The following is a 56,467-nucleotide window of genomic DNA, read 5'->3' on the forward strand; positions in this document are numbered from 1 at the left end:
CCAGAGCCGAATTCTGGAATGGGAGGACTCCAAGAAGATCCCGTGGGGAATTCTGGTTCTCTTCGGCGGCGGTCTGGCCATCGCCGCAGGGTTCGTGGAGTCAGGACTGTCGGAATGGGTCGGCGACCGCCTGCTGGTCCTCGATGGAGTTCACATCGTGCTGACTGTGCTCGTGGCTGCCGCGCTCGTCCTGTTCCTCACCGAGATCACGTCGAATGCCGCGACGGCGACCATGATCCTTCCGGTGATGGCAGCTTTCGGTGTGGCACTGGGAGTCCACCCCTACGCTCTGATGATTCCCACCGCGATGGCAGCGAACTGTGCTTTCATGTTGCCCGTGGGAACACCGCCGAACGCGGTGATGTTCGGAACCGGCAAGATCGCGATCATGGACATGGTGCGACTCGGTTTCTGGCTCAACATCGCCGCACTCGTCCTCCTCGTCGCTGCGACGTTCCTCTACCTCCCGCACATCTGGGGACTCGACCTGTCCGTCGTGCCCGCGGACTTCGACCAGTAGCCGCGAGTGCACGACACCACGACCGTTCCCGAGGAAGGCAACACCGTGTCCACTGTCCTCATCACCACCGACTACCTCCACCCCGGCGACGACGTCGACACCTTGCTCCGTGCGCACGGTCACGAGACCCTCCACTCCCCCGCCGTCGGGCCTCGCCCCGACGGTGAGATGGCCGCGCTCCTCGCCGCGAGTGACGCTGCCATCATCGCCAGCGAACCCGTCACCGCCGCCATGCTGCGCGCGGCCCCGTCCCTCAGCGTGATCGCGCGCAGCGGAGTCGGATACGACTCGATCGACATCGAGGCCGCCACCGCTCACGGCGTCCTCGTCTGCAACACCCCCGGAGCCAACCGCCATGCGGTGGCCGAGATGACCCTCGCTCTGCTCCTGATGTGCGCGAGGCGGATCGGCGAGACCACCGACGGCGTGCGGCGCGGAGAGTGGCCACGCCACGACACTCGACAGCTACGGGGCGCGACTCTCGGCATCATCGGCCTCGGGCCGAGCGGACGGGCCGTCGTGGACCTCGCTCACGCGTTCGGCATGACCGTCCTGATCTCCACCGGCCATCCCGACCCCACACTCGAGGTCACCTACCTCGACAGAACCACTCTGCTCCGCGAGTCCGATTTCGTCAGCCTCCACGCCCGTGCCGGCGGCGCACCCGTCATCGACGCCGCGGCACTGGCCCAGATGAAACCCTCTGCCTACCTGGTCAACACGGCCCGCGGATCGATGGTCGACGAGGATGCCCTCGTCGACGCGCTCCGCGACCACACCATCGCGGGAGCGGCGCTCGACGTCTTCGCCACCGAACCACCGAACCCGGACAACCCGCTCCTGGCCATGCCCACGGTCGTGGCCACCTCACACCTGGCCGGTCAGACCCGCGAGGCGCGCACCGATGCGGGTACCGCGGCCGCCGAGTCCGTCGTCGCAGCACTGGCCGGTCGGCCGGCCGCGGGTGCGATCAACGAGTCGGCGGTGGCGACGAGACGACCCTGAGCCGCCGCCGGACGGGGCCCCTGGACCATGCAGGAGTACCCCCCGGTCGGCGTCAGGTCGACGAGCTCGTGCGGTCGACGGCGTCCGCAAGGCGGTCGAGCCAGTCCGCGTACTCGGCATAGGTGGTGGGACGCTTGTCGTCCCAGTCCAGAACATGGCCCGAGGTGACCGCAGGAATGGAACCGTAGACGGGTGAGGCGTCCAGCACCTCACGGCTCGCGGGGTACTCGAGAACGATGTCGGCAGGGTACTGAGCAACGTTCTCCCAGCTCACCGTCGCCCACGGTCCGTCGAATCCCGGACCCGCGAGACTCACACCGAGGTCCGAGAGCAGTCCCAGCACCGACAACTGTTCCGTTCCGATGTACACGGCGTCGGCGGCCGCGTCGACGGGCAGCACCGTCACGCCGGGATTCGCGGCCACAGCATCGCGCACCCGCTGTTTCGCCGCGTCGTAGTCCGCACGGTCGGATGCGATCTCCGGGGAGTCCACGTCGGCGCCCAGTGATGCTGCGAGCGAACGGTATTGATCCAGCGTTCCGTCGAGCGACGAGGACGGGTCGATGCCCAGGAAGGGAGCGACGACGTTGATCTGCTCGGCCTGCGCTGCCTCCCACCAGATCCAGGACGTGGGATCGGTCTCGGCGGAAAAGCCGACGACGAGGTCGACGCCCATATTCGCCGCCACCTCCGTCTCGAACACCGCATCCGTACCCACGACGGTCATGGAATCGAGGTCCGCGTCACCGAGACCCAGCCCGTTGGTGATGCCGTAGCCGTAGACCCCGGCAGGGCGAACACCGTAGTCCCACAGTGCGGCAGCCGAGTACGCGTCGACGACCACCGTGTCCGGCGGTGCGTCCAGCGACACGGTGTTGCCGAAGGCAGTGGTGTGAGACCACTCTTCCCCACCGGAACTGCTCCCGGACTCGGTGGAACACCCGGCGACAGCCAGAGCGAGGGTAGCGAGGAGAGCGCCGGCGCGCCCGGCGGACATGGTCGACATGTCCGAATGTTAGCGCAGGCTTACCTCACTTCGGTGAGTCACCGTCTGCGTGAACGGCGGGCCCCTCCGAGATTGACGACCAGCGCAACGAGCGCCAGCACTACCGCCACGACCCACCCATCCGGGTCCACCGCGTGGACGAGGATAACGGCACCGAGAACGACGAGCGCAGCAAGCGCGACCACCCCGAGCCCGGGGCCGCCGAGCGCTGTGCGGGTGCGACGGTCCAGAGCACCGAGTCGTGTCCTCACACGTCGACCCTACGACGTCGAGTCCACCGCACCGGATCGCGTCGATCCCGTTCGCGGAGGTTCCAGAGTTCGGATCTCAGGCCAGCGCGAACCGGGTGCGCAAATTTTGCGTCTGCCGGTGCAGCTCTCGCAGAGTCCGCTTGTGTGTCGCGGCCTGCTGCTCGTGCCACGTACCGGTGGGCGCGTCCCCCCTGGCCCGAGCTTCTGCGGCGAGCCGACGCGCGTCCTCGAGTTGAACCGATACGGTCGCGATCTCGTCGTCCAGCGCCGCGAGAAACACCCGCGCCTGCGCCACGTCCGAATCGTCCGCCACCCCGGTTCGCCTCCATCGTCATCGACCGTGCCGGTCCAGTCACTCACGATAGCGAGCCGAGCCTGCTGCCACACCCCTCACAACTCCCGTGTGGCGGACGATCCGGTGCAGTGAACCGTGTCCAGCACGGTCAGCTGCACCGGATCACGCACAGCGGTCGCGTGGTCGATGAGTTCCCGACCTCGCGCCGGTCCACATCAGTGACATCCGACGAGAGGACGAGCCCATGATCGACCACGTACTGACCGTCGTACCCGTGCGCGACATCGATGTCGCACGCGAGTGGTACACGCGCCTGCTGGGACGCGAACCCGACAACAACCCCATGCCGGGTCTGATCGAGTGGCAGATCGTGCCGGGGGCGTGGATGCAGGTGTTCCTCGATGCCGACCGGGCCGGCCGGACGCGGTCGAACCTCGCCGTCGACGACCTCGACGCTCACACCACCGAGCTCGCGGGCCGCGGACTCGCCGTCGGCGACACCACGGACGCCACCAACGGAGTTCGACTCGCGCCGATCACCGATCCCGACGGCAACGTCATCACCCTGATAGGCGGTTTCCGGACGGTGTACTGACCGACCCGACGATCGGGACGAATGTGTGCAGCCGAGTCACACGATGCGATAGAAAGTCAGAGTCATCCACGGTGCCCATGTCCTGTAGACGTTCGGATCAGCTCGAGCAGAACGGGTGACCGCGGGACAGCTCGTACGCCAGTGTCGGAGTACATGACTGCCCTCACCGACTCGGCCTCGTTCGAACCCGATGCCGACCGGCGCAAGCGCCTTCGCACGGTCGTGGCGTCGAGCCTCCTCGGCACCACCGTCGAGTGGTACGACTTCTTCCTCTACGCCACGGCGGCGAGTGTGGTGTTCAATCGCCTGTTCTTCCCGGATCAGTCGTCCTTCGTCGGCACCATGCTGTCTTTCGCCACCTTCGCCGTCGGATTCGTGGTGCGCCCCATCGGTGGAGTCGTCTTCGGATACTTCGGAGACCGTATCGGCCGCAAGAAGACACTGGCGTTGTCGATGCTGATCATGGGTGTGGCGACCACCCTGATGGGCGTCCTGCCGACGACCGAGGACGTCGGTCTGCTGGCTCCGATTCTGTTGTTGCTGTTGCGCATCGCACAGGGTTTCGCTCTCGGCGGCGAGTGGGCCGGTGCCGTGCTTCTGGCCGTCGAGCACAGCCCGGCGCGTCGGCGTGGATTGTTCGGAAGCATCCCGCAGGTGGGTCTCGCGCTCGGCCTCGCGTTGGGCACCGGAATGTTCGCCCTGCTGCAGGTGATCTTCGACGAAGAGCAATTCCTCTCCTACGGCTGGCGCATCGCGTTCCTCGTCAGTCTCGTTCTGGTGATCGTCGGTCTGGTCGTGCGCCTGAAGGTGGAGGAGACGCCGGCGTTCCGCGAGGTGTCGGAACTCCAGCAGCGATCGAGCGCACCGATCAAGGAGGTGTTCGCACGGCGCCATGCGCGACGCACCGTCCTCGGACTGCTGTCGCGATGGGGCGAGGGTGCCGCCTTCAACACGTGGGGTGTCTTCGCCATCACCTACGCGACGACACAACTGAAGTTCGACAAGGTCTCGGTCCTGCTCTTGGTCACCGTGGCGGCAGTGGTGATGGCGGTGCTCATCCCGGTGTCCGGGGTGCTCGTGGACAGGGTGGGCGCCAAGCGTGTGTACATCACCGGCATCGCGGCCTACGGGCTGGCCGTGTTTCCCGTGTTCGCCCTCTTCGACACGGGCAGCCTGTGGCTCTTCGGACTCGGACTGGTCCTGGTGTTCGGCATCGTCCACGCCACCTTCTACGGAGCACAGGGCACGCTGTACGCGAGCCTGTATCCGACCGAGATCCGCTACACCGGCCTGTCCGTGGTCTACCAGTTCTCCGGGATCTACGCCTCGGGCGTGACGCCTCTCGTTCTCACCGCACTGGTCGCCGCGGCGAGCGGGTCACCCTGGCTCGCGTGCGGCTTCCTCGTCGGCACGTCGGTGATCAGCGTCATCGCCACGGCGCTCGTTCGCGAGGACGATCTGCATCTGTCGCGCCCTCGCTCCGACGCGGAGACAGAGCACGACTGAGGTGAACGGTTCACACCTCGTGAACCGTCTCCGCCCGTGGCGCACGGAGCTCCAGCACGGCGGTGGTGCGCTCGGCGTCGACGGGTCTGCCGAGCAGGAACCCCTGCGCCAGATCGCATCCCGTCTCGGCGAGTGCATCGAGTTGCGCGCGGGTCTCGACGCCTTCTCCCACGACGATCATCTCGTACGCCTTGGCCAACGCGACGATGGCGGTGACGACCGCACGGCCCCGCCGGGTGTCGAGTGCGTCGATGTATCCCTTGTCGATCTTGAAGCACTCGAACACCGGAAACCGTTCGAGGTAGGCCAGGCTGCTGTGACCGGCGCCGACGTCGTCGAGGAGCAGCGCGACGCCCATCTCGGTCACCGCGCTGAGGTTCCGGGCGACGCGTCCGGTGTCGGCGAGCCACACCGTCTCGGTCACCTCGAGCCCCAGGGCCTGTGGCGGTAGGCCGGTCTCCCGGAGCACCGACGCGACCCGGCCGGGGAACGCCGGATCTCGCAACTGGAGCGCGCTGACGTTGACCCGCACGGTGATCGAGAAGTCCCTGCGCCATGTCGCCGCCTGGCGGCACGCAGTGCGTAGCGCCCAATCCCCCAGTACCGCAGCCAGACCGGTGCGCTCGGCCACCGCTACGAACTCGGACGGCTCGATCTGCCCGAGCGTCGGGTGATTCCAGCGTGCGAGTGCTTCGACGGACACCACCTCCCCTGTCGCGATGTGCACCAAGGGTTGGTACGCGAGGGTCAACTCGTCCTCGGCCAGGGCAGCCCGCAGGTCGACCGACAGGGAGCGGACGCGGTCGGCGTCGTAGTGATCGTCCTCGGCGTCGAAGACGGCATGCGCTCCGCCGCCGCCGTCCTTGGCGCGGTGCAGCGCCAGATCGACGCGCCGCAGCAACTCCCGCACCGTGACGCCGGGCTCGGACACCGCGATACCTATCGAGGCACTCATCGGAATGGGGGCATCGGCCGCGGACGGCGGCGCGGCGAGCGCGGCGGTGACACGGAACGCGAGATCCTCGGCGTTCCGGGCGTCGTCGAAGCCCCCGCAGACGACGAGAAACTCGTCACCTCCGAAGCGATACACCGCGTCCCGCGTTCGGACCGCGGCGACGAGACGCTCGGCGAACCGGACCAACGCGCGGTCCCCGGTGTCGTGTCCGAGGCTGTCGTTGATGATCGCGAAATCGTCGACGTCGAGGAGGAGCAACGCCACCTCGTCGCCCTGCGCACGCGCACGAGTCAACGCATCGCCCACCGCCGAGTAGGCCCGCGTGCGGTCCGGAAGTCCCGTGAGTGGATCGTGATCGGTCTGTTCCCGGAGAAGCCGCGAGAGGTCGACGCGTTCGAGCGCTGCGGAGAACACTCCGGCCACCGCCGACAGAAACGCGATGTCCGTGTCGTCGAACAGATTGGGTTCCGCCCCGAACACGATCAGCGCGCCCCACACCCCGGCGCTCGTCGTGATCGGCACAGCGGCGCCGCTGCGAAAGCCGACCGACGACATGGTGGACGTGTCGAACCGTGTCTCTGTCTCGCCGTCCGAGCAGACGGTCAATCGACCGTGCGCCAGAGCGAATCCGGCCAGGGAGCCGGCGCCGGACCGCACCTCGACATCGGTGCGCAGCACGTGGGTGACCGCGTCGATGCGCAGAAACGGATCCTCCGGACTCTCGTGCCGAGCGAGCGCCGCGGACGCCACCCCCACCAGGGTCGCCGCGGTGGAAGTCGCTGCGGCGGACACCTCGTCCAGGTCGGCGGAGACGGCGAGCCCACTGAGCCTGGCGAGCGCGGTCTGCGCCAGCGCGAAGCGTCGGGATGCACGAACGTCCGCGAGGACACGGGCGGGGATCGTCACCATCACTCCGTTCGGCGTCTGTGAGTCGATGGTCGGTTCGACCACGGGCACACGTCACGAGCGACAAACCCCGACATTCACGGCTTATGACCCGTCCAGCATCGCACGTCGATCGTTCCGTGGCCGTGCGAACGCCGACGGAGCCGAATGCACTCGTGTCAGGGGGCGGTCGGATAGTGACCGTCGGGTGCGTTGCTGACCACCAGGCTGCGACCCCGAAGGTCGTCGGGGAGCATGTCACGCCATCGCAGCGCCTCGTCGAGGTCGGTACTGGTCCACAGAGCCGACACCAGTTCGTCACGTCCCGTCGCGCGCGGCGATCGCAGTTCCACCGTGTACACGTACGGCAACGGATGGGGGCCGGTCATCGATGGTTCCCAGTCCGCGCGGTCGACTATCCGGCCGTCCGGACCCTCGATGTACTGCACCCGTGCTCCCCAGGCTGCGCAGTACGCGCGAGCCGTCCGCACCGCCGACGACACGTCGGCCGCTGCCCGCACCACCACGGTGTCGCGGTCGTCGATCAACCACACCAGGAACCGACTCGAGGGTTCGATGTCGGACGTGCCCATCACCTCGAGGAAGTCACACGAGCGCGGCGTCGGTTGAGTGCGATGAACCATGAAACACATTCGCACACGATCGCCGATCGGGATGCGTGCTCTTCCTCACCACGCGTGGTGAGGGTCCGGCGCCCGGTAGTCAGTCCGGGAACCCGACTCCGGCGAGCTCGGTCGACAGTTCCCAGACCCGTCGCGCCTCCGCACGATCGCGCAGCCGCGAGTACAGCTTCTGCGGTCCGGGACGCCCACCGAGGTGCCCGAGTCCCGCCGGCCCGTGGAAACTTCCGGACGTCACGTCGACGGCGGTCGCCGCGTACAGAGCCGGCAGCGCAGCGGTCTCGGTGGTGCCGACCAGTAATCCGCGACGGGACAGGGCCTCGATCACGCGACGGCTCGTCGTCTGCGAGGTCCGGTCGAGCTCGGGTCGCGCGGCGAGCAGACCTGTCGGCGCGATTCCGGGGTGCGACAGATGACTCGAGATACCCCAGCCACGCTGCGCGCTGAGCCGTCCCAGTTCGAGGCCGAACAGTCCGAAGGCGATCTTCGACTGGCTGTAGGCGCGCATTCCGTCGTACGACCGTTCCCAGTTCAGGTCGTCCCAGTTGATCGATCCGCTGTTCGCGGCAATGCTGATCTGTGAGACGACGCGGGCGCGCCCTGCTCGCAGCAGGGGAAGCAGACGGCTCACGAGCGCGACGTGGCCGAGGTGGTTCGTACCGAACTGCAGCTCGAATCCGTCCGACGTCGTCCGTCGCGACGGTGGAGTCATCACGCCGGCATTGTTCACGAGGATGCCGATCGGTCTGCCCTCCGACGACAGCGTGTCCGCGAGTGCGGACACGGAGTCGAGCGACGAGAGATCGAGGCGCCGGAGTGAGACGTCGGCGCTGGGATGAGCCTGCCTGATCGCGTCGATTGCCGCCTCCCCCTTGCTCTGCGAGCGAACGGGCAGGACCACCTCCGCCCCTGCTGCCGCGAGGCGACGGGAGAGGCCGAGGCCGATGCCGTCACTGCCGCCGGTGACGACAGCTCGGATACCGGAGAGATCGGGGACGGCGATGTCGATGGTGTGTCTCATGGGTCGCTCCTGATGGGTGTGAGGTGTCGTGTCGACGACGTGTGACCTCACCGTGCCGGGGTTCTCCCCCGACAACCAGGACTCGTCGATCCCCCGATGGCCGGGGCACCCCTTGCGCGTGAGAGGGGGATCGACAGACCCTGGTCGGCGCACGCGCCACGCGATAGGAAGAAGCAATGGAGATCGACAGAGCAGGGCTGGCCCAGTTTCTCCGGGGTCGCCGCAGCGCACTGCAACCCGAGGACGTGGGTCTTCCACGAGGGCTGCGACGTCGGACCGACGGGTTGAGGCGCGAAGAGGTCGCGGCACTGAGCCACATGTCGACCGACTACTACGCCCGTATCGAGCGGGAGCGAGGACCCCAACCGTCCGAACAGATGGTCGCCTCGATCGCACAGGGACTGCATCTCTCGCTACCCGAACGCGACCACTTGTTCCGGCTCGCCGGCCACACCCCACCGACACGCGGGGCCGTCGGCGATCACATCGGTCCGGGCCTGCTGCGCATATTCGACCGACTGCACGACACTCCCGCCGAGATCGTCACAGAGTTGGGAGAGACGCTGCGGCAGACGGCACTCGGTGTCGCGCTCACCGGTGATCAGTCCGGCTGGACCGGGCCCTCACGCAGCATCGGGTATCGGTGGTTCGCCGACCCGGCGAGCAGGAACCTGTACGCCCCCGAGGATCACGCGCACCTCACCCGAACATGGGTGTCCGGCCTACGCGAGGTCGCCACTCTTCGCGGACCCGACTCGCGCGCTGCGCGTCTCGCGGCGACGCTGCTTCAGGAGAGCGACGAATTCCGCACCGTCTGGGAGCGGCACGAAGTAGGAGTGCGGCCGGCCGAGACGAAGCGATTCGTCCACCCGGATCTCGGCCGCCTCGAACTGTCCTGCCAGACGCTCGTCGATCCGCTGCAGTCCCATTTCCTTCTGGTCTACACCGCAGTTCCCGGCAGCCCGAGTCACGAGAAGCTTCAGCTGCTCCCCGCGCTGGGAACACGAACGTCCACGACACCGGGCCCGTGACGAACACGCAGTCACGTCGAGGAATCTGTGCCATCAGCCGAACGACCGCCTGCTCACAACTCGATCCGCCCGGTGCGGTCGTGGAACTCCCCCGTGGGTCCGTCGCTGCCGAGCAGGGCCAGGCGAACGGTGGCGTCGGTTCCCTCCGCGACGGTCTGATGCCCGGTGTTCCCGTTGAGGTCGGTGGCCGTGTAGCCGGGGTCGGAGGCGTTGATTCGTATCTCGGGGAGGTTCTTGGCGTACTGCACGGTGAGAGTGATGACGGCCGCCTTCGAGGCGGCGTACGGGATGGCGGCGACAGGGAACTCGTCTCGGCCGGGATCCTGGAGGAAGCGGCCCATTCCCACACCCGAGGCTACGTTGACGATCACCGGATTCGACGACTGCCGCAGCAGCGGCAGCGCTGCTTGCGTCACCCGGACGATGCCGACGACGTTGGTGTCGAGGGTGTCCGCCATGGAGTCGGCGTCCAGGTCGTCGACACCGCCGCCGTGTCCGATGACGCCGGCGTTGTTGATCAGGACGTCCAGTCGGGGAAGTGACGACACCGACGCGGTGACCGAGTCGGTGTCCGTCACGTCCAGTCGTAGTACGTGTGCGCCGAGTGCGCGGACGTCGTCTGCCCTGTCGGGGTCGCGGACGCCGGCGTACACGTCGACACCGGAGTCGACGAGTCGTCGCGCCGTCTCGAGTCCGAGGCCCTTGTTCGCTCCCGTGACGAGTGCTGTTGTCATGTCTCGATCCTGTGGCCCGGTGACGTGCAAGTCCAGGTACTGCCGGTACCACCCGCGCTCCGGCGACGCGGTGCACGATGGTGGCATGAGTGAACTGTCGACGGTGCTCCGGGCTTGGCGGGACCGGACTCGACCGGAGGAGGTCGGCCTGCCCGCCGTCCCCGGCAGACGAGCTCCCGGACTGCGCCGTGAGGAACTCGCCACGTTGGCGTCCATCAGCGTCGACTACATCGTCCGCCTCGAGCAGGGGCGGGCGCGGCACCCGTCGGCGCAGACCGTCGCCGCGTTGGCGCGAGCGCTGCGACTGAACGACGAGGAAGTGGATCACCTGTATCGGGTGGCCGGACTGGCATCACCGAACGGGCGCCTCGTACCGCACCACATCGGGCCCGGCGTGCGGCGCATGGTCGACCGCCTGGACGACGTGCCACTGGCGGTCTTCACGGCCGCGTGGGACATCGTCCATCACAACGGCCTCTGGGCAGCCATCAGCGGGGACCCCGCACTGCGACACGGTGTCGACCGCAATGTGGTGTGGCGCCATTTCACCGACGACTTCACCGGCGTCGGCTACGACGACCGCCATCACGAGGAATTCGGCGAGGACCTCGTCGCCGATCTTCGAGCGGCACACGCCCGCTATCCCGACGACCCGTATCTGACCACCCTCGTCACCCGACTCCGGGCGAGGAGTGCGGACTTCGACGCTCGCTGGGGTCGCGCCACCATGTCGGTGCACAAGGCAAGCCGCAAGGTGATGACGACGCCGGTGGGACCGATCGCCGTCGACTGCGATGTGCTCACGGCACCGGGCAGCGATCTGCGCATCGTGGTCTACACCACCGTTCCCGGCTCCGAGGACGAGCAACGTCTGGAGTTGCTGCGCGTCGTCGGCACGCAGACTCTGGTGTGAGCCGGTCGCGGGGAGCGGGTCAGGAGCGGCGTGTACCGATGCCCCGCGACACGAGATCGGCCACGAATCTTTGTGTCAGCGCGTCCGATTCCGCCCCGACCATCACGACGACCGACCTCGTCAGTGGAGGTGTCATCGACTTGACGATCCCGGCGAAGCGAGCGGGAACGGCGGTGGCCGGCACGAGCGCGACCCCCAACCCTGCGTGAGCGAGTTGTGCTGCCGTCGTGGCATGTCGAGTGTGCGTGACAGCGTCGAACTGGACTCCGTGCGTCGCAGCCACGGTGTCGAACCATCCACGAAGGCCGTTCGACGGGTGGTAGTGCACGATCGGCCTGCCGGCGAGGTTCGGCCAGGAGACGGCGTCCTCGTCGGCGAGATCGAGACCTTCCGGAATCACGACCAGGATCTCCTCGGTCCCGATCTCGGTCATCGCTGCGGACCCGCGCGACGGCGCCGGCCCCACTGCGATGTCGAGGTCGCCGTCCGTGATCGCCGTCGCCATCGCGTCGGCGCTGGTGTACTCGGTCAGATCCAGACCGATGTCCGGGTGCTTCCGGGTCCAGGTGCGCAACGTCGGCGCCAGGGTCTGGACGGTCATGCTCTCCGCACACCCCAGGCGTAGCCGGCCCGCATCACCCTGTGCCGCAGCGTGTCCGGTTCGCAGAACGCGCTCGGCCGCTGCCAACGCGATCCGCGCATCGACGAGAACGGCACGGCCGGTGGGCGTGGGACGCACGCCTCGCGGAAGCCGCTCCAGCAGAGGACTCCCGATCTCCGTCTCCAACGACGCGAGGTGATGGGAGAGCGCGGGCTGCGACAGATGCAGCTGGGCTGCTCCCGCGGTGACAGAGCCGGCGTCGACGACGGCCACGAAGCATTCCAGGGCTCGCAGAGTCGGCACCGATGGAGCGTATGTCAGCGGCGCACGCTCACGTCGGGGTGATCGTGCGACTCGTCGTCGGAATGCGGAGGGAGGGGATGCGAGGGGAGAAAGACCAGCGTCAACACACCGGCCACGGCGGTGACCATCCCGGCGACGAGACTGCCGGTGGTGAAGCCGTCGACGAAGCGTTCGCGTGCGAGATCGGACAGTTGCGACCCGAGCAGTGCCCCGGTGGCACCCAACGAGTCCGCCGCCTGGCGTGCGGCTTCGAGCGCGGCGCCCACCGACTCCTGCGCGGGTTCCATCAGGACGGTCGGCAACTGCGTCGTGTTCAGACCGTCCCGGTACACCGACAGAGCGACCGACCCGATCACGGCGACACCGAGTGTTCCGCCGAGCTCGCGGGTGGCATCGTTGACCGCTGATCCCATCCCGGCCTTGTCGGTCGGAACGACTCCCATGATCGCCTCCGTCGCAGGGGCACTCGTCAGACCCAGGCCTGCGCCCAGCAGCACCATCTGACCCGCGATCTGCAGGTAGGACGTGCCCGTGTCGATCTGCGAGATCCACAGGAACGCAGCCGTCAACGATGCCAGGCCGGCGGCCACCACGATCTTGGAACCGACCAGTACCGCCAGGCGGGGACCCACCAGCGAGAACACTGCCAGCGATCCCGCGACGGGCAGCATGCGCACGCCGGTCTCGAGGGCACCGAAGCCGCGCACGGACTGGAAGTACTGGGTGACGAGGAAGATGAACCCGAACAGCGCGAAGAACGCACTGGTGACCGCCCCACTGGCAGCCGTGAAGCGCATGTTCGTGAACAGCCGCACGTCCAGCATCGGGTGGCGAGCGCGCGACTCCCGGAGAACGAAGGTGACCAGCAACGCGGCGGCCACACCGAATCCGAGCGCCGTCGACGCCGAGGACCACCCGCGGCCGGGGCCTTCGATGATGGCGTGCACCAGTGACCCCAGGGCCAGCACGGACAGAAGCAAGCCCGACTTGTCCAGCGGCGGGGTCGACGGATCACGGGAGTTCGGCACGAAACGCACTGCGAGAGCGATGGTTGCGACAGCAGCGAGGCCGTTGAAGACGAAGATCGATCCCCACCAGAAATGTTCGATCAACGCCCCACCCACCACGGGTCCGACCGCGACCGAGACGCCGGTCGCCGCGCCCCACAGTCCGATGGCCATGACGCGTTCGGACCGCTCCTGGAACACGTTGGTCAGAATCGACAGCGTCACCGGGTACACCACGGCAGCCGCGACACCGGCCAGCGCCCGCCACGCGATCAGCTGGGCGGGCTCACCACTCCACGCCCCACCCACCGATGCGACCGCGAAGAGCACGAGCCCGCCCACGAGGAAGGGACGGCGACCGAACCGGTCGCTGAGCGATCCCCCGGCCAGCACCAACGCAGCGAATGCCAGATTGAAGGCATCGACCACCCACAGCAGATCGCGCGTGGACGCCCCCAGGTCCTCGACGAGGGTGGGCAGCGCGATGTTGACGATCGTGGTGGACACGTTGACCACGAACACCGCGCAGCACAGCGTCACCAGGGCGGCCATCTTGCGCGAGCGGAGGGCCGGCACCGCGGCGAGGAACGTCATAACAAAGTTATAGCAGGCGCGGCGGGCTCGTCGCATCCGGACGTCATCGTGGGACCATGACGTCATGGCCGCTCGACGAGACACCGACCGCACGGCGGACGACGGATCCACCCGCGAGCGCCTCGTCGACGCCGCCGTCGCTGTCCTGGCAGAGGAAGGCCCTGCCGAGATGAAGGTCCGTCGCATCAGCGACAGGGCAGGCTCCTCGACGATCACGGTCTACCACCACTTCGGGAACGTGGGCGGGCTGCTCGACGCTGTCGTGGTGCGGGGATACGCGACGCTGACAGGGACTCTCGAGGACGCGGCCGCGTCGAACGACGACCCCGGTGTGCAGCTCTTCGCCATGGCCCTGGGAGCCAGAGGTTTCGCGCAGCGCAATCCGCACCTCTACGACCTGATGTTCGGACTCTCGCCGCGCGGAACCTACCGCGCGTCCGCTCCCCTTGTGCCACAACAGCATTTCCGCAGGGCCTACGCCGTTCTGGTACGCAGCTGCCACCGACTGGTGACGGCCGGTCGCGTCGACATCGACGACCCGGAACAGATCGCCGCCCAGTTGTGGAGCCTGGTACACGGGTTCGTCTCACTCGAAGCGGCCGGCCACTTCGCCGATCACAGCGACCCAGTCGCGAGCGTCCTCGCGCCCATGGCTGTCGCCCAGCTCGTCGGTATCGGCGACGACCGCGCTCGGGCCACCCGCGGAGCGCTCGACGCCTACGCGACCTGGACCGCGACGGCAGTCGAGTAAGAGAACGCCCTGCCCGCTCGAGAGCTCGCCGATCGCGACTGCGACAACCTCGCAACCCGGATCGCGGCGCGCGGAGATGGGCACAGGCCCGTCGTGCCCGTCGTCGCACTGCCCTCACCTGCGTGATTGACATCACAAGGACGTCATACTACTTTCAAACTGACATCAGTTCAGGAAGTCCACTCGCACCGACAGCCGAGCGGCCCTGTGAGTCCGAGAGAGGTCTGACCATGCGGAGGATTCCCCGAGCCATCGCCACCGTTGCCATGGCAGCGTCGGCGTTCGCGCTCACAGCGTGCGGCGGCAGCACCACCCCGTCCGGGCCCGTCGAGGGCAGCTGGGACGACGTCGTCGCCGCGGCGAAGACGGAGGGCAGCGTGATGCTCTACTCCAGCCAGAAGCCTGCGAACCTCGACGCGCTGAAGGCCGCGTTCACGCAGAAGTACCCGGAGATCTCCATGGACTTCGTGCGCGGAACGGATTCCGAGATCAATCCCCGTGTCGAGACCGAGAACCGCACGGGTACAGGCATTGCCGACGTCCACATGGTGACCGACGCCTCGTGGATCGCCAGCGCGTCCGAGTCCGGCACCTTCTCCACCGAGATCGTGGGTCCGGACTTCGACGCACCCGACTACGACCGCGCGGCCAGCGTGAAGAACGACCGCTTTTTCCTCTCGTCCGCCGCTGTCTTCGGCCTCGGGTGGAACACCGCCGCGGTGCCCGACGGTCTCGAGACCCCGCAGGACATTCTGGACCCGGCCTACCGCGGCCGCATCGGCATCGTCAATCCGACGGGCATCGCGTCGTACGTCGACCTGTATCGGCACTACGCCGAGAACTACGGCGAGGACTACTGGGACAAGCTGGCCGAACTGCAGCCGCGTGTCTACCCGAGCGCCCTGGCCGTCGCGCAGGCCCTGACGTCGGGTGAAGTGGTGGTCTCGCCCAGCGTCCAGCCGCTCGTCACCGAGGTCGACGCGGGCGCTCCCGTCGACTGGGTGCTGCCGGAGAACCCTTGGGGCACACCGTGGTACACCGAGGTCCTGAGTGCGGCGCCGCATCCGAACGCGGCTCAGGTCCTGGCGGACTTCATGGTGACCGCCGAGGGACAGGCCGCGCTGAACGGTGGCTACGCCGCCGCGCTGCCGGATGTTCCGGGCGCCGTCGAGCGGGCACAGAACATCGCCTCACCCGATCCCGCCGATCTGACCCCCGAGAACGTCGACCGGTACTCGCAGGAATGGTCGCAGCTCTTCCAGTGACGGGGACGCGACCGCTCTCGACCATCCGAACTCGTCATCCAGGGAGGTGATCATGGACGCTCGGACAGCGCCTTCACACGGCTCACGTGTGCTCGTCACCGGCGCCGCGCGCGGCATCGGTGCGGCATGTGCCGCGCGCTTCGCCTCTTCCGGAGCGACCGTGTACGTCACGGACGTGGACGACGAAGGTGGTCGCGCGGTCGCCGACACCCTCGGACCGTCGGTTCGCTACCTGCATCTGGACGTGGCGTCGGAAGCCGAGTGGGACGCGTGCGTGCAGAGAATCGAAGCGGACGGTGGAGGCCTCGACGTGCTGGTGGCCAACGCCGGGGCGGCGCACCGCGGCGACATCGCCGACACCTCACTGGCCGACTTCCGCCGCATGCTCGACATCAACCTGGTCGGCACCTTCCTCGCCCTCAGGACGGCGAGCACCGCCGTGAAGTCCGGCGGTTCCGTGATCACGGTGTCGTCCCTGCGCGGAATCCTCGCGACAGCAAAGCTCGGCGCCTATGGCGCCTCGAAGTTCGGTGTGCGGGCCCTCACCCGAGTGGCTGCGCTCGAGCTCGCCGAGCGGGGGATCCGAGTCAACTCGGTGTGCCCCGGAAGCATCGACACCGACATCACCGGTAGCGAGGACTTCGCCGACCACGATGTCGCCGGCTATGTGCGCACCATTCCGATGCAGCGGCGGGGCACCACCGGCGACGTCGCGGACGCCGTCGTGTTCCTCGCCGGATCCGAGAGCAGCTACATCACAGGAACCGACCTCGTCGTCGACGGTGGTCTGGCGGCCGGCGCGCGAACACCCACACACACCTCTGGACAGAAGGCATGAGATGACCGATCGCTTCACCATTTCCGGACTGACCAAGACGTACGGCAGCACGAAGGTCGTGGACGGTCTCGACATCGACATCGAGCAGGGCGAGTTCCTGGTTCTTCTCGGCCCGAGTGGCTGTGGAAAGACCACCACGCTGCGGTGCCTCGCGGGGCTCGAGACGCCCCAGGGCGGGCGTATCTCGTTCAAGGACAGGACGGTCTTCGACGCGGACCAGCGAGTCGACGTCCCCGCGCACAAGCGCAACATCGGCATGGTTTTTCAGTCCTACGCCCTGTGGCCGCACATGACGGTGCGCCGCAACATCAAGTACCCCCTCGACGTCCGCGGACTCACCAAGTCCTTCGGACCGGGAGCCGTCGAGGCAGCGGCCGACATGGTGGACTGCGGCGCACTGCTCGACCGGTATCCGTCGCAACTCAGTGGTGGCCAACAGCAGCGCGTGGCGGTCGCCCGCGGGCTGGTCGCGCGTCCGGACCTCATCCTCTTCGACGAGCCGCTCAGCAACCTCGATGCCCGGCTGCGCGATCAGGTCCGGTCCCAGATCCACCGCCTGCACCGCGAACTCGGGTTCACCGCCGTGTTCGTGACCCACGACCAGTCCGAGGCATTCGCACTGGGCGATCGTCTGGCCATCATGAAATCGGGTCGCATCGAGCAGCTCGACACGCCGTCGAGCGTGTTCGAGAACCCAGGCTCGGACTACGTCGCGGCATTCATCGGCATGGCCAACAAGCTCGAACTGCGCAGGGCGCACGACGGCTGGCAGACCTCCGCGGGTGACGCGATCGATCTCCGCGACTCGGTGGTCCGCGATCGTGCCGACGAGGGCGATTCCGCGGTCGCACGGCTGCGTCCGGACGACCTGCTCCTGCACCGCAGCATGGCCGAGGTTCCGCCCGGCCACGTCGGACTGCACGCCGCCCTCGTCGATCACGAGTACGGAGGTCGGCACTTCGATGTGACCGTGCGGTCCGGCGCCGAGACACTCACCCTGCGTGCGTCGGCCGCCGAGCACGGCCTCGCGCTGCGTTCGGCCGAGCCGGGTGACGCCGTGGTCGTCTCCTTCTCCCCCGCAGCGCTGCGGGTGTTCCCCTCGGCGCCCTCCACCGCGACCGCCGCGGACACCGCACCCGTCGCCGCAGCAGTGGGGAGCGCATCGTGACCGCCACCCTCACACCCCCCGACACCGACACGACGCCGCCGCCGGCGGGACGACGGTCACGGCTGACCGGCCCCTGGCGTGCCCGGCTCGGTTACGGCATTCTTCTCGCCGTTCTCGCCTATCTGGTCGTCCTCCCCATGGTGCGTCTGCAGATGCTCGCGTTCGAGGACGGAGCGCGGGGCTACCGCAGCCAGTACGGACGGTTCGACATCGCCCAGACACTGTGGACAACAGTGATTCTGGCGCTGGGATCGCTCGTCATCGCGCTCGTTCTCGGCACCCTGCTCGCCTACGCCGCGAGCCGCCTTCCGGCGCGACTCGGGTTCCTCAAGATGATTCCCATCCTGCCCATCGTGCTTCCCGCGGTCGCCAACATCGTCGGCTGGGCCTTCCTGCTGTCACCAGGACCCGGCTACCTCAATGTCGTACTGCGCGCGCTGCCCTGGTGGAGCGATCTCGAGAGCGGCCCCGTGGACGTCTACACGGTGCCGTGGATCGTCATCCTGACCGGATTCGGTCTGACGTCGTTCGTCTATCTCTTCGTGTCCTCGGGAATGGACAACATTAGTTCGGAGCACCTCGAGGCCGCTCGGATCAGCGGATCGTCCTCGATGGGTGTGTTCTTCCGTATCGTTCTCCCCCTGCTCCGTCCGTCGCTCATCTACGGCGGTGGTATCGCGTTCCTCCTCGGTCTCGGCCAGTTCACCGGACCACTCCTGTTGGGTCAGAACAGCGGAGTGAAGGTCCTCACCACCGAGATGTACCGGCGGGTGTCGGAATCACCGTCCGACTTCGCGGCCGCCGCAGCTGCCGGTTCACCCCTCGTCCTGTTCGGACTGGCGCTGGTTCTGGTGCAGAAGATGTTGCTGGGCAATCAGAGCCGGTTCGTCACTCACGGCGGCAAGGCGTTCTCCGCACCCTCGGGCCGCGGAACGTGGGCGGCCGTCACCATCAGTGTGTACGCCCTGTTCGCGCTGCTGATCCCCATCGTCGGACTCGTCATCGTGTCGCTGACCCCGTACTGGTCGGACACCCTGACCCTGGATCTGTTGACGCTGGACAACTTCCGGGCCCTCATCTCCGACGACGCGATCGTCTCGTCCGTACTCACCAGCATCCTCACGTCCCTCGCCGCGGTGGCCGTGTGCATCCCCATCGGGTACGTCATGGCCAACCTGTTGGTCCGCGGTCGTCGCTTCCGCGTCCTGGGCATGATCGGCGACTTCATCACCGCCCTGCCACTGGGTATCCCCGCGGTCATCTTCGGTGTGGGGTTCCTGCTCACGTACACCGAACCTCCGTTGATCCTCTACGGCACTCGCACGGTGATCGTGCTCGTCTACATCGTGCTGATGTTGCCGTTCTCGGTCCGACTGCAGATGACGGCGATGCTCGCGCTGGGCAACACCTACACCGAGGCCTCGGCCACCAGCGGCGCCTCGCCCGTGGTGACCAATCTTCGAATTCTGTTGCCACTCATGCGAGGAGCCATCTTCGGCGCCGTCGCCCTGATGTTCATCCTTCTGACTCACGAGTTCGCCGCCTCGCTGCTCGTCCGCGCCTCGACGACCCAGGTCATGGGCACCCTGCTCTACGACATGTGGCAGAACGGCTCGTACCCGCTCGTCGCGGCGATGGCGCTGCTCATGACCGCGGTGACCACCACGGGAGTCGCGATCGCCATGCTCGTCGGCGGTCGCAACGTCCTCAGCAAGCTCTGAAAGGCACACCATGCCCGAAGGCAGTACCCGTCTGACCGACAAGGTGATCCTCGTGACCGGCGCGACCGGCGGGATCGGTGTCGACATCGTGACGAGGCTGGCGTCCGAGGGAGCCAGCGTGATCGTCACCGATGTCGACCAGAGCGCCTGCGACGCAGCGGCGCACGCGCTGGAACGCCCCGACTCGCATCTGGCGTGCGCGCTGGACATCACCGACGAGGAGCAGTGGGCGGCGACCCTCGCCCTCGTGGAGGACCGTCACGGCACGCTCGACGCCGTCGTCAACAACGGTGCGATCGGATCGCTCGCCACCGTCGTCGACGAGACGGTGGAGCAGTATCGCCGCGTCGTCGAGGTGAGTCAGACCGGTACGTGGCTGGGGATGAAGCACGCCGGCGCCCTGATCGAGCGGACCGGCGGCGGATCGGTGGTCAACATCTGCTCCATCCTCGGCAGCGTCGGCGGACTGGGCAACAGCATCGCCTACGCCGCGGCGAAGGGTGCCGTGCGGACCATGACGAAGAACGCGGCGCTGCACTGGGCCCGCCTCGGGGTGCGGGTCAACTCGATCCACCCCGGTTTCATCGCGACCCCGCCACTGCTCGCGCGCTACGAGGGCACACCGCGCCACGAGGCCATGCTGGCCGGCACACCGATGGGACGACTGGGTTCCGGCGCGGAAGTCGCTGCCGCGGTGGCGTTCCTGGCCGGTGACGATGCACGCTTCGTGACCGGTACCGAGCTGTACGTCGACGGCGGGTGGACCGCCGCCTGAGTCTCAGGCGACGCTGAACACGTCGACGCCGTCCTGGTTCTCCACACGCAGCACGCCCCGGTGGACGTCCAGATCGAGGTGGGCCAGGGTCTCGCAGACCGCGACCATGCGATCGAACGTTCCGAGATCCGCGAACGGGCGATCACGACGGGTCCACGGAAGGCGCTCGGCCACATCGAGGCCGGTCGCCCGGGTCAGGTCGGCGACGACCGCACGGGTCGCCGCCAAGCGGCGGGCGTGGTGATCGAGGAGTTCGCGCACGCGCGCGTGCAGACCGACACCGGTGTCCCCGTGAGCGGGCAGCACCGTGCGATCCCGATCGTCGAGCATCATCTCCAACGACTTCAGGTAGTGCCCCAGGGGCAGGTCCCACTCACCGAGTTCGAATCCGATCGACGGGGTGATGGTCGGCAGAACGTGGTCGCCCGTGTAGCTGATGTCTCGGTCGAGATCGTGGAACACCATGTGGCCCTTGGTGTGGCCGGGCGTGTGCACCGCGGTCAACCGGTGTCCGGGGATGTCGAGGGCGCCCTCGGTGAGCCACGCGTCCGGCGGCTCCCAGTCGTCCGAGTCGAAGTCCTCGTCGCTGGTGTCCAGGCGAACCGCTCGCGCGATGTCGTCGGCGCCGGCCCGTTCCAGCTCACGCAGTGACGATGTCGGCATGTTGGAGGCAAGCTCCCCGATGGCGACGATCCCCGGCGCCTCGGCCGACCCGAGGTGGATGCGGCAGCCGTGTCGACGGCGGAGGTCGACGGCGAAGGTGTAGTGGTCACGGTGGACGTGAGTGACGAACACGTCGTGTACGTCGTCCGGTCGGCAACCGAATTCGCCCAGCGCGGTGGAGAACTCGTCATATGTACCCGGCCGTCGCCATCCGCCGTCGATCAGCGCCAGGCCCCTGTCGGTCTCCAGGGCATAGACGTTGATGGCACGGAGTCCGTCGGACGGCATCTGCAGTGGCACCCGGTGGATGCCGTCCGCGATCCGAACGGATCCCGGATCGGACCACCGGGCGGTCACGAGGTGGTCGACGTGTCGGCGACCATGGTCCGCTCGTCGCCGTACCAGATCATCCGTCGCCCACGCATGGTTCCGACGTGCTCGACGGCGACCTTCCACTCCGGACTGGCGAGCGCGGTCTTGAGATCGTCGCGCGAGGCGAAGCTCAGAATGGACAGTCCGTCCCACCCGGCGCTGCGCTCGTCTATCGAGTGGACGATGTCGATGTGCTGCCACCGCAGCAGGCCCGGGAGCGGGTAGGTCACCTCCGCGTGCTCACCGCGCCACCACGTCATGAACTGCTCGTGCGTCCAGTCGTTCGGACGGGCGGCGAGAACCATCAGATCGAACATGATTTCCTCCAGGGTGTGGTCAACATGAATTCGGTTCGGTATGGATAGACGTGATCGACACGAATGACCGAGCCGGGCTCAGCGCCCAGCGGTCAGGGGCGCACCATCTTGAGCACCGCGGTGGTGACGGTCTCGGCGATCTCGTCGAGGGTGGCGGGGCCGTTCGGCCGGTACCACCGCCACACGCTGATGACGAGGGCGAGGACCAGGCGTCCCACCGTCTTCGGATCTCCCTCGGCGAAGACCCCGTCGTCCATGCCACTGGCGATCAATCTCGTCCACCGACGCTCGATCTCCTGGACCAGCTCTCGGGACTGGAGACGCTCGGCCTCCTCCTTCCCCGACTGCCGCTCCGTCGCCAGAAGGTCCATGTGGTTCTGCAGGATCCGGCGCTGCAGAGCGTCCAGCGGCGAGGCCTGGAGAGCTCCCGCGACGGCGGCTCGCAGTGCCGCCTCCGGGTCGCTCCGGTCGGCCGTGGCCGCGTCGAAGCGCTCGACGGAATCCGCCAGTTCCAGACGCATGATGGTGAGCAGACAGTGCGCTTTGGATTCGAAGTAGTGGTAGAGCGCGGTCTGGCCTATTCCGACCTCGTCCGCCACCGACGCCCACTTGGTGTGGTCGTAGCCCACCCTGCCGAACTGCTCGATGGCGACGGTGAGAATACGAGACCGCTTGGAGCGCGGGCTCTCGCGGCGTGCCGTCGTTCCGACGCTCATCGCGGCAACCTCGAAGACTGGCCCGGCCGGCCTCCGGCCTCCCCGCAACGTGTCAGCATCGTGCTCATGTTACTCGTCCCGAGGTGAATTCGGATCGGGAACACCGGCGAGACGCGCTGCCATCCGCACGGCATCGGGTCGGGAGAGCTTCCCGACACGGTTCTGCGGCAGATCGTCCACAGCGAAGACGTACTCCGGCCAGTTGTGTCGTGGCACGCCGCGACGGGACAATCCGTCCGTCACCTCGGCCAGACCGAGAGCGCGTCCGTCGGTCACCACGAGGGCTCCGGCGCGCTCGGACAGCAGCTCGTCCGGGATCGGCACCACGCAGACCTGCACGATGCCGGGGACGCCGGCCACCGCCGCCTCGACCTCGTTGATGTCGATGTTGCGACCACCACGGATGATGATCTGCTTCTGCCTGCCCATCACGGTGATGGTGCCGTCGGTCGCCACCTCGACGAGGTCACCGGTCGGCAGGTATCCGTCGTCGGTCAGTGTCGGTGCCGCGACCTGTCCTCCCCGTGCATACCCGACGAACATCGAGGGTCCGCGGACCTGCGCGTCACCGATCTCCCCGGTGCCCACGTCCTCCCCCGCACCGTTCACGGCCCGCACGATCGTGCCGGGGAACGGCCGTCCGTCCGTACCGAGGCGAAGTCGAGGATCGTCGTCCGGGGTCGCGGTCGTGTGACCGAGGCACTCCGACATGCCGAACACCCGGAGGAACGTCGTTCCCAGGAACTGCTCGGCCCGTTCGAGAGCCGACGCGTTCATGGGCCCGCCGCCGACCGTCATCGCCCGCATCCCCGCGAGTCGACCGGCCCCGTTCTCGACGAGGGACAGCTGCAGCGCCATCGTCGGCACCAGCATCGTCCAGCGGACGTCGTGGGCGGCCATCGCGTCGAGTGCGGCCGCCGGTGACCACTTGCCGATCGACACCATCGGTCCGCCCACGAACAGCGGCAGATACATCCCGAAACATGCTGCGGCGACGGAGGACAGGGGGACGAAGGCGCCCACCGCGTCGCCCGGCCGCAGACCCACGGCGTCCCTCGTGCACGAACAGGCGTAGCGCAGTGCGTCCTCGGACTGGACGACGCACTTCGGGCGACCGGTGGATCCGGAGGTCATCGCGATGACACTGCCTCCGTTCCAGCGCGACACACCTCGCGGATCACCACGGCGAGCACGCAGATGACGGTCACCGACCGCCGCGTCGCCCGACGGGAAGTCCTGGTCGGACACCCCCCACTGTTCGAGTGTGCGAAGGTCGGCCACCACCATGTCGGGGTCGACGTCCTCGACGGCGAGCACGAATTCCGATGCTGTGGCATGCGGGCTGAGCACGGCGACCACGCCTCCGCGCAGACCGACCGACAGTGCGGTGGCCACCGTCTGCCAGGTGTTGTCCGCCTGGATCAGCACAGTGGGAGGTGTGGGGTCGTGCTGTGCCATGTGCTCGGCTCCGCGTTCGGCGGCAGCCATCACGTCGGCCAGTCGATGGGTGCCGTGCAGGTCGATCACGGCGATCGCGTCGGGGTGTTCCCGGACGCGGTCTCGCAGTTCGAGCGCGAGAGTCTTCACTGACGGTGGTCCTTTCCGGCATCACGTTCTGGGGTGGGCTCGTCGGACGTGGTGGGCAGGAGCACGGTTCGGCCGGCGTCCTCCCCGGCACGCAGACGCGCATAGGCGTCGATCGCCTCGTCGAGAGGTCGCGTGGTCACCTCGGGCAGCAGCGCCCCGGACTCCGCGAGCGCCACCACCTCCACCAGATCCGCCCGACTGCCCCAGAAGGGGGCCGAGACCTGCCACCCGGCGGCGATCCCCCGGTTCTTGGCCACCGACACGGACCCTCCGGCGCCCCCCACCACGACGAGGCGTCCTCCGGGTACGAGCGTGGCCAGCCCCTCGGCCATCGTGTCGTCGCTGCCGACGAAGTCGAACACCACGTCGACGCCCCCGAGATCTCTCGTGGCAGAGGCCGCCTCGGCCAGTGACGAGTACACCGCGGCGGCGCCCATGGTCGTCGCGGATCTCCGAGCCGCGTCGCGCGGATCGACGGCCACCACGTGGCCGGCTCCCAGCAGCGACGCCATTCGGACCGCGAGGTGACCGAGACCGCCGACACCGACGATCGCGACCACGGCGTTCGAGTCGAGGAGGTCGGCCTGACCGCTGACGGCGTGATGCACGGTGGCGCCCGCATCGGCGAGGGGCGCTGCGAGTTCCGGTGCCAGGGAACCGGTGTCGACCAGCACCCCACCGTGCGGAACCACCATGTACTCGGCCAGTCCGCCCGGCGCGCCGAGGCCGTTGCCGATCACGGCGAGCCTGCCGTCGACCGGCCGCAGTGCCAGACAGTAGTTCTCCCGACCCCGGCGGCAGTTGCGGCAGGTTCTGCAGGACCACACGCCGTGGACGACCACGGACGATCCCACCGTGCTCCCGTCGGCATCGGGGCCGGCAGCGACGACGCGTCCGGCCACCTCGTGTCCCAGCGTGAGTGGCAACGGGTAGTCGAACCGTCCGGCCGGCGCATCGCAGACGGACAGATCGCTACGACACAGACCCGCCGCCGTGACTTCGAGCAGCAACTGCTCGCCCGTCGGTTCGGGAACGGGAATGTCCCGCAGCTCGGGAGCGGAGCCCCACTCGAGCAGTTGCACGGCCAGCATCAGCGCGCCGTCCAGCCGCCGTCGACCACCAGGGTGTGCCCGGTGACGTACGACGAGGCATCGGAGGCGAGGAACAGCACCGCGCCGTCCACCTCGCCCGCAGTACCCCCGCGACCGAGCATCGTGTTGCGCCGCACCCACCCGGCCGACTTCTCGTTCTCGAAGAGCCCGTCGGTCATCTCGGTGTCGAACCACCCGGGGACCACCGCGTTCACGCGGATCCGTCGTCGTCCCCACTGCCCGGCGAGTTCACGGGTCAGGCCGAGCACACCAGCCTTGGACGCCGCGTAACTCGCACCGCCGATGGGGGCGGTCGAGACGAGACCGACGACCGACGAGATGTTGACGATGGAGACCGGGGCGGAGTCCGGCGTCGTCGAGGCGACGTGCACCGCCAGGTGGAAGCCTGCGAGGAGGTTCACCTCCAGGATCGCCGAGAAGCCCTCCGCGGTCTCCTGTTCCGCGTCCGGCGGGCCGGGCATGCCGGCATTGTTGATCAGGATGTCCAGGCGCCCGGTCTCCTCGCGGCACCGATCCACCAACGCTCGACGGTCCTCGTCCGAGGTCACATCGCATCGCACGGGAACGAGGCCAGGGACCGTCTCCGCCACCGCGGCCAGACGATCCGCGCGGCGTGCCGCCGCGTACACCGTGGCTCCTGCGGCGGCGAGCGTACGGGCGAACCCGAGACCGAGACCGGACGACGCTCCGGTCACCACCGCAGTTCGACCGGTCAGATCGAACAGGGCACTGGGGGTCGGGGTGTCGTTCATGTCCGTCACGTCGTTGTCCTCCTCAGTAGACCGCGGTGCGGCCGCCGTCGACGGGAATGATGGCACCCGTCGTGTACGACGAGGCGTCACTCGCGAGATGTACGACGAGACCGGCGATCTCCTCGGGGCGACCCAGACGTCCCGACGGCAGCCGGTCGACGATCTTGCCGACGAACTCGTCGTCCCAGTGCTCGGCCATGTCCGTGGCAAATCCCCCGGGCATCACGCAGTTCACTCGCACGTGCGGCGCGTACTCCTGTGCGAACGCCATGGTCAGCGCATTGAGGCCGTTCTTGGCCGCGGCGTACATGGCTTCGGGCGGACTCGGTCGTACGGCGCCGATGCTCGAGATGTTGATGATCGACCCGCGCCCGGCGGCCGCCATCCGCGCTCCGGCCACTGCCATCAGCCTGAACGGACCCTTGAGGTTGACCTCGATGGTTTTGTCCCACAACCCTTCCGTCACTCCGACGAGGTTCTTGGACAGCGGTGCGATGCCGGCGTTGTTGACCACGACGTCGAGTGAGCCGAACTCGTCGACGATGGCGTCGACCGCGGGTTCGATCTCGTCCCAGCGACCGACGTGCAGAGCGTGGGCGTGAGCGCTGCCCACCGTCGACGGTCCGAGTGAGGCGACTGCTTCCTCGCACGCCTCGAGTTTGCGGCTGGACACCACGACGGTGGCTCCCGCGTCGCGCAGTCCACGAGCGATGGCGAGGCCGAGGCCGCGGCTCGCGCCGGTCACGAGAGCCACTCTGCCGGTGAGGGAATGCGTATCGGTCATCGGTACTTCTTCGTCTCGAGGCGGGCGATCGTGCGGAGATGCACCTCGCTGGGTCCGTCCGCGATCTGGAGGGCGCGGGTGATGGCGTGCAGGCGGGCCAGGACGAAATCGTCGCTGACCCCGGCCGCTCCGAACGTCTGGACAGCACGGTCGACCACCTTGTGCGCCACCTCCATCGCCGCGACCTTGATCGCGGCGACCTCGGAGCGCGCCGAGGCGTTACCGCGGGTGTCCATCATCCAGGACGACTTCAGGACCAACAGTCGGATCTGGTCGATCTCGATACGACTGCGTGCGATCCACTCACGCACGACACCGCGATCGGCGAGCGGGGCACCGAAGGCCACTCGGTCGAGCGAACGGCGGCACATCATCTCCAGAGCGCGCTCGGCCATGCCGACGGCGCGCATGGCGTAGTGCATCCGGCCGGGGCCGAGACGACCCTGCGCGATGGCGAAACCGTCGCCCTCGGCTCCCAGCATGTTCGAGGCCGGCACCCGGACATCGGTGAACTGGACGTCGCCGTGCCCGAGACGGTCGTGGAAACCGAACATCGGGAGATCGCGCAGGACCTCGATGCCGGGACTGTCGGCGGGAACCAGGATCATGCTCTGCTGACGGTAGGTCGGACCGTCCGGATCCGACTTGCCCATGAAGATGATGAGCTTGCAGTCCGGGTCGAGAACACCCGAGGTGTACCACTTTCGGCCGTTGAGCACGTACTCGTCACCGTCGCGCCGGATCGTCGAGGTGATGTTGGTGGCGTCGGAGCTGGCCACGGCCGGTTCGGTCATGGCGAACGCGGACCGGATACGACAGTCGAGCAGGGGCTCGAGCCAGTCCTTCTTCTGCTCCTCGGTACCGAACATGGCGAGGATCTCCATGTTGCCGGTGTCCGGGGCGGAGCAGTTGATGGCCTCGTTGCCGATGATCGAGCGCCCGACCACCTCGGCGAGAGGGGCGTACTCGAGGTTGGTGAGTCCGGCCCCGAGCCCGTCGTGCGTCATGAACAGGTTCCACAGTCCCTGCGAGCGCGCGGTCTCCTGCAGTTCGCGCATCACCGCCGGCTGCTCGTGCTTGTTCGTGTTCGCCGCGATCTGCGCGTCGTACACCTTCTCGGCGGGCAGAACATGGTCGGTCATGAATGTCTCGAGGGTCTCGAGCAGCGCGTCGGTACGAGCACTGTAGGAGAAGTCCACGGTTGGCCTCCTGGAGGACGGATCGGGCGAGTGGATACGAGGGCGAGGGAGCTCAGGCGAGCAGGGCGGTGCCGGTGTCGATCAGCCGAGAGATGGTGGCGGGCAGCTTCTCCTGGTCCGGATCGTGATGACGGCCCTCCCGGTGACGACGCAGGTTGTGCCCCATGATGGCGGCCATCTTGAGTCGTCCCAGGGCGTCGAACCACGGCAGGTCGGGCAGGTCACGTCCCGCACCGGCGTAGATCTCCACCAACTCGTCGGCGCTCGGCAGACCGGGGACGGACCGCCCGACACCGGGGAAGTTGTCGCCGTCGGCGAAGACGAGGAACCACCCCAGCTCGACTCGGGGGTCGCCCACACTCCAGATCTCCCAGTCGATGAGCGCGACCGGCTCGGTGCCGTCCGCGATCAGGTTGCCCAGGCGATAGTCACCGTGCACCAGCGTCGACGAGACCGCGTCCGGGACGCGGGCACCGAGGAGGCTCAGCAGTCTGTCTCCGCCCTCCACCAGTTCCGGTGGAACGGCGCCCAGAGTGCGAGCCCACCGGGCGAGTTCGTCACCCGGTGTGAGTGTGGGGCCGGCGTCGGGCACTGCTCGGTGATCGACCGAGTGCAGCTCGGGCAGGACCGCTGCCGCACGCCGCATGCGCGCTGCCGCCAGCTCCGGGTCGACCGCCGGATCGTCCAGAACAGGCTCGAGCGACTCACCGCGGACGAATGTCATGGCGTACCAGGAGGGCTCGGTGTCGTCCACCATCACAATCGTGGGCACCGGCACCGACGTACCTGCGAGTTCCCGCATGATGGTCGCCTGCCGCAGCATGTCGTGGCGCCCGACGGGGCGCTGCCCCGCGGGCACGGCCTTGACCACCAAGTCGGTGTCGTCGGTCCGCACGCGGTAGGTCAGGCCGGAGTGTCCTCCGAGGAGTGGATCGAAGCTGCGCAGCGATCCGAGGCCGCCGGTCTCGAGCTTCTCGGCGACGCGTTGCTGTAGTGCGGAGTGTGTCGTGTCGTCGGTGGTCACGGCCTCGGCTCTCGGGGAAGGCCGAGAACGCGCTCGGCGATGATGTTGTGTTGGATCTCGTCGGTGCCGCCGGCGATGCGGTATCCGGGCGCGCCCAGGACGTGTTCCGTCCAGGCGAACGTGCCCCATTCACCGGTGTCGGACACCAGATCGGAGCCGAGCATCCGCCGGACCGCCGCCGACGTCCGGGACATCGTGGTGGTCGCGAGCAGTTTGCCGACGGACGCCTCGGGGCCGGGATCGCGTCCGGAGACGACGACGCCGGCGACGCGCATGGCGGTGACGCGCTGAACATGGCTGTGCACGACGAGATCGGCAACCTGATCCAGCTCGATCTCGGTGAGGGGCCGACCCAGATTGCGTGCCAGTTCCACGGCACGGTCGGCGTTCGCCAGTCCGAGGTTGCCACCGTCGAGTCGTTCGGCCGCCAGCACGGTGAGAGCGACCTGCCACCCCTGCCCCTCCGGGCCGAGACGGTGCGCATCGGTCAGCCGCACGTTCTCGAGGTACACCTCGTTGAACGAGCTGCCACCCGTCATCTGCCGGATGGGGCGGACGGAGACGCCCTCCGCGTCCATCGGGACCAGGAAAACGGTGAGGCCCTTGTGCTTAGGCACCGAGGAATCGGTGCGGCACACTGCCACCCCGATGTCCGAGACCGTGGCTCCCGACGTCCAGACCTTGTGGCCGTTCAGCACCCACCCGTCGCCGTCACGGACCGCGCGGGTGCGGACGGCCGCGAGGTCGGAACCGGCCTCGGTCTCCGAGAAGAGTTGGCAGGCCATGAGGTCGGTGCGCAGCATCGCTCGCACGTACGTGGCGCGCTGCTCCGGCGTGCCCCATTTCTCGATCGTGGGCGCCACCAGTTGCTGTGTCACGGAGAACATCTCGGTGCGGCGCGGGACATCGAACCGGTCCTCCGCGCGGCGGAAGGCGAGTACGTGGGAGAGCGGAAGATCTCGTCCACCGTATTCCGCGGGCCAGTCGAGCGGACCCCACCCGGCGTCGAACTTCCGCCGTTCGTAGTCGCGGACGACGTCCGTGTGTCGTCGTTCCTCCTCGGGCGTCCAGTTCTCGAAGACGGCCACCGAGTCGGAGCCCTCGCCCCACGTCGTGCTGGTCCGCGGTGCGGCCACGCTGCTGAGCCACTCCGTCGCCTCGGCGGTGAAGGCTCGGACGTCGGACGACACGGTGCTGGTACTCATGGACTGACCTCGCTGGTCGGATCGGACTGGTTCAGACGGACAGAACGGTGCAGGCGCTGATGCCCGGTGCCCCGTAGACATGGGTGAAGCCGATGGACGGCCCGCCCGGCACCTGACGATCGCCGGCCTCCCCGCGCAACTGGGTGACCACCTCGTGCACCTGGCGCAGACCGGAGGCGCCGATCGGTTCACCGTTCGCGATGCACCCACCGTCGGTGTTGACGGGTAGACGTCCGCCGATCTCGGTGGCTCCCTCGGCGATCCACTGCTCCTGCTCGCCGTGCTCGCAGAAGCCGCACTCGGCCATGTGCATGAGCTCGGCGCCACTCTCGGTGTCCTGCAGTTGGGCCACGTCGACATCCGACGGGGAGATCCCGGCCTGCTCGAACGCGGCTGCCGCGGCATCCGCGCTGACGCTGGTCGGCTCGCCGACGCCCTGGACGGACGGACTGAAGACCTCGAACGAGCCGAATCGCCGCGTCCGATGGGTGATGGCGCGCAAGCGGATCGGCCGGCCCGTCAGCCGCTCGGCCACCTCGGGTGAGGCCACGATCACGGCCGCACCGCCTTCGCCGGGAGAACAGAACATGTACCGCGTGAGGGGATCGTTCACCATGTCGGCGGAGGCGATCGCCTCGGCCGACATGGGTTCGCGGCGCCACGCATTGGGATTGAGTGCGCCGTTGCGGTAGGACTTCTCGGCGACTCGCGCGAGGGTGTCCGGGGTGATGCCGTGCTGCCGCATGTACCGGGAGATCTTCGCGCCGAAGAACTGCGTGGTCACCATCAGACCCGCCTCGCCGTACCCCTCGGACAGACCCCACTCCGCGGGCGTGGGATCGAAAGCACCACGCGGGTGCTTGTCGAAGCCCACGGCCAGGCCGATCGACGCCGATCCCGCACGAACGGCGTTGACCGCCGAGAACAGGGCGCTGCCGCCCGTGGCGCAGCCGTTCCGCACGTTGGTGAACGGCAGTCCGGTGAAACCGAGTTCACTGACGAGCGTGTCGGCGAGGCCCGCGGAGTCGCTGCCGCCGAACGCCACATCGACGTCCGGCCAGGCGATGCCCGCGTCGGCGAGCGCGGCGGTGATGGCCGAGACGGCCATCGCTCGCCCGCTGACACCGGGCTGGCGACCGAACTTCGACAATCCCACTCCGACGATGACCACGGACTCGCTCATACGGTGTCTCCCAGTGTGCTCGGTGCGGACGACGGGCCGGCCGCGACGACCTCGAACCGGGGAACCGGCACGACGGCCGTGAGGTGGACGAGCGCTCCGTGCAGATCGTCGACGTTCTCGGTGTCGAGAATCGCCTCGATGCGGATGCCCTCGCTCAACTCGACCCAGCCGACCGCGAACGGGGTGAACCCGCCCGCGGGTGGCACGTACGGCGGCGACTTGGGCGGGAAGCGCTGCACCGTGTGGGCCCACACGGTGCCCGACGTACTCAGGTCGACGGGTTCTGCCGTGGGCGTGACGCACCGGGAGCAGAGACTCGACGCCGGGTACGCGACCGTGCCGCACACAGTGCATCTACTTCCCTGCAACACCACCCGCTGTGTCCCGAGACCGTTCGTCATCGTGATCCTCCCGCTCCCCGCCGACCGTCGTTCCTCGTTCGTGTCTCGCTGAGGATCAGCGACCGACCCACTTCGGCTCACGCTTCTCGAGGAACGCGGTGACGCCTTCTCGCCCGTCCTCGGACTGCAGGGCGTTGCCCACGGCGAGATGCTCCATGACCATGAGGGACTGGATGTCCGCGTCGAGGCCGCGGTCGATCGTCATCTTGGTCAGCTTCATCATGAACGGGCTCTTGTCGGTGAGCTGCGCGATGAACTCCTCGACGGTCTTGTCCAGCTCGGCTGCCGGCGCGGACGCGTTGATGAGATCGAAGTCCGCAGCCTCGACACCGGAGAGCAGCTTGCCGGTCAGCATCAGTTCCTTGGTCTTGCGGATGCCGATCATGCGCGGGAGGCGGTAGATGGGGCCCGCACCGCCGAACAGTGCACGGCGGATGTGGAAGTCGCCGATCTTGGCGTCGTCGTCGGCGATGGCGAAATCACAGGAGATCATGAGCTCGAACCCACCGGCGGTGACGTAGCCCTCGAGGACCGCGACGGACGGAGTGTTCATGGAGTACAGGCGATCGCAGACCCTGGCCGAGAGCACGGCCACGTCCATGGCGTTGGTACTGCCGACGTAGTCGGACAGCAGGATGTCGAGGTCGAACCCCGAGCAGAAGGTGTTGTTCACACCGCGCAGGACCAGGACCTTGAGGTTCGGGTCGGCGTCGACCTCGGCGATGATCTCGTCGAGTCGGTACAGCAGCTCCGGAGTCACCGCGTTCTTCTTGTGCGGGCGGTTGAGCCAGACGCGAGCGACGTCGCCGTCCTTCTCGAGCAGGATGTGGTCGGTGTCGATCATGGGATCTCCTTGGGCTGCGTCACGATTTGAACTGGATTCACTTCAGTTTTACGGCATGGGGTCGAGCGCGTCAACCCTCGAATCGAACCGGGTTGAGCCCGATGAGGTCGGCGATGCGGCGGCGGTGGTACACCGCATCGCCGAGCAGCGCCTCGTCACCGGTAGCTCGGCGAAAGTATCTGTGCGCCTGGTGCTCCCACGTGAAGCCGACGCCACCGTGCAGCTGCACCGCCTCGGCGACCGACTCGGACGCGACCTCCGTGCACACGGCGCCGGCGATCGCGACCGCGAGCGCGGCACGGTCCCGGGAGCTGTCGTACAGCGCAGCAGCGAAGCGGGATGCCGATCGCGCTCGTTCGAGAGAGAGGAGCAGGTCGGCAAGTCGGTGCTTCACGGCCTGGAAGGAGCCGACGGGCCGGCCGAACTGCTGCCTGGTGGTGACGTACTCGACCGTCATCTCCAGCATGCGGTCGGCGATTCCCGTGTGCTCGCTCGCCAGCCCGATCGTCGCTCGCGCTCTCAGGTCGTCGAGAGCGGAGACCGTGCCTGCCACCTCGGTGAGCGCGGACGCCGCTGCCGAGTCGAGGTGCACGTCGGCGCGCGTCCGCGTCGGGTCGATGACCGTCCGCGGGACGGCGCGCACCGCATCGGAGAGTGGTACGGCGAACACTCGGGCGCCGTCGGCCGTGTGCGCCCCGACCACGACGACATCGGCCGACGCACCGTGAACGATGTCGTTCACGACACCGCTCAGACGCCATCCGTCCGCCGTATGGTCGGCCGTGATCACCTGCGCGGCAGCGCGTCCCGTCTGCGTCACGGGCAGATGCACCGCGACGCGGAGCTCACCGGCCAGGGCACCGGACACCATCGCGTCCACGGTTCCGGCCGGCGCAAGCAGGAGCGCGTGCACGCCGACACCCGCCCCGAACAGCACCGGTTCCGACACGAGCGCTCGGCCGCACTCCTCCAGGACCACGGCCATGTCCGTCATCCCATACCCGAGGCCGCCGCGATTCTCGGGAACGGACAGCATGGTCACGGCCATGTCGTCCACGAGGGCCCGCCACAGTGCCGTCGGAGTCCCCTCGTCTCGCCCACTGTGCCGTGCAAGTACTGCGCGCATCGCGGACCGGAGATCGGCCTGCTCCGGCCCGGGAATCAGGCCCGCGGGCTCGGCTTCCGGCCAGGGCGAGTAGGTGACGTCATCGTTCGCTACAGACATAACACTCCTGAGTCGAGTTCAGTTCTGTTTCGAGAGTATCGGCGAAATCGAGGACGTGCGGACTTTTCTTGAACTAAGTTCGGTTCATGCTTGGAATCGAGTCTTATTACGCCACCCTCGACAGCGGTGATCTCGAGCGGGCCACCGACATGCTGGCCGAGAACGTCGCCTTCGTGATGATCGTTCCGACGGGAGCCCGAGCCGGCACCGGTCGCGCCGCGATGCTCGACTACCTCACCGGACGTCCCCCTGTCGGCCGGCAACATCGACTGCTGCGTCGCGCACAGGACGGCGACGTCCAGTTCGCCCAGGGAGCCGTCACCGAGCACGGCGATGTCGTCACGGGCTATTTCGTCGCGGCGATGCACCTCGACGAGAACGGACTGATCGACCGCTACCAGGTCTCGTTCGATCCTGACCACGCACTGGTGCCGTGGACCGGTTCCGACGCGACCTCCACCGACCCGACAGGAGCATGACGATGACGATTGATGCGACAGCAATCCTACGAACATGGTTCTCGTACATGGACTCCGAAGATCCCGACCGGGTGCTGACCATGATCACGGACGACTTCCGGATGTCCGTGCAGTTCTCCCGTGGGGAGGGAGCGTCCGCCGAATTCGTCGGCGACAGAGAGGGACTCGTCCTCTACCTCGCCCAGCGTGAGAAGAGCACCCTCGTTCATCACATCGACGTCGGATCCCGGGTGGGCGACGTGGAACTCGTACTGGGGCGGACCACGCGAGACGGCGACTTCGAGGCGTCCTTCAACGCGACCGCGTCGGTCGACGCGGCCGGCTCGATACGCCGGTTGCTCATCTGCCGGACACCGGAACTCGCATTCGACTGACGCCGTCGACCACAACTGACAGGAGACCCTCATGAGCACGTGGTGTCGTACGCTCGCGGCGCTGACATCGGCAGCCGCAGTCGGGTTGTCGGCGGCCTGCAGCGGTGGGGCGACAGCGTCCGGACCGGTGTCGGGCACGTGGGACGACGTGGTCGCCGCGGCGAAGGACGAGGGATCCGTCTACCTGTACTCGTCGCAACATCCCGAGAACCTCGCCTCGGTGAAGACCGGATTCGAGGCGACGTATCCCGGCATCACGCTGGAATTCACGCGGGGTTCCGACGTCGAACTGAACCCCCGCGTGGACGCGGAGCACAAGTCCGGGCGCGGGATCGGCGACGTCCACATGACCACCGACCCCGCGTGGATCCGCGCGGCCGCCGACTCGGGCGAGTACTCGGTGAACGTCGTCGGACCCTCGTTCGACAACCCCGACTACGGTCGAGACACCAGCGTGCTGGAGGACAAGCTCTTCCTCACCAGCGCCGCCGTTCTGGGGCTCGGCTGGAACACCACGGCATTACCGGACGGTCTCGACAGCCCGGAGGATCTGCTGGCTCCCGAACTGCGTGGACGTATCGGCGTCGTGAATCCGGCGGGCTTCGCCGCCGTGACCGATCAGTTCCGGTTCTTCGACCGCAACTGGTCACCCGACTACACCGACGAACTCGCGCAGAACGAGCCACGTGTCTATCCCGGTGTTCTGGCCGTCGCACAGGGCCTCGGGTCCGGAGAGATCATCGCCACGCCGATGGTCCAACCCCTCGTGCGCGAGCAGGAGGCAGGCGCACCCGTCGGGTGGTTCAGGCCGGACCCGGCGTGGGGCGCCCCCTACTACTCCCATGTTCTCGCGTCCGCACCGCACCCGAATGCAGCGCAACTTCTGGCCGACTTCCTCGTCTCCCCCGAGGGCCAGCAGGCGTTGTCGAAGGGGTACGCGAGTGTGCTGCCGAACATCCCGGAGTCGGTCGGACGCGCACAGGACCTCGCACTGACCGACCCCGCGGACCTCGACCCCGCAGCGGTCACCGAGTACCAGGCGGAGTGGGAACAGCGTTTCATCCGGTGACGTCGGGCTTCATCCGGTGATGCCGGCGGGCGGCGAAGGGGCACAGGCCATGACACGACCACCGACCGTCACACTCCTGACGCCGTTGCGTGTGCGCCGATTACGCATGATGTTGGGTTTCGAACTCGGCGCCGCCATCGGGATCTGGATCCTGGTTCTGGCGGTCCAGTGGACCCTGACTCGAGCAGGAGAATCCGCGTTCGCAGTGTCGGGCGTCCAGTTCGCCGCCAGCCTGCCCTTCTTTCTGCTCTCCCTCCCCCTCGGCGCGATAGCGGAGCACGCCGGCCATCGAACTCTGCTGACCGGCACGGCGATCGGGCTGCTGGTCACGTCGGCAGCGCTCACGGTGCTCCAGGTCCTCGACCTCGCGACGATGCCGGTTCTGATGGCGGCCGTGTTCCTGTCGGGGTGCGGTCTGGCGTCGGTGGCGATCGTCTGGCAATCGCTGCTGCCGACGCTGGCGACCCGCGAGATGATGACCGTCGTGCCCGCGATCGACGGCGCCATCTTCAACGGTGCACGCGCCATCGGTCCGGTACTCGGCGGGGCACTCCTGGCCGCATGGGGCGCCACCTCGACCTTCGCTCTCGTCACGGTCGTGTTCGCGATCTGCGTCGTCCTGGCGGCCGGTCAGATCCCGCCTCGGTCCGGGCGAGTTCCCAGGACCGAGTCGGTTCTCGAATCGGTGGCGACGAGTCTGCGGTTCATCCGTCATTCGCGATGGACGCGGAGACTGTTGTTCCGTGTCGTGATGTTCGGCCTGCCGGCGAGCTGCCTGTGGGCTCTGCTGCCGCTCGTGGCGTACGAGATGCTCCACGTGACGACGTTCGAGTTCGGAGTGTTGTCCGGGGCGATCGGTGTCGGCGCGGTGGCGGGCACCATCGCCTCGATGCCGCTTCGTCGACGCCTGAGCTGGAACGTGTTCGCGGCCCTGGGTTCTGCCGCGTACGCACTGGTTCTGCTCGGTCTCGCCTTCGTGCCGTGGATGCCGGTCGTGGTCGCTCTGTTGGTGATCGTCGGCGCGGCCTGGGTCGGCGTGCAGAGCACGTGGATGATCGCGACGCACGCGGTCGTGCCACCGTGGATCAAGGCCCGAGTCATCGCCGTCGTGATGCTGACGTTCCAGGGCAGCCAAGCGGTCGGTGCCCTTCTGTGGGGGCTCCTCGCCGACACGATGGGGCTCGTCTCCGCTGTCGCACTCTCCGCCGTCGCGATGTCGGTGTCGTCGATCGGACTGCTGCGCCGAGGCATTCTGCCCAGCGACTCCATCGCGCCCGACCCGTCCGGTGCCGCCGGACCGCCGGAACTCGAACCGGGTCATCGTGGCGCGACAATCGTCGTCGAGACGACGTACGTGGTCCGTCCGCAGCGGGCGGACCACTTCGTCCACGCCATGACTCGTCTGAGGTCGTCGCGCCTGCGCCTCGGCGCATCGCGATGGGCGCTGACCAGGGTGAGCGACTCCGCCTCGACGTACGTCGAGTTCTGCACCTTCCGGAACTGGGCCGAGTACTCCGCCCAGGAGACCGTGCGTCTCACCGTTCCGGAACGGCTCGTCCGAACGGACCTCGCGCTCGACCTGGCGGAGGAACCGCGTGTTCGAGTCCTCGTCCGCCCCAGAACACCCGCCGACAGAACCGAGTCCGCATGAACGACCACTTTCCCCACCTCTTCTCACCGATCCGGATCGGCGGACTCACGCTGAAGAACCGACTGGTCGCGCTCCCGGCGGGCACGTCGATGGCGGTCGACGGTGTGCCCACCCACGGGGACACCGAGCACGTCGAGCGTCTGGCCGCGGGTGGAGTGGGCTTGATCATCGGGGGTGCCACGGTCGTGCACCCGACGACGACGCTGCGATCGCGCAAGCTGATCGAGGCCTACCGGGTCGAGGTCATTCCGAGCACAGCGGCCAAAGTGTCTGCGGCGCATCGACACGACGCACGATTCATCGGCCAACTCTGCCATCTCGGACGTGAATTCATCGGCGGCGAATCGGATGCGCCACCCTCCGCGCCCTCGGCGATCAAGACCGCGCGCGACGCCTACCCACCCCACGAACTGTCGGTCGCGGAGATCGAGGACATCGTCGAGGGATGGCGCACCTCGACGCGAAACCTGGTGCGAGCAGGCGTCGACGGGGTGGAGCTCCATGCTGCGCACGGGTACCTCCCCGCTCAGTTCATGTCCCCGCTCACGAACCGACGGACGGACGATTTCGGCGGCTCGTTCGACGGCCGAATGCGCTTCACCCGTATGGTGATCGAGGCGATGCGGTCGGAGATGCCCGCGGGGCTCGTGCTCGGAGTGAGGTTGAGCGGGGAGGAGGAGATCCCCGGCGGAATGTCGATCGACGACTGCGTTCGCATCGCCGAGAACGTGGCCGCGGTCGGCGTCGACTACTTCAGCATCACCCACGGCACCCGCGGGAAGTACGTCAAGGATTCCACCGGCGCGGACGCGGTCGCGATCCCGTCGGCTGCGAGGGTCCGATCGGCGACCGGGACACCGACTCTCGTCGGACAGCGGATTCGCGATGCGGGCGTTGCGGACCACGCCATCAAGACCGGACAGGTGGACATGGTCGGCATGGCGCGGGCGCTGATCGCGGACCCCGAACTGCCGAACAAGTCCCGAACCGGTCGCCTCGACGAGATACGCGGCTGCCTCGGCGTCAACCAGGACTGCAGGGCCTTCGACCCGCATCTGCACTGCGCGGTCAATGCCGAGATCGGGCGCGGTCGACACGTCGACGTCGGTCGACGAGCCCGCGCGACGAAGGACGTCGTCGTGATCGGCGGCGGCCCCGCCGGTCTCGAAGCCGCTCGCGTGGCCGCAGGGAGGGGCCACCGAGTCACGGTGTTCGAGAAGAGCGGTGCCCTCGGCGGATCTGTGCGGGTGGCTGCCTCGGCACCCCATCGCGCGACACTCATCGACATCGTCGACTATCTGGAACGGGAGATGCGTCGGCTGAAGGTCGAGGTTCACCTGTCGGCCGGAATCGGCCAGGACGATCTGGACGAGATTCGCTCTGCGTCGGACCACATCGTGGTGGCGACCGGATCGCGTCCCGCGGACGTGACCCCGTCCCTCCGGACGCGGACCGCCTACAGCGTCGACGACGTTCTGCTCGGCCGCGTCTCGGCCGATGCGGGCAGGGTGGTGGTGTTCGACGACGGTGACGGCTTCTGGCCGGCGTACAGCGCAGCCGAAGCACTCGTGCAGCGTGGCTGGGAGGTCACCGTGGCCACGACGCTCACGGCTCTCGCGTCCCGAATCCCCACCGAGAGTGCAGGACCGCTGCTCGATCGACTGGGTGACGCAGGGGTCGACGTCAAGGTCGCGCATGCCCTTCACGTTCCCGACGACCCGGCAGATCCGGTGACCTTGCGCCCGATCTTCGGGGCCGGCGACCTGCCCTACGAGGACGCCGCCATCGTGTGGCACCAGCCGCGAGTGGCACTGTCGTCGTTCGGACTGGACTCGAGCTCCACCGTCAGCGTCATCGGAGATTGCGTCACACCACGGCGCATCGGTCACGCGATCGCAGAGGGATATCGAACAGGCGCAGAACTCTAGAATCCCGATGCCACTGAACCGCAGCAGCGGCACATCACGAAAGAAATGGAGACACATCATGTCGTTCGTACTCGTGCACGGTGCCGGAATGGGCGCGTCGTGTTGGGACCGCCTCGTACCGCGTTTGACCGGTCGCGTGGTCGCGGTCGACCTTCCCGGCCGCGGTGAACGCGCAGACATCGACCTGCGCACCGTCACACTGGAGGACTGCGCCGACGCGATCGTCGCGGACGTGGAGCGGGAGGATGTCACCGACATCGTGCTGGTGGCCCACTCGTTCGCCGGAGTGTCGGTTCCTCGCGTTCTCGACAGGCTGCAGGACCGTGTCCGGCACGTCGTCTTCCTGGCCGCGGTAGTCCCGACGGACGGAACGGCGGTGATCGACGGGATCGATCCTGCGGTTCGCGACATCGTGAAGGCGTCCATCGTGGGCGGCAGATACGTCCAGGGCCCCGAGGGGGCACAGGCCATGTTGTGCAACGACATGGACGACGAACAGACCGCGTGGACTCTCGAGCAGCTCGTCGACGACTCCGGCGCGCTGCTCACCGAGACCGTCGATCTCTCCGGCCTCCAGGTCGACGTCCCCCGCACCTACATCCGGACGGCGAGGGACATGTGCTATCCACCAGCACTGCAGGAAGCCTCGTCCGCACTGGTCCGCGCCGGAGCCGGGTCGGGGCACGTCGTGCACATGGACTCCGGACACATGCCGATGATCAGCGCCCCCGACCGCCTCGCAACGCTGCTCGACTCCCTCTCCGCCGACTGAGTTCCGACGGTGACGCCCGCGAGGTCATCCCAGTCGGACGAGCGTCTTACCTATGTTCTCCCCTGCCAGCATCGAGACCAGTGCGGCCGGGGCCGAATCGAGTCCGTCGAATACCCATTCGTCGTACCCGAGACGGCCCGCGTCGATGAGGGAGGTGATCTCCGCGCGCATGTCGGCTTCGAGGTGCAGGAACGATCCGGCCCGGTACCCCCGCATCGACAGATTCTTCGACACGAACTGGAACAGGTTGCCGGGAAGACTCGGCGCGTCGGCCGCGTCGTACTGGGACATCTGGCCGCACATCGCGATACGTCCGTTCGGTCGAAGTGCGTCGATCGCTGCAGTCAGGTGATCACCGCCGACACAGTCGAAGTACGCGTCGATGCCGTCCGGCGCCGCGGCGGCCACCGCCGCGGGCAGCGATTCGTGATGATCGAAGGCGTCCGCCAGGCCGGACGCTCGCAGATGGGCCACCTTGGCCGCTGACCCTGCCGATCCGATGACGGTGGCCCCTCGTGCCACCGCGAGTCCCGCCGCGAGCCCACCGACCGCACCGGCAGCGGACGACACCCAGACCGTGTCCGCGGGCCCCACGTCGAGGATGCCGATCATCCCCGCGTACGCGGTGAGACCGGAACTGCCCAGGGGCCCGAGGAACCACTGTTCGGGCAGACCGCCCGGACGGACGACGGTGGGCGACCCGTAGCCGCCGATCGTCGCGGTGTCGGCCGAGATGAGGGCGTACTCACGGAAACCCAGTGTGTGAGTGACGATGTCACCGACAGCGAAAGCGGAGCTCTCCGATCGTTCGACGACGCCGAGAGCGAGACCTTCCAGTGCCTGCCCCGGCGCGAAGGGCGGCAGATAGCCTCCCGGCGTCTGCCTCGACAGCCGGATGCGGATCGACGGATCGATCGAGAGCCACGTGTTGCGGACGAGCACGTCGCCGGAACGGAGCTCGGGCACCGGCGCCTCCACCACCTCGAGGTCACCACTCGTCAGTGCGCCGTTCGGCCACGAGCGCAACACGACGTGACGGGTCGAGATCACCCCGGTCATGCCGCACCGACCGCGCTCGGCGTCATCCCGGTCCACCGGCGGAAGGCGCGCCGGAACGCCCGTGGTTCCGAGTAGCCCAATCGGGCCGACACGATGTCCAGGGCCTCGCCGCGCCGCAGTGCCTCCACCGCACGCGCGGCGTCGTGTCGAGCACGCAGAGCGCCCAGCGTGGTCGATTCACCGGCGAGCAGGCGCCGTAGGTGCGGCTCGCTGATGTGGAGAGCACGGGCCACCGCGGTGGTGCTCGGCAGGGGTCCGCGGCCACAGGATGCGAACTCGTCGAGCACCCTGAGTGATACCGGTCCGAGTTCGATCCCTCCGGATCGCGTGTCGGTCATCGGTCCCCCACGGTCCGAGACGACCTGGCGGGCGTCCGCCGCACGACTGGCGGGCTCCACGCCCGGTCCGAGGGTCCGTACAGCCGCAGCATCAACCGGAAGTCTCCGGACGGAGTCGGGAGCCAGTTGCTCGTCCCTTCCGCGGGCGGGGTCGACGCGAGTCGAACGGTCAGGGATCCGTCGTGCGCCACCGTCACGCCGGGCGTCCGGTCGGTGATTGCATATCGGCCGATCGAGTTCTCGCACAGCAGTCCTCGCTTGTGGTAGACGGTGAGGGACCAGAAGAAGCGCGCCGGCGGCGCCTCGCCGGCAGCGAAAGTGATGTCGTAGGAATGCGCACCCGACAAGGGGCGCCCACCGTCGTCCACCTCACACACCGGGTACAGCGCCTCGTCCGCCGGGTTGACGTAGATCTGAGACAACGCGACGGCCGCGCGCAGAAGATGGTCGTCGCCGAAATCCGTGCCGAGTTCGTTGACCGACCAGCCGTTCGTCGTCCGGCCCAGCGACCTCACCCGGTCGGCGATCGCATCCAGGCCGTCGGACAACCCTGCTGCGAACTGCGAACGTGCTCGCGTGAACTGTTCCCCTGCGTGCAGCGCTCTACGCAGTCGCGCCAAGCTCTCGCGGACCGCGGGTGGCACGTCCGCCGCCGCGACACCGGCGACGGCGTGGTCCAGCGAGTCGAGAAAGGCTTCCGGATCGCGTAGTTCGTCATCGCGTTCACGGAGGACGAGCGTGCGGGTGGCAGCGTCGCACGCAGCTCCGGGCGCACGCGGCCCGTCCAGCACGATGGCGTCCTGCACGGCGATCACTCGCCGGAGATCCTCGGCATCGTCCGGTCGCACCAGGATGCGCACTGCAACCATGACATGACGTGTTCGGCAGGCCACCAGTAGTTCGTCGTCCGCCATGACCACCTCGCTGCCCGAGCGGACGATATGCAGTGTCGGCAAACGGCTCCCGTGTGTCCGCTGACCCTGTACCGCGATGGTCGTCGAGTCGGCCTCACCTAGCTGAATGCAGTAGTAGCGGTCACCGAGATCGGGCATTCGAAGCGTGAACGACCCGACATCGAGGTCGACGAAGGCCAGTGAGTAGAGCGTGTCCACGTTGGGAGCCACTCCTGCGGTGAGGGTGGGATCGGACAACCTGCGCTGATGGCCCATCGTGTTCAGCGCTGCACCCGCCGATGTGAGCGGCCGGTCCACGTCAGGCTCCAGCGGGGATGTGAACCGGAGACGCAGTCGCTGAGCGAAGACGAGCGGAAATCCCCAGATCTGCAGCGCGCGCGCGTCGCGGAACAGCTCGTCGCCACCATCCGAGCAGTCGGGTGCAGTCACACCACGACCATAACTGAAGTGAGTTCGATTAGGCTAGGGACTCTCAGTGACATTGCGAGCCCTCGACCGTCAGGAGAAGTCATGTCCCAGGAGGAGGCGCACGATCGTCGGCGCCCGCGCCGGGTCTACGCCGTCGGTGCCGAACCGGACGCACGGTTCAGCCTGGCGAACGAGCGGACGTACCTCGCGTGGATTCGAACATCGTTGGCGTTCATGGCAGCCGGAGTCGCGCTCGACGTGTTCGAGGTCGGAGGGGACACGACGCCCGCACGCATCGCATCGGTGCTGCTGATCGGATGCTCCGTCGTTCTGCCGCTGCACGCGTGGTGGGCCTGGGGCGCAGTCGAATCGAGCCTGCGCCGTAATCGGCCGCTTCCGTCCCCTCGTGTCGGAGCACCCCTGGCCGTCCTGCTGGCGGTGGCCGCAGCGCTGGTCGTCTGGTCGGTCTTCTCGTGACGGGACCACCCGAGGACAGGCCAGCGGGCGCACTCGGGGACGGTGGTCTCCAGGTCGAACGGACGGCGCTCGCCTGGCGGCGCACCGAGTGCTCGGTGGCGGTGTGCGCCCTGGTGGGTCTGCGCCTGGCCACCCACCAGGGTGACGTACCGACGGCTGTAGCCGCCGGCGTCGTACTGACCGGCGCCGTCGCTGCGCTCGTCGTCGACATCGTTCGGCGACGGAAGCGCAGGCGCGCGGACGCCGGCCCGGACGCGCCGCGAGGAATCCCGGCGCGCGCTCACGTACTGGCAGTCCTCACTGCGAGTCTCGGCGTCCTGGCACTGATCGTGGCCCGCACCGTGACGTTCGGCCCCGGGCACTGAGCCCGGGGCCGTTCCGTGGCTCGGTCAGCCCTGGAACTTCTGCTCCCACTCACGTGATTCCCGCTCGATGAACTCGGGAGTGAGTTGTGTCGGATCGGGCCCGGCGATGTCATGGGCGTCGGCGGTCGCGCCGTCGATACCGGGCAGCGCAGTCGCGACCCCGATCGCCTGCGCTCGTTGACCTTCGGGGCTGACCAGGAAGTCGGCCAGAACCTGCGCAGCGTTGGGATGAGGCGCGACCGACGTGACGTGACCGTAGAACGGTGTTCCCCACGACGGCGTCGGGAGCGCCCAGTTCACCGGAGCTCCGGACGCGACCTCCTGCACGAGAGGCTGGACCATGGGGGAGACGACGACCTCACCGGAGGTGAGTGCCTGCGCGACCCCCAGCGAGCTCGGGTAGATACGAGGCTGCTGCTCGGCGAGTTGATCCACGAAATCGTCGCCGAAGTTCTCGCGGTAGAAGCGGTAGAGATCCACGTAGGACGCGATGCCGACGGGGTTGACCACGCCCACCTTGCCTCGGTACTCGGGGCGCAGGACATCGCGCGGATCCGTGAGTCCGGTCGGCACGGTACCCGAGTTCCACCCCATGCCGAAGGTGGCGGCGACGTCGAGGAAGAACCTGTCGTTCTTGACGCTGCGGTCCCGTCCGTAGTCCGGATCGTCGAACGCGTCGCCCTTCAGAGACTGGGAGTACGCGCCGGACTCCGCCGCCGACGCGATCCATGCCGTGTCCGTGACCACGTGTACGTCCGCAGTGCCCTTGCCGGTCTTGTTCTCGGTCTCGACACGAGGATTCAGATCCGCGTCCGTTCCGCGAACGAAATCGAGAGTGATCTCGGGGTACGTCTGACTCCAGGCCTTCTTCACGCTGTCGAGGATCGTGGTGTTCTGGCTCGAGTACAACATCACCGACCCCTCGGACTTCGCCGCGGCGACGACGTCGTCCCAGCTCCCCTCCACCGGAGAGGTACCCCCTCCACCGCTGCTGCCGCACGCCGTCATCGTCAGCGCCACCACCCCGACCACAGCGATCGTGGTCGTCCGGATCGATCTACCGAGAGCACTCATGTCCATCTCCTTTGTTGAACTGACCTCAGTTCACCAAGTAGGGTGGGCAGAGTCAAGAGCGATGGCGGGTGCGCGTACAGGTCGGTGCGCCGGGTGAAGGAGTGTCGGATGACTCGAGGACGAGAAGCGGCCACCGTGAGTGGCCCGACGCCGTACGACCCTGCTCGAACCGACCAGTACCAGGAATCGACGTCCGACGACGTCCGACCCGTGGCCGCCGACGAGGCGCTCACACTCGCGTCCGTGCTCGCGCAGCAGGCAGTGCTGTACGGCGTGCCCGCCGTCTACCAGTACGCGAATATGTGTGCACAGTGCGCTCCGGATGCCGACGGTGCACCGTGGTCCGTCAACACCTTGGTCCACGAGAGAAGCACGGCCGGTTCGGATTTCCGCCAGTTCCGGGTTCCGAACGTCGACACGGTCTACTCCAATGCCTGGCTGGATCTGACCGACGGACCGGTGACCATCGAGCTACCCGACTTCGGTGGCAGGTACTACACCCTCGAATTCCTGGACGCCCACAGCAACGTGAGCAACGTCAGCGCGCGGACGCATCCGGACGGTCCACGCAGGATCATGGTGATCGCGCCGGGCCAGGACGGCCCCGACACCGCGCGGTCGTCCGACGTCGTGTCCTTTCCCGTGTCCACGCCGCTGATGTGGCTGCTCATGCGCATCCAGGTTCACGGCGCTCCCGACGACATCGACACGGTCAGGACACTGCAGGACTCGGTCGTCCTCACCGGTCCACCTCCCCGCTCCCGTTCGTGGCCCGTTCTGCTCCGGGAGGAGGTGGAGTCGTCCGCCGCCGCGTTCCTGACGGCCCTCGATGCCGTGGTGGCCGTCAACGGTGTTCCGGTGCAGGATGTGTCGCACGTTCACCAGTTCCGTCAGCTGAACGTCGGTCCCGGTACGCCGGAGGTCGGCGATCTCGACGAGGTGGTGTCACGAGGCGCCGATCTCGGCTTCACACGCGCCATGTCCCTGCTCGACACGTCCCGATCCCGCCTCGGGCGGCGCACGGCGTCCGGGTGGACGCGGGTACTCGACAAGGGCGCACACGGACACAACTTCGTGGCACGCGCCGTCATGAACTTCGTGGGACTCGGAGCCAACGTCGTCGAGGAGAACTGCTCGTACAACACGTACGTCGACTCGGACGGAACCGCACTGACGGGCCTCGGAGGCCGCACCTACGAGATCACTTTCTCCGAACCCCCACCCGCAGAAGCGTTCTGGAGCGTCACCTTGTACGAGGCCGATACCGGCTGGCTGTACGACGCACCCGGCGACGTGTTCTCCGTCGGATCGACCACCTCGCCGGACGGTGTGGTGTCCACTCCCTCTCGAATCGTGGTCGGGTACGCGAGACCCGATGACCTCGATAGTCGGGAATCCTGGCTTCCCGCCCCACCACGTCCGTTCTTCCTGGTACTACGCATGTATCGACCTCACGAAGACGCGGTGACCGAACGTTGGTCACCGCCGCCTGTCGATCCGTCGAGGGTTCCGTCACCTACGGGCCCGTGAGCCTCGAACCACGTCTCAGCACGACCCCACCGAGCGAACGCTCCTGGACCATGTGAAAGGGAACCACCATGGCGATCGATCTGACCTACGACCCCGTCGTCCGCGAGTGGATCGAGCGCACCCGCACGTTCACCCGCGAGCACGTCCTGCCCATCGAGGACAAATTCCTCGGTGACGTCACCGCCGCCGGCGGCGACGACCTGCGCCGAGAGTTGCAGGCAGCGGCGAAGGACGCGGCGGTGTTCGCCCCCCACGCTCCCCGCGAGTACGGCGGCGGTGGACTGTCCATGAGCGACCGCGCCCCCGTGTTCGAGGAAGCGGGCTACTCCCTCTTCGGACCGATCGCGACGAACATCGGCGCCCCCGACGAGGGCAACGTCCACCTCCTCGCCCACGTCGCCTCCCCCGCCCAGAAGGAACAGTTCCTCGCCCCCCTCGCCCGCGGCGACGTGCGGTCCGCGTTCGCGATGACCGAACCCGCCCCCGGCGCCGGATCGGACCCCTCCGCCCTCACCACCACCGCCACCCGCACCGACGGCGGCTGGCGCATCGACGGCCACAAATGGTTCATCACCGGCGCCGACGGCGCCGGATTCTTCATCGTCATGGCCCGCACCTCCGGCACCCCCGGCGACCGCGGCGGCGCCACGATGTTCCTCGTCCCCGCCGACACCGCCGGCATCACCGTCGGCCGCCACATCAGCACCCTCGACCGCGCCATGATCGGCGGGCACTGCGAAGTCACCTTCGACCGCGTCGTCGTGCCCGAGGACAACGTCCTCGGCGCCGTCGACGAAGGATTCACCTACGCCCAGGTCCGCCTCGGACCCGCCCGCATGACCCACGTCATGCGCTGGCTCGGCGCCGCCCGACGCGGACACGACGTCGCCGTCGCCCACGTCGCCCACCGCGAAGGGTTCGGCAGCCGCCTCGGCGACCTCGGCATGGTGCAGAAGATGATCGCCGACAACGAGATCGACATCGCCGCCACCCGCGCCCTGCTCGTCACCGCCTGCCACGCACTCGACCTCGGCGACCCCGCGAGCAACGAGACCTCCATCGCCAAGACCTTCGCCGCCGAAGCCATCTTCCGCATCGTCGACCGCGGCGTGCAGATGTGCGGCGGACTCGGTGTCTCCGACGACCTGCCCCTCGCCCGACTCTCCCGCGAGGTCCGCCCCTTCCGCGTCTACGACGGCCCCTCCGAAGTGCACCGGTGGGCCATCGCCAAACGCGCCGTCGGCGCCGCCCGCCGCGCCGCGAAGGCGCAGCCGTGACCACCACCCTCCCCGGCATGAACGTCGCCGCACTCGAGACGTTCCTGCGCGACAACGGCATCGACATCACCGGAAAACTGTGCGTCGATCGCATCGCAGGAGGCCGGTCCAACCTCACCTACCGCGCCCACGACGACACCACATCCTGGATCGTGCGACGCCCCCCGGTCAGCGGACTGACCCCCTCCGCCCACGACATGGCCCGCGAGTGGACCGTCACCCGCGCCCTGGCCGGCACCGACGTCCCCGTCGCCACCGCCGTCGCCTTCGACGCCGACGGCGCCACCCTCGGAGCGCCGATGACCGTCGTCGAGTTCGTCCCCGGACAGGTCGTGCGCACCCGCACCGACCTCGACGCCCTCACCGACGACGACATCGCCGCGAACACCAGCGAACTCGTCCGTGTCCTCGCCGCGCTGCACGCCGTCGACCACCACGAGGTCGGACTCGCGGACTTCGGTCGGCCCGACGGATTCACCGCCCGACAGGTCGCCACCTGGGGACGGCAATGGCACCGCGTCAAGACCCGCGACCTGAACGACATCGACCGACTGCACCAGGCCCTCACCGACGCCGTCCCCGCCCACTGCGCCGCCGCCATCGTGCACGGCGACTACCGCGTCGACAACACCATCCTCACCCACGGCGAGCCCGGAACCGTTGCCGCACTCGTCGACTGGGAGATGTCCACCCTCGGTGACCCCCTCACCGACATCGCCCTCATGTGCGCCTACCGGCAACCCATGTTCGACACCGTCCTCGGCGTCGACGCCGCCTGGACCTCCCCCCGCTACCCCGACGCCGACGACCTCGCCCAGCACTACGCCGCCGTATCCGGACGCGACCTCGCCCACTGGAACTTCTACCGCGCCCTCGCCGACTTCAAGATCGCCGTCATCGCCGAAGGCATCGCACACCGCGCCGCCACCTCCGACGACACGGACGGCACCGCCGCAGCAGCCGCCCACGCCACAGCCGAATTCGCCGCAGCCGGGCTGCGCGCGTTCTCACGGTGACCCGCAGACACCACTTCTGATCGAGAGGCCGACAGCAATGAACGACATCGCGTGCGACGTACTGGTGATCGGCGGAGGGATGGCCGGTCTGACCGCCGGGGCCCGTGCCGCGTCCGCAGGTAGATCCGTCGTCGTGGTGGAGATCGGTGCGGATGTCGGCGGATCCGCGCGCTATGCCGGATACGTCTGGACGGCACCGGATCACACCGTCATGGATGCACAGAACCCGCACGGTGACCCCGCCCTGAGACGACTACTGGTGGACCGGTTCCAGGACGGCGTGCAGTGGATACGTGACACCGGTGTGGAGGTGGGTGACGCTCAGCGAATCCTGTCCTTCGGGCGCGGACACAAATTCGACACCAACCAGTACGTCGATCTGTGTCGGCGCATCGTCCTCGAGTCCGGCGGAGCGGTCCTGCTGAACACGAGCACCGAGAGCCTGTCGTTCGAGAACGGCGTCGTCACCGGCGCGGTGATCCGGACCGGCACCGCGGAACCACAGGACGTGCGGGCGGCGCACACCGTGCTCGCCACGGGCGGTTTCCAAGGGTCCGCAGCGCTGCTCGAGAAGCACGTTCATCCGAATGCAGGGCGCATGCAACTGCGCTCGAACCCCCACAGCACGGGCGTGGGCCTGACACTCGCCGAGAGCGTCGGCGCTGCCGCCGGTGCGATGAACGCCGGCTTCTACGGGCACCTGATTCCCAGCGGGGTGACCCTGACGGACCCGTCCGATTTCGTCGACATGTCGCTGTACTACAGCGAACACGCGCTCCTGTTCGATCTCGACGGGACGCGCTTCGTCGACGAGACACTCGGTGATCACCTGACGACGATGGCTCTGCTCGACCGGCGCGAGGCACGCGGCCTCCTCGTGGCGGACGCTCGCGTGCACCGGGACTGGGTCCTGGCCTCGTACGTCGAGGGCGCCGTGGCCGTCGACAAGTTCGCACTGGCGAGCAAGCGCGGGGGTCGGGTCGGACGCGCGGACACGCTGGAGGAGCTCGAATACCTACCGGAGGACTGGGGATACGACGGAGCCGCCATCGCGGCCGCGATCGCCGACTTCAACGAGTCCACCACGTCGGCGGAGGGACCGACACCGGGACGAGCGCTCGATGCGAGCGCGCTGAGCGAACCCCCGTACTACGTCATCGAAGCTGTCCCGGCCGTCACCTTCCCGTTTCACGGCATCAGAGTCGACGGCGATGCCCGCGTTCTGACAGCGAACGGCGAGCCGATTCCGGGCCTGCTGGCAGCTGGTTCCGACACCGGCGGTCTGTGGAACCGGGCGTACGCAGGCGGTCTGGCGGCCGCTCTGGTGCTCGGACTCGTGGCCGCGGAGACTGCCGAGTGACCCCTCTGGAAGGATGATGCCGTGGTCACGCTGCGCGTGTCACGGCCCCTCGCGGCCGTGGAGGGTGGCGATGATGCGCTGCGCCTCCTCCACCGACGAATGCTCCCGAGTGACCGCTCCGGCCCGCAACATCGCCGACGCGACATCGACCGCCACGGCATGCCGCGCGACCAGGATGCCGATGGCCACGCTCGTGAGATCGGTTGCCTCGTCCCCGTCCACGGTCGCCAGCGCGGCGTCGCCTGCGACCACGGGCCCGATGACCCGCACCAGGTGTCCGATCAAGACGTCAGTTCCTGCCGGCAACGGCCCGCTCCGCACCGAGCGCCGGTGCAGTTGCACGCACCCGAGGGGGGCGTCCACCGCGCCCAGTGGGAGCAGCCTCACCCACCCGACATCCAATGCCACCAGGTCGTCGATCAGCAACGGCCACCGCGCCCCGTCGTGGCGGTCGCCCACGATGATCGTCCGGCCCACCGCACGGTCACTCGACACGAGATCGACATCCGCGCCGTGCAGGTACAGCAGGTCGGCGATCCTCTCCGCCGACGAGTCGGTGGTGTGCAGCACGCGTCGCGTATCGGGGTGACGCGGGGACGACACGACCACCGCGCCACTGTCCGCGCCGGCGACCCCGACACACACGTCGACGAAATCCGACAACCGCTCCCCCGGGCCGAGTCGAGGCCCGTCGGACGCGGTCGCGTCACCGGGGTCGTTCATGGTCCATCCCTCCACCAGGCGTTCGCAGATCGACTCGCGGACGCCTCGTTCAGCTTTCCCGTCCGCGACGACGGGGGCAGGTCGCATCCTCACGAGACGGCGGACGTGCTCGCGTCCGATACGCCGCCACGACAGAATCGGCGATGCGCCCGCGGTCGGCGATGGCGAAACCATGTCCACGCGCCCACGTGCGGATCGCCGCGGTCTCCGCGCGGTCCGCTGCCGTCCGACGCCGCACCGTCGAGATGTCCTCCGACCGACGTCCTCGGGTGCTCCACTCCGTGAGCAGGCCGTGGATCTGCGCTGCGTTCTCGGACGACAGGTCGATCTCGAACCATGTTCCCCGGTAACCGAACACGACGGTGTCGTCCGCGGACATCCCGTCCAGGTCGTCGATCAGCGTCACGTCAACCTTGCGAACCACGCGGAGCTCCTCGGACACACGTACGAACGACCACGCAGGGTGACCCCGCACGGGCCGATCTGCCGTTGTATCGGTAGGTAGTAGGAAGCCGCCACACTCTGGACGCCGCTGTCTGTGCGTGTCCATACCCTGTCCGGTGCCACTCAACCTTCCGTGAGGGGAGATTTTCTCTCTCGGCTCCATGGTGATCTTCGAGCGGTGTTTCAGGGTGGTCCCCCACTGGGCACAATTCTCCGCAGGTGCCCCGCTGCACCCGGAGTTCGGTGCTCGACTGTCGAAACCGACGGCGGTCGGCACCGACTTCCCGTGTTCGCGAGGCCCGTCACCGGTCGGCGCGACCTGAGACAGTGATGGAAAGAGCGCCGTGACCACGTCGGACCCCACACCGCCCGAGCTGCGGCTCGCTCTGGCCGTCCGGGCAGTTGCCGCACTCGCCGACGACGACCACGTCGCCGAGCTGCTCGATCGACTGACCGACGTCGCCTGCACCCTCGTCGATGCCGCCGACCACTGCGGCATCACGCTGTCGATCGGCGATGTCACCTTCACCGCCGCAGCCTCGAGCACGGAGATCGCGCCGATCAACGACCAGCAGTACTCCGCCGACGACGGTCCCTGTCTGCACGCGGCTCGCACGGCCGCCACCATCGTCGTCGATTGCACGGTCGACGACGATCGATGGCCGCATCTCGGACCTGCTGCTCGCCGCGTAGGCATCAACACCATGCTGTGTGCGCCGATCGTCTGCGACGATCGGCCGGTCGGATCGCTGACCCTGTTCGCCCGTGCACCACAGGGTTTCGACGATCTCGATCACCGCCTCGTCGAGCTGCTCACGGGAGTGACAGCGGATGCTCTCGAGAGGGCTCGACGTCGCCGCGAACTACACGGAACCATCGCCGGACTACGGGACGCGCTGGTGCACAGGGCTCCCATCGAACAGGCCAAGGGCATTCTGATGGCACTGCGTGGCATCGACGAGGATGCGGCCTTCACTGTGCTGTCGACCCGCTCCCAACATCTCAATCGCAAGGTGCGCGACATCGCCACCGAGTTCGTCGAGTCCGTCAGCGCCGCCGCGCCGACCGGCGATCTCTGACCGTCGGCGGAGGCGCCGTCGCGGTGCAGACAGAGTCGGTGGGACCGCCCCGACGTCCGAGCGAGAGCAGCAGCGGAGTTGCTCGCGACGCGTGATCAGCCCACACTTCTTGCAGAATGTGCATTGCATATGCAATATTCGCAGCACGCACGTGGGCGGGCCGGGTGCGAAGACCGGAGGGGGTTCCATGATCACGGTGACCAGTGCCGCAGGCGGTATCGGACGGCTGCTCGTCCGACAGCTGGCATCACGGGGTGTTCCGATACGAGCGGTGGTGAAGAACGACGACCAGGCCCGTTCGACTCGGCGGGACGGGGCCACCGAGGTCGTCGTGGGCGATCTGAGAGCCCCGCAGACACTCGACACGGCCCTCGCCGGCACGACCGTCCTGTACCACGCGGCTCCGACGCAGATTATCGACGAGCGACCCATCATCGATCACCTCATCGCTTCAGGACCATCACATGGTCTGCAGCACATCGTGTTCCACTCGGTGATCCACCCCGAACTGCACCAGCTGACCCATCATCGGCAGAAGGACATCGCGGAGGGGATGCTGCTCGACAGCGCGATCCCCACCACCGTCCTGAGACCGTCGCACTACATGCAGAACTACCTCGAGGTGTGGGACCTTCTGCACGCGGGCGTCATGCCGTACCCGGTCTCACCGGACAGCGTCATGGGAGTGGTCGACGTCGCCGATGTCGCCGAGGTGGCCGCCACCATCGCACTCGATCCGGCCCCACACACCGGGCGTACCTACGACCTGTCCACCGTCGAACTGACTCGCCGCCAGATGGCGGCGATCTGGTCGACGGTGTTGGGCCATCGCGTGACTGCTCTCCGCATCCCGCCGTCATCGCTCAGACACAGGACAGCCGCCCTGCCCGCGCTGGGACCGATCCTCGTCGAGGCCGTCCGGGCGACCGGAATGCACTCCGCGAGCCACCTCGTGCGGGGAATCGGCGCGGCCGCCAATCCCCGCGGCATGAACGACTGGCCGCACGATGCGCGCGAGGCGTATCGCACGATGATGTCGCATTACGACCTGCACGGACTTCCCGCCGGTGATCTGACCGTGCTTCCCGCACTGCTCGGACGCGAACCCACCTCCTACGAGGAGTTCGCCCGACGGTCCGCCTCCGAGCGTGGGCATCGGTCGAAGGACTCCCGAGGATGAGTCGCTCGCAGGATCCATTCCGACCGGCGCGGTCCATGGTGACCGGGGCGAGTTCCGGCATCGGGGCCGAGTTCGCCCGAGTCCTGGCCGCGCGCGGCTCCGACCTGGTGTTGGTGGCACGACGGGAGGACCGGTTGACCGTTCTCGCGGCCGAACTCGAACGTGCACACGGCATCCACTGCCGTACGGTCTCCCATGATCTGTCGGAACCCGCAGCCGGACGTCGACTGCGGACCCTGGTTCCCGAGAGACTGGACCTCGTCGTCAACAATGCCGGCTTCGCTGTACAGGGCCCGTTCGTCGACAACGATGCCGACGACCTCGCGCGGCTCCTGGCGGTCGATGTCGCTGCAGTGGTGGACATCTGCTCTGCCTTCCTCCCCGACATGATCTCCCGCGGCACCGGGTCCGTCGTCAACGTCGCCAGCACGACGGCGTTCCAACCCGTCCCCACCCTCGCCGTTTACGCCGCAGCCAAGGCGTTCGTCCTGAGCTTCACGCAGTCGCTGTGGTACGAGTCCAGGCGCCACGGTGTGCGAGTGTTCGCACTCGCCCCGGGTCCGACACGCACCGAGTTCTTCGATGTCATCGGCGAGTCCGCCGCGATGACCGGCTCGTACCAGTCACCGGCCGAGGTCGTCGCCACCGCGATGCGCGCCCTCGACGCCAGAACCTCACGTCCACAGGTTATCTCAGGACGGAGGAACGCCATCGTGGCCGCCACGGCAGCGCTGACGCCACCTCGGGTACTGCTTCCGGCGGTGGCGCGGCTGCTGCGCTGATCTCCCGAGTCGCCTTCCCCGCTCGGCCGACTCGGACTGTAGTGTCACGATCATGGCCAGGGCCTCGAAGTTCACTGCGGCCGACCGTCGCGCCGCTGTGGAGCGTGCCTTCGAGGGAACAGAGAGTCCCACCGCCGTCGCATCTGATCTGGGTGTCCACCCGACCACTCTTTATCGGTGGGCCGCGTCCGACACGGTGGACGACCCGGGGCCGGCGCCCACTCGGCTCGTCCACGCCACCCAGACGCTGCTCGAGCACTCCGACTACGGCGACATCACCGTGGAGGCCGTGGCGCAGCACTGCGGACTCGCGGCTCGGACCGCATTCCACCACTTCCCCACCAAACGCGACCTGTTCCACGCAGCCGTCAACGATGCCGCCACCACGCTGATCGACCGCATGGCAACGCGTTCCGAGCAGGCGACGTGGCCGGACGATCCTCTGGGACAGCTGCGATCGTTCCTGCACATCGCCGCGGCCACCATCTACGACACTCCGGCGACCCACGTGCTGTTCCGCAACATCGGTGTTCCCCGCAGCGAAGGAACCGCCGAGGGGTGGCACACCGACTTCGTCGTCGCGATCGAACAACTGCTGCACAGAGCGGCCGATGCCGGTCAGATCGAACGCCACACCGACGTGGCCGCGGCAGCGCAACTCGTGACCGGCGCCATGCGCGGGATCCACACCGCCGTGTTCGACGGCGCCTCTCCCGATGTCGCACTCGACCTGGTGGACCGCGTTCCCCTGCTGATACCCGGCCCCCGTCGACCGTGAGGTCGGCGAAAGGGAGAGGCGTCGTCGAAGTCGCTTGTCAGAGTCCGGCGATCACCCGATCGAGCCACTCGACCATGACCGCGCGCTCGGCGGCGCTCAACGTGTCCAAAGCCGGCGTGATCGCACGAAAAGCGACCGCGGCGGCGGCGTGGTCGTCCTGCTCGCGGTCGGGCGGGTCGGTGAGGATCTGCCGCATGACGGCATCGAACATCGCGTCGGCCAACTCGTCGTCGCGGTCCTCGGCCGGAGTCGCGAGAAGCACCGAGGTCGTGCCCACACCCGCTGCCTGGACGAGTCCGAGCGCCCGTTGTTCGCTCACCCGCAGTCGGCCCGTCTCGGCGACCCTGTGTATCCGAGCCCAGAGGACGTCCATGCCGGCCTGCGCCGCGCGAGATCGTGTCAGGTGCTGCGGGCCGTTCATCATCCGGAACAGTTCCGGGTTGGCGATGCCGAACTCGACCTGCGTCAGCCACCCGTCGTGCAGGTCCACGAGGGGATCCACGCCCTGCGACGCGGCCGTCTCGGTGATGCGTCTCTTCATCGAGACATGCTCGGCCAGAACATGTTCTGCTACGGATTCCAGGAGACCGTCCTTGTCACCGAACAGTCGATAGATGGTCGGGGGCTGTACGTCGGCACCCTCGGCAACCCCACGAGTGGTCACTGCGGCCACGCCGTGATCGCGCAGCAGGGCGGCCGCGACCTCGATGATCCGCGCCCGGACGTCGTCTCGAGTGCTGGTCGGCTTGATCACGTTCCAACGATAACAGTCTCGTGATACCGTTGTGTTTCCATCGATAACACCGGTGCGATACCAACGAAACTGAGGCACTCATGATCGTCATCACCGGCGCCACCGGCGCGCTGAACGGCGCCACTGTCGACCACCTGCTCAGACATCGCCCCGCTTCGGAGATCGCGGTGGCGGTCAGAGACGCGTCCAGGGCCCGACGCTTCGCCGATCTCGGCATCGAGGTGCGCCACGGCGACTACGCAGACCCGGCGTCGCTGCCGGACGCGTTCGCGAATGCCGATCAGCTGCTGCTCGTCTCGTCCAGTGATCCGAGGGCCGACGCAGTCTCCCTGCACCGCAACGCGATCGACGCGGCCGTCACCGCGGGCGTGGGGCGAATCTTGTACACGAGTCATCAGGGGGCCGCGGACGACACGCCATTCGGTCCGGGTCGAGACCACGCGGCGACGGAGCGGCTGCTGGCGGGTTCCGGCCTGCCGTGGACCTCGCTGCGCAACGGCTTCTACGCCCACAGCCTGGCCTGGTCGACTGGCCCCTGGCGCGAGTCCGGCGTCATCACCGTTCCGGCCGACGGTCCGGTGTCGTGGACGTCCCGAGCGGATTCGGCGGAGGCTGCGGCGGCGATCATCGCATCGAACGGCGCGTACGACGGACCGGTCACGGTGACCGCCGAGTCCGCACCCACCTTCGAGGAGGTGGCGGCGATCGCTTCCGACGTGGCCGGGCGGACGGTACGGCGAGTCCTGATGGACCCTGAGGACTGGATCGCAGCCCGGGTCGCTTCGGGACAGCCGGAATTCGCGGCTCGCTTCACACTCGGGATGTTCGACGCTGCAGCCGGCGGTTGGTTCGCCGGAATCGATCCCCTGCT

Annotated in this window: 58 protein-coding genes (2 of these 58 running past the window's edge); 29 read left to right on the top strand and 29 right to left on the bottom strand. The window is 67.8% G+C overall.

The features are described 5' to 3' along the window. Together OG947_RS06585 and OG947_RS06590 are read left to right on the top strand one after the other, a co-directional pair. Positions 1-520: the 3' portion of an SLC13 family permease gene (locus tag OG947_RS06585; RefSeq protein ID WP_328813400.1), read on the top strand. Its footprint begins 1,007 nt before the window's first position; 520 of the gene's 1,527 nt are visible here — the last part of the coding sequence; its start codon lies off the left edge, out of view; it ends in the stop codon at positions 518-520. 6 nt (positions 521-526) lie between these two features. Further along, entirely contained in the window at positions 527-1,525 is a 999-nt protein-coding gene (locus tag OG947_RS06590; RefSeq protein WP_328813401.1) for a phosphoglycerate dehydrogenase, read from the top strand. A 52-nt stretch (positions 1,526-1,577) separates the two neighbouring features. Here the strand turns inward: OG947_RS06590 and OG947_RS06595 are convergent, their stop codons facing one another. After that, positions 1,578-2,531, bottom strand: coding sequence for an ABC transporter substrate-binding protein (locus OG947_RS06595; protein ID WP_328813402.1), 954 nt, complete (start codon positions 2,529-2,531; stop codon positions 1,578-1,580). A 327-nt stretch (positions 2,532-2,858) separates the two neighbouring features. After that, complete coding sequence (locus tag OG947_RS06600) at positions 2,859-3,095, bottom strand: hypothetical protein (RefSeq protein WP_222639806.1); 237 nt, start codon at positions 3,093-3,095, stop codon at positions 2,859-2,861. 226 nt (positions 3,096-3,321) lie between these two features. On the opposite strand from OG947_RS06600, the gene OG947_RS06605 reads away from it, so the two are divergent. Next, positions 3,322-3,672, top strand: coding sequence for a VOC family protein (locus OG947_RS06605; protein WP_222646528.1), 351 nt, complete (start codon positions 3,322-3,324; stop codon positions 3,670-3,672). A 153-nt stretch (positions 3,673-3,825) separates the two neighbouring features. After that, positions 3,826-5,178, top strand: a complete 1,353-nt coding sequence (locus OG947_RS06610; RefSeq protein WP_328813403.1) for an MFS transporter — start codon at positions 3,826-3,828, stop codon at positions 5,176-5,178. 10 nt (positions 5,179-5,188) lie between these two features. Here OG947_RS06610 and OG947_RS06615 read toward each other — a convergent pair whose 3' ends face one another. The 3 genes from OG947_RS06615 to OG947_RS06625 form a co-directional block, all read right to left on the bottom strand. After that, on the bottom strand, positions 5,189-7,084 hold the full coding sequence (locus tag OG947_RS06615) for a putative bifunctional diguanylate cyclase/phosphodiesterase (protein WP_328813404.1): 1,896 nt from the start codon (positions 7,082-7,084) through the stop codon (positions 5,189-5,191). 113 nt (positions 7,085-7,197) lie between these two features. After that, positions 7,198-7,662 (bottom strand): hypothetical protein, encoded by a 465-nt coding sequence (locus tag OG947_RS06620; RefSeq protein ID WP_027504413.1) that lies wholly within the window; start codon positions 7,660-7,662, stop codon positions 7,198-7,200. Positions 7,663-7,741: 79 nt separating this feature from the next. Continuing rightward, on the bottom strand, positions 7,742-8,680 hold the full coding sequence (locus OG947_RS06625) for an SDR family oxidoreductase (RefSeq protein WP_328813405.1): 939 nt from the start codon (positions 8,678-8,680) through the stop codon (positions 7,742-7,744). A 176-nt stretch (positions 8,681-8,856) separates the two neighbouring features. Here OG947_RS06625 and OG947_RS06630 point away from each other — a divergent pair, with 176 nt between their 5' ends. Next, positions 8,857-9,711, top strand: coding sequence for a helix-turn-helix transcriptional regulator (locus OG947_RS06630; protein ID WP_328813406.1), 855 nt, complete (start codon positions 8,857-8,859; stop codon positions 9,709-9,711). A 53-nt stretch (positions 9,712-9,764) separates the two neighbouring features. On the opposite strand, the gene OG947_RS06635 is transcribed toward OG947_RS06630, so the two are convergent. Continuing rightward, positions 9,765-10,445 carry an SDR family NAD(P)-dependent oxidoreductase gene (locus tag OG947_RS06635; protein WP_328813407.1) on the bottom strand — a complete coding sequence of 227 codons (681 nt, stop codon included), beginning with the start codon at positions 10,443-10,445 and terminating at the stop codon, positions 9,765-9,767. An 85-nt stretch (positions 10,446-10,530) separates the two neighbouring features. On the opposite strand from OG947_RS06635, the gene OG947_RS06640 reads away from it, so the two are divergent. Next, complete coding sequence (locus OG947_RS06640; protein ID WP_056446440.1) at positions 10,531-11,358, top strand: helix-turn-helix transcriptional regulator; 828 nt, start codon at positions 10,531-10,533, stop codon at positions 11,356-11,358. 19 nt (positions 11,359-11,377) lie between these two features. Here OG947_RS06640 and OG947_RS06645 read toward each other — a convergent pair whose 3' ends face one another. Together OG947_RS06645 and OG947_RS06650 are read right to left on the bottom strand one after the other, a co-directional pair. Continuing rightward, the gene (locus tag OG947_RS06645; protein WP_328813408.1) at positions 11,378-12,262 is read right to left on the bottom strand and encodes a LysR family transcriptional regulator; all 885 of its coding nucleotides are present in this window, start codon (positions 12,260-12,262) and stop codon (positions 11,378-11,380) included. 14 nt (positions 12,263-12,276) lie between these two features. Further along, a complete protein-coding gene (locus OG947_RS06650) occupies positions 12,277-13,863 on the bottom strand; it encodes an MFS transporter (RefSeq protein WP_328813409.1) in 1,587 nt (528 codons plus the stop codon). A gap of 64 nt (positions 13,864-13,927) precedes the next feature. Between OG947_RS06650 and OG947_RS06655 the strand changes: the two genes are divergently transcribed. The 6 genes from OG947_RS06655 (at position 13,928) to OG947_RS06680 (ending at position 20,381) form a co-directional block, all read left to right on the top strand. Further along, a complete protein-coding gene (locus OG947_RS06655; RefSeq protein WP_328813410.1) occupies positions 13,928-14,614 on the top strand; it encodes a TetR/AcrR family transcriptional regulator in 687 nt (228 codons plus the stop codon). 230 nt (positions 14,615-14,844) lie between these two features. Then, positions 14,845-15,879, top strand: a complete 1,035-nt coding sequence (locus OG947_RS06660) for an ABC transporter substrate-binding protein (protein WP_328813411.1) — start codon at positions 14,845-14,847, stop codon at positions 15,877-15,879. Between the two features lie 52 nt (positions 15,880-15,931). Next, complete coding sequence (locus OG947_RS06665) at positions 15,932-16,717, top strand: SDR family NAD(P)-dependent oxidoreductase (RefSeq protein ID WP_328813412.1); 786 nt, start codon at positions 15,932-15,934, stop codon at positions 16,715-16,717. A gap of 1 nt (position 16,718) precedes the next feature. After that, the gene (locus OG947_RS06670; protein WP_222639902.1) at positions 16,719-17,885 is read left to right on the top strand and encodes an ABC transporter ATP-binding protein; all 1,167 of its coding nucleotides are present in this window, start codon (positions 16,719-16,721) and stop codon (positions 17,883-17,885) included. 62 nt (positions 17,886-17,947) lie between these two features. Further along, a complete protein-coding gene (locus OG947_RS06675) occupies positions 17,948-19,606 on the top strand; it encodes an ABC transporter permease (RefSeq protein WP_027504422.1) in 1,659 nt (552 codons plus the stop codon). Positions 19,607-19,616: 10 nt separating this feature from the next. After that, complete coding sequence (locus OG947_RS06680; protein WP_328813413.1) at positions 19,617-20,381, top strand: SDR family NAD(P)-dependent oxidoreductase; 765 nt, start codon at positions 19,617-19,619, stop codon at positions 20,379-20,381. 3 nt (positions 20,382-20,384) lie between these two features. Here the strand turns inward: OG947_RS06680 and OG947_RS06685 are convergent, their stop codons facing one another. The 14 genes from OG947_RS06685 to OG947_RS06750 all read right to left on the bottom strand — a co-directional run bounded on the left by OG947_RS06685 (position 20,385) and on the right by OG947_RS06750 (position 33,765). Beyond that, entirely contained in the window at positions 20,385-21,401 is a 1,017-nt protein-coding gene (locus tag OG947_RS06685; protein ID WP_442973096.1) for an MBL fold metallo-hydrolase, read from the bottom strand. Next, positions 21,398-21,733 carry an EthD family reductase gene (locus OG947_RS06690; RefSeq protein ID WP_328813414.1) on the bottom strand — a complete coding sequence of 112 codons (336 nt, stop codon included), beginning with the start codon at positions 21,731-21,733 and terminating at the stop codon, positions 21,398-21,400. The genes OG947_RS06685 and OG947_RS06690 overlap by 4 nt, the downstream gene beginning before the upstream one ends. A 92-nt stretch (positions 21,734-21,825) precedes the next feature. After that, on the bottom strand, positions 21,826-22,449 hold the full coding sequence (locus OG947_RS06695; protein ID WP_027504426.1) for a TetR/AcrR family transcriptional regulator: 624 nt from the start codon (positions 22,447-22,449) through the stop codon (positions 21,826-21,828). Between the two features lie 69 nt (positions 22,450-22,518). Continuing rightward, positions 22,519-24,036, bottom strand: a complete 1,518-nt coding sequence (locus tag OG947_RS06700; protein WP_027504427.1) for a class I adenylate-forming enzyme family protein — start codon at positions 24,034-24,036, stop codon at positions 22,519-22,521. Beyond that, a complete protein-coding gene (locus OG947_RS06705; protein ID WP_328810382.1) occupies positions 24,033-25,127 on the bottom strand; it encodes an alcohol dehydrogenase catalytic domain-containing protein in 1,095 nt (364 codons plus the stop codon). The genes OG947_RS06700 and OG947_RS06705 overlap by 4 nt, the downstream gene beginning before the upstream one ends. Then, a complete protein-coding gene (locus OG947_RS06710; RefSeq protein ID WP_328811687.1) occupies positions 25,127-25,900 on the bottom strand; it encodes an SDR family NAD(P)-dependent oxidoreductase in 774 nt (257 codons plus the stop codon). Before OG947_RS06710 ends, OG947_RS06705 begins: the two co-directional genes overlap by 1 nt. Before the next feature lie 22 nt (positions 25,901-25,922). Continuing rightward, positions 25,923-26,684, bottom strand: a complete 762-nt coding sequence (locus OG947_RS06715; protein ID WP_328813415.1) for an SDR family NAD(P)-dependent oxidoreductase — start codon at positions 26,682-26,684, stop codon at positions 25,923-25,925. Continuing rightward, the gene (locus OG947_RS06720) at positions 26,681-27,883 is read right to left on the bottom strand and encodes an acyl-CoA dehydrogenase family protein (protein WP_042575773.1); all 1,203 of its coding nucleotides are present in this window, start codon (positions 27,881-27,883) and stop codon (positions 26,681-26,683) included. Before OG947_RS06720 ends, OG947_RS06715 begins: the two co-directional genes overlap by 4 nt. A 52-nt stretch (positions 27,884-27,935) precedes the next feature. Continuing rightward, positions 27,936-28,907, bottom strand: a complete 972-nt coding sequence (locus OG947_RS06725; protein WP_328813416.1) for a phosphotransferase family protein — start codon at positions 28,905-28,907, stop codon at positions 27,936-27,938. Continuing rightward, complete coding sequence (locus OG947_RS06730) at positions 28,904-30,112, bottom strand: acyl-CoA dehydrogenase family protein (protein WP_328813417.1); 1,209 nt, start codon at positions 30,110-30,112, stop codon at positions 28,904-28,906. Before OG947_RS06730 ends, OG947_RS06725 begins: the two co-directional genes overlap by 4 nt. Before the next feature lie 31 nt (positions 30,113-30,143). After that, positions 30,144-31,295, bottom strand: a complete 1,152-nt coding sequence (locus OG947_RS06735; protein WP_027504433.1) for a thiolase family protein — start codon at positions 31,293-31,295, stop codon at positions 30,144-30,146. Next, a complete protein-coding gene (locus OG947_RS06740; protein ID WP_027504434.1) occupies positions 31,292-31,696 on the bottom strand; it encodes a Zn-ribbon domain-containing OB-fold protein in 405 nt (134 codons plus the stop codon). The genes OG947_RS06735 and OG947_RS06740 overlap by 4 nt, the downstream gene beginning before the upstream one ends. Positions 31,697-31,751: 55 nt before the next feature. Beyond that, positions 31,752-32,540, bottom strand: a complete 789-nt coding sequence (locus OG947_RS06745) for an enoyl-CoA hydratase/isomerase family protein (RefSeq protein WP_328813418.1) — start codon at positions 32,538-32,540, stop codon at positions 31,752-31,754. A 70-nt stretch (positions 32,541-32,610) separates the two neighbouring features. After that, the gene (locus OG947_RS06750; protein ID WP_328813419.1) at positions 32,611-33,765 is read right to left on the bottom strand and encodes an acyl-CoA dehydrogenase family protein; all 1,155 of its coding nucleotides are present in this window, start codon (positions 33,763-33,765) and stop codon (positions 32,611-32,613) included. Between the two features lie 86 nt (positions 33,766-33,851). Between OG947_RS06750 and OG947_RS06755 the strand changes: the two genes are divergently transcribed. Genes OG947_RS06755 through OG947_RS06780 form a run of 6 tightly spaced genes read left to right on the top strand, consistent with a single transcriptional unit; the run spans position 33,852 to position 40,038 of the window. Then, on the top strand, positions 33,852-34,244 hold the full coding sequence (locus tag OG947_RS06755; RefSeq protein WP_328813420.1) for a nuclear transport factor 2 family protein: 393 nt from the start codon (positions 33,852-33,854) through the stop codon (positions 34,242-34,244). Between the two features lie 2 nt (positions 34,245-34,246). Further along, positions 34,247-34,618 (top strand): hypothetical protein, encoded by a 372-nt coding sequence (locus OG947_RS06760; protein ID WP_222639947.1) that lies wholly within the window; start codon positions 34,247-34,249, stop codon positions 34,616-34,618. A 31-nt stretch (positions 34,619-34,649) separates the two neighbouring features. Further along, positions 34,650-35,687, top strand: coding sequence for an ABC transporter substrate-binding protein (locus OG947_RS06765; RefSeq protein WP_222639949.1), 1,038 nt, complete (start codon positions 34,650-34,652; stop codon positions 35,685-35,687). Between the two features lie 49 nt (positions 35,688-35,736). Continuing rightward, entirely contained in the window at positions 35,737-37,338 is a 1,602-nt protein-coding gene (locus OG947_RS06770; protein ID WP_328813421.1) for an MFS transporter, read from the top strand. Then, positions 37,335-39,266, top strand: a complete 1,932-nt coding sequence (locus OG947_RS06775) for an oxidoreductase (RefSeq protein WP_328813422.1) — start codon at positions 37,335-37,337, stop codon at positions 39,264-39,266. The genes OG947_RS06770 and OG947_RS06775 overlap by 4 nt, the downstream gene beginning before the upstream one ends. 58 nt (positions 39,267-39,324) lie before the next feature. Then, positions 39,325-40,038: an alpha/beta fold hydrolase gene (locus OG947_RS06780; RefSeq protein WP_328813423.1), complete on the top strand. Its 714-nt coding sequence runs from the start codon at positions 39,325-39,327 to the stop codon at positions 40,036-40,038. Between the two features lie 24 nt (positions 40,039-40,062). Here the strand turns inward: OG947_RS06780 and OG947_RS06785 are convergent, their stop codons facing one another. Genes OG947_RS06785 through OG947_RS06795 form a run of 3 tightly spaced genes read right to left on the bottom strand, consistent with a single transcriptional unit; the run spans position 40,063 to position 42,778 of the window. Further along, positions 40,063-41,097: an NADP-dependent oxidoreductase gene (locus tag OG947_RS06785; RefSeq protein ID WP_328813424.1), complete on the bottom strand. Its 1,035-nt coding sequence runs from the start codon at positions 41,095-41,097 to the stop codon at positions 40,063-40,065. Then, positions 41,094-41,435 (bottom strand): helix-turn-helix domain-containing protein, encoded by a 342-nt coding sequence (locus OG947_RS06790; RefSeq protein ID WP_328813425.1) that lies wholly within the window; start codon positions 41,433-41,435, stop codon positions 41,094-41,096. Before OG947_RS06790 ends, OG947_RS06785 begins: the two co-directional genes overlap by 4 nt. Further along, positions 41,432-42,778 carry a DUF1254 domain-containing protein gene (locus OG947_RS06795; RefSeq protein ID WP_307095817.1) on the bottom strand — a complete coding sequence of 449 codons (1,347 nt, stop codon included), beginning with the start codon at positions 42,776-42,778 and terminating at the stop codon, positions 41,432-41,434. The genes OG947_RS06790 and OG947_RS06795 overlap by 4 nt, the downstream gene beginning before the upstream one ends. 81 nt (positions 42,779-42,859) lie before the next feature. Between OG947_RS06795 and OG947_RS06800 the strand changes: the two genes are divergently transcribed. After that, entirely contained in the window at positions 42,860-43,234 is a 375-nt protein-coding gene (locus OG947_RS06800) for a YidH family protein (RefSeq protein WP_285189858.1), read from the top strand. Then, the gene (locus OG947_RS06805) at positions 43,231-43,599 is read left to right on the top strand and encodes a DUF202 domain-containing protein (RefSeq protein WP_222639995.1); all 369 of its coding nucleotides are present in this window, start codon (positions 43,231-43,233) and stop codon (positions 43,597-43,599) included. The genes OG947_RS06800 and OG947_RS06805 overlap by 4 nt, the downstream gene beginning before the upstream one ends. A 24-nt stretch (positions 43,600-43,623) precedes the next feature. On the opposite strand, the gene OG947_RS06810 is transcribed toward OG947_RS06805, so the two are convergent. After that, positions 43,624-44,673, bottom strand: coding sequence for an ABC transporter substrate-binding protein (locus OG947_RS06810; protein WP_442973097.1), 1,050 nt, complete (start codon positions 44,671-44,673; stop codon positions 43,624-43,626). Between the two features lie 108 nt (positions 44,674-44,781). On the opposite strand from OG947_RS06810, the gene OG947_RS06815 reads away from it, so the two are divergent. From OG947_RS06815 to OG947_RS06830, 4 genes are all read left to right on the top strand, one after another. Then, entirely contained in the window at positions 44,782-46,203 is a 1,422-nt protein-coding gene (locus OG947_RS06815; protein ID WP_328813426.1) for a DUF1254 domain-containing protein, read from the top strand. A 68-nt stretch (positions 46,204-46,271) separates the two neighbouring features. Beyond that, the gene (locus OG947_RS06820) at positions 46,272-47,480 is read left to right on the top strand and encodes an acyl-CoA dehydrogenase family protein (RefSeq protein WP_328813427.1); all 1,209 of its coding nucleotides are present in this window, start codon (positions 46,272-46,274) and stop codon (positions 47,478-47,480) included. 17 nt (positions 47,481-47,497) lie between these two features. Then, positions 47,498-48,496, top strand: a complete 999-nt coding sequence (locus OG947_RS06825; RefSeq protein WP_328813985.1) for a phosphotransferase family protein — start codon at positions 47,498-47,500, stop codon at positions 48,494-48,496. Between the two features lie 37 nt (positions 48,497-48,533). Beyond that, on the top strand, positions 48,534-49,856 hold the full coding sequence (locus tag OG947_RS06830) for an FAD-binding protein (RefSeq protein ID WP_328813428.1): 1,323 nt from the start codon (positions 48,534-48,536) through the stop codon (positions 49,854-49,856). A 39-nt stretch (positions 49,857-49,895) separates the two neighbouring features. Here the strand turns inward: OG947_RS06830 and OG947_RS06835 are convergent, their stop codons facing one another. Beyond that, positions 49,896-50,579 (bottom strand): hypothetical protein, encoded by a 684-nt coding sequence (locus tag OG947_RS06835; RefSeq protein WP_328813429.1) that lies wholly within the window; start codon positions 50,577-50,579, stop codon positions 49,896-49,898. A gap of 49 nt (positions 50,580-50,628) precedes the next feature. Then, the gene (locus OG947_RS06840) at positions 50,629-51,003 is read right to left on the bottom strand and encodes a histone-like nucleoid-structuring protein Lsr2 (protein ID WP_081821111.1); all 375 of its coding nucleotides are present in this window, start codon (positions 51,001-51,003) and stop codon (positions 50,629-50,631) included. Between the two features lie 364 nt (positions 51,004-51,367). On the opposite strand from OG947_RS06840, the gene OG947_RS06845 reads away from it, so the two are divergent. The 4 genes from OG947_RS06845 (at position 51,368) to OG947_RS06860 (ending at position 54,842) form a co-directional block, all read left to right on the top strand. Continuing rightward, on the top strand, positions 51,368-52,102 hold the full coding sequence (locus OG947_RS06845; RefSeq protein ID WP_051613020.1) for a GAF and ANTAR domain-containing protein: 735 nt from the start codon (positions 51,368-51,370) through the stop codon (positions 52,100-52,102). A gap of 187 nt (positions 52,103-52,289) precedes the next feature. Continuing rightward, on the top strand, positions 52,290-53,282 hold the full coding sequence (locus tag OG947_RS06850; RefSeq protein WP_328813430.1) for an NmrA family NAD(P)-binding protein: 993 nt from the start codon (positions 52,290-52,292) through the stop codon (positions 53,280-53,282). After that, positions 53,279-54,064 (top strand): SDR family NAD(P)-dependent oxidoreductase, encoded by a 786-nt coding sequence (locus tag OG947_RS06855; protein ID WP_328813431.1) that lies wholly within the window; start codon positions 53,279-53,281, stop codon positions 54,062-54,064. Before OG947_RS06850 ends, OG947_RS06855 begins: the two co-directional genes overlap by 4 nt. Positions 54,065-54,116: 52 nt before the next feature. Further along, positions 54,117-54,842, top strand: coding sequence for a TetR family transcriptional regulator (locus tag OG947_RS06860; protein WP_328813432.1), 726 nt, complete (start codon positions 54,117-54,119; stop codon positions 54,840-54,842). Positions 54,843-54,879: 37 nt separating this feature from the next. Here the strand turns inward: OG947_RS06860 and OG947_RS06865 are convergent, their stop codons facing one another. Beyond that, complete coding sequence (locus OG947_RS06865; protein WP_328813433.1) at positions 54,880-55,596, bottom strand: TetR/AcrR family transcriptional regulator; 717 nt, start codon at positions 55,594-55,596, stop codon at positions 54,880-54,882. 80 nt (positions 55,597-55,676) lie between these two features. On the opposite strand from OG947_RS06865, the gene OG947_RS06870 reads away from it, so the two are divergent. Then, a protein-coding gene (locus OG947_RS06870; protein WP_222628089.1) for an NmrA family NAD(P)-binding protein crosses the window boundary here: on the top strand, positions 55,677-56,467 show its 5' portion. The gene runs 58 nt beyond the window's last position; 791 of the gene's 849 nt are visible here — the first part of the coding sequence; the start codon lies at positions 55,677-55,679; its stop codon lies beyond the right edge, outside the window.

This window comes from Rhodococcus sp. NBC_00297 (assembly GCF_036173065.1).
GTDB lineage: Bacteria > Actinomycetota > Actinomycetes > Mycobacteriales > Mycobacteriaceae > Rhodococcoides.

Bases quoted from the DNA above. Each gene is read 5' to 3' on its own strand.
- OG947_RS06825 (WP_328813985.1), top strand. From the start codon at position 47,498: ATGAACGTCGCCGCACTCGAGACGTTCCTGCGCGACAACGGCATCGAC.
- OG947_RS06680 (WP_328813413.1), top strand. From the start codon at position 19,617: ATGCCCGAAGGCAGTACCCGTCTGACCGACAAGGTGATCCTCGTGACC.
- OG947_RS06775 (WP_328813422.1), top strand. From the start codon at position 37,335: ATGAACGACCACTTTCCCCACCTCTTCTCACCGATCCGGATCGGCGGA.
- OG947_RS06705 (WP_328810382.1), bottom strand. From the start codon at position 25,127: ATGCTGGCCGTGCAACTGCTCGAGTGGGGCTCCGCTCCCGAGCTGCGG.
- OG947_RS06690 (WP_328813414.1), bottom strand. From the start codon at position 21,733: ATGTTCGATCTGATGGTTCTCGCCGCCCGTCCGAACGACTGGACGCAC.
- OG947_RS06745 (WP_328813418.1), bottom strand. From the start codon at position 32,540: ATGATCGACACCGACCACATCCTGCTCGAGAAGGACGGCGACGTCGCT.
- OG947_RS06830 (WP_328813428.1), top strand. From the start codon at position 48,534: ATGAACGACATCGCGTGCGACGTACTGGTGATCGGCGGAGGGATGGCC.
- OG947_RS06810 (WP_442973097.1), bottom strand. From the start codon at position 44,673: ATGAGTGCTCTCGGTAGATCGATCCGGACGACCACGATCGCTGTGGTC.
- OG947_RS06660 (WP_328813411.1), top strand. From the start codon at position 14,845: ATGCGGAGGATTCCCCGAGCCATCGCCACCGTTGCCATGGCAGCGTCG.
- OG947_RS06785 (WP_328813424.1), bottom strand. From the start codon at position 41,097: ATGACCGGGGTGATCTCGACCCGTCACGTCGTGTTGCGCTCGTGGCCG.
- OG947_RS06790 (WP_328813425.1), bottom strand. From the start codon at position 41,435: ATGACCGACACGCGATCCGGAGGGATCGAACTCGGACCGGTATCACTC.
- OG947_RS06695 (WP_027504426.1), bottom strand. From the start codon at position 22,449: ATGAGCGTCGGAACGACGGCACGCCGCGAGAGCCCGCGCTCCAAGCGG.
- OG947_RS06750 (WP_328813419.1), bottom strand. From the start codon at position 33,765: ATGTCTGTAGCGAACGATGACGTCACCTACTCGCCCTGGCCGGAAGCC.
- OG947_RS06760 (WP_222639947.1), top strand. From the start codon at position 34,247: ATGACGATTGATGCGACAGCAATCCTACGAACATGGTTCTCGTACATG.
- OG947_RS06655 (WP_328813410.1), top strand. From the start codon at position 13,928: ATGGCCGCTCGACGAGACACCGACCGCACGGCGGACGACGGATCCACC.
- OG947_RS06640 (WP_056446440.1), top strand. From the start codon at position 10,531: ATGAGTGAACTGTCGACGGTGCTCCGGGCTTGGCGGGACCGGACTCGA.
- OG947_RS06710 (WP_328811687.1), bottom strand. From the start codon at position 25,900: ATGAACGACACCCCGACCCCCAGTGCCCTGTTCGATCTGACCGGTCGA.
- OG947_RS06735 (WP_027504433.1), bottom strand. From the start codon at position 31,295: ATGAGCGAGTCCGTGGTCATCGTCGGAGTGGGATTGTCGAAGTTCGGT.
- OG947_RS06650 (WP_328813409.1), bottom strand. From the start codon at position 13,863: ATGACGTTCCTCGCCGCGGTGCCGGCCCTCCGCTCGCGCAAGATGGCC.
- OG947_RS06755 (WP_328813420.1), top strand. From the start codon at position 33,852: ATGCTTGGAATCGAGTCTTATTACGCCACCCTCGACAGCGGTGATCTC.
- OG947_RS06835 (WP_328813429.1), bottom strand. From the start codon at position 50,579: ATGAACGACCCCGGTGACGCGACCGCGTCCGACGGGCCTCGACTCGGC.
- OG947_RS06670 (WP_222639902.1), top strand. From the start codon at position 16,719: ATGACCGATCGCTTCACCATTTCCGGACTGACCAAGACGTACGGCAGC.
- OG947_RS06765 (WP_222639949.1), top strand. From the start codon at position 34,650: ATGAGCACGTGGTGTCGTACGCTCGCGGCGCTGACATCGGCAGCCGCA.
- OG947_RS06635 (WP_328813407.1), bottom strand. From the start codon at position 10,445: ATGACAACAGCACTCGTCACGGGAGCGAACAAGGGCCTCGGACTCGAG.
- OG947_RS06620 (WP_027504413.1), bottom strand. From the start codon at position 7,662: ATGGTTCATCGCACTCAACCGACGCCGCGCTCGTGTGACTTCCTCGAG.
- OG947_RS06800 (WP_285189858.1), top strand. From the start codon at position 42,860: ATGTCCCAGGAGGAGGCGCACGATCGTCGGCGCCCGCGCCGGGTCTAC.
- OG947_RS06630 (WP_328813406.1), top strand. From the start codon at position 8,857: ATGGAGATCGACAGAGCAGGGCTGGCCCAGTTTCTCCGGGGTCGCCGC.
- OG947_RS06715 (WP_328813415.1), bottom strand. From the start codon at position 26,684: ATGACCGATACGCATTCCCTCACCGGCAGAGTGGCTCTCGTGACCGGC.
- OG947_RS06730 (WP_328813417.1), bottom strand. From the start codon at position 30,112: ATGAGTACCAGCACCGTGTCGTCCGACGTCCGAGCCTTCACCGCCGAG.
- OG947_RS06605 (WP_222646528.1), top strand. From the start codon at position 3,322: ATGATCGACCACGTACTGACCGTCGTACCCGTGCGCGACATCGATGTC.
- OG947_RS06625 (WP_328813405.1), bottom strand. From the start codon at position 8,680: ATGAGACACACCATCGACATCGCCGTCCCCGATCTCTCCGGTATCCGA.
- OG947_RS06860 (WP_328813432.1), top strand. From the start codon at position 54,117: ATGGCCAGGGCCTCGAAGTTCACTGCGGCCGACCGTCGCGCCGCTGTG.
- OG947_RS06770 (WP_328813421.1), top strand. From the start codon at position 35,737: ATGACACGACCACCGACCGTCACACTCCTGACGCCGTTGCGTGTGCGC.
- OG947_RS06595 (WP_328813402.1), bottom strand. From the start codon at position 2,531: ATGTCGACCATGTCCGCCGGGCGCGCCGGCGCTCTCCTCGCTACCCTC.
- OG947_RS06780 (WP_328813423.1), top strand. From the start codon at position 39,325: ATGTCGTTCGTACTCGTGCACGGTGCCGGAATGGGCGCGTCGTGTTGG.
- OG947_RS06740 (WP_027504434.1), bottom strand. From the start codon at position 31,696: ATGACGAACGGTCTCGGGACACAGCGGGTGGTGTTGCAGGGAAGTAGA.
- OG947_RS06815 (WP_328813426.1), top strand. From the start codon at position 44,782: ATGACTCGAGGACGAGAAGCGGCCACCGTGAGTGGCCCGACGCCGTAC.
- OG947_RS06820 (WP_328813427.1), top strand. From the start codon at position 46,272: ATGGCGATCGATCTGACCTACGACCCCGTCGTCCGCGAGTGGATCGAG.
- OG947_RS06850 (WP_328813430.1), top strand. From the start codon at position 52,290: ATGATCACGGTGACCAGTGCCGCAGGCGGTATCGGACGGCTGCTCGTC.
- OG947_RS06665 (WP_328813412.1), top strand. From the start codon at position 15,932: ATGGACGCTCGGACAGCGCCTTCACACGGCTCACGTGTGCTCGTCACC.
- OG947_RS06855 (WP_328813431.1), top strand. From the start codon at position 53,279: ATGAGTCGCTCGCAGGATCCATTCCGACCGGCGCGGTCCATGGTGACC.
- OG947_RS06610 (WP_328813403.1), top strand. From the start codon at position 3,826: ATGACTGCCCTCACCGACTCGGCCTCGTTCGAACCCGATGCCGACCGG.